The organism is Streptomyces sp. NBC_01445 (genome assembly GCF_035918235.1).
Taxonomy (GTDB): Bacteria; Actinomycetota; Actinomycetes; order Streptomycetales; family Streptomycetaceae; genus Streptomyces.
Map to the genome: position 1 here is coordinate 5,212,840 of NZ_CP109485.1, position 56,763 is coordinate 5,269,602.

The 56,763-nt window shown below is 71.5% G+C and carries 49 protein-coding genes and 1 pseudogene (2 of these 50 cut by a window edge); 32 read left to right on the forward strand and 18 right to left on the reverse strand.

What is annotated here, in order from left to right:
- The 3 genes from OG574_RS23785 to OG574_RS23795 form a co-directional block, all read left to right on the forward strand.
- Positions 1-850 carry the 3' portion of an MFS transporter gene (locus OG574_RS23785; RefSeq protein ID WP_326774858.1) on the forward strand. Its footprint begins 623 nt before the window's first position, so only the last 850 of its 1,473 coding nucleotides appear in the window; its start codon lies off the left edge, out of view; the stop codon is at positions 848-850.
- Positions 851-1,239: 389 nt separating this feature from the next.
- The gene (locus OG574_RS23790) at positions 1,240-2,076 is read left to right on the forward strand and encodes an MBL fold metallo-hydrolase (protein ID WP_326774859.1); all 837 of its coding nucleotides are present in this window, start codon (positions 1,240-1,242) and stop codon (positions 2,074-2,076) included.
- A 179-nt stretch (positions 2,077-2,255) separates the two neighbouring features.
- Complete coding sequence (locus tag OG574_RS23795; RefSeq protein ID WP_326774860.1) at positions 2,256-4,838, forward strand: polysaccharide lyase family 8 super-sandwich domain-containing protein; 2,583 nt, start codon at positions 2,256-2,258, stop codon at positions 4,836-4,838.
- Positions 4,839-4,910: 72 nt separating this feature from the next.
- Here the strand turns inward: OG574_RS23795 and OG574_RS23800 are convergent, their stop codons facing one another.
- The gene (locus OG574_RS23800; RefSeq protein WP_326774861.1) at positions 4,911-5,288 is read right to left on the reverse strand and encodes a nuclear transport factor 2 family protein; all 378 of its coding nucleotides are present in this window, start codon (positions 5,286-5,288) and stop codon (positions 4,911-4,913) included.
- Between the two features lie 203 nt (positions 5,289-5,491).
- On the opposite strand from OG574_RS23800, the gene OG574_RS23805 reads away from it, so the two are divergent.
- The 3 genes from OG574_RS23805 (at position 5,492) to OG574_RS23815 (ending at position 8,413) form a co-directional block, all read left to right on the forward strand.
- The gene (locus tag OG574_RS23805; protein ID WP_100596451.1) at positions 5,492-7,027 is read left to right on the forward strand and encodes an AMP-binding protein; all 1,536 of its coding nucleotides are present in this window, start codon (positions 5,492-5,494) and stop codon (positions 7,025-7,027) included.
- A 204-nt stretch (positions 7,028-7,231) separates the two neighbouring features.
- Positions 7,232-8,029 carry a DUF4389 domain-containing protein gene (locus OG574_RS23810; RefSeq protein ID WP_326774862.1) on the forward strand — a complete coding sequence of 266 codons (798 nt, stop codon included), beginning with the start codon at positions 7,232-7,234 and terminating at the stop codon, positions 8,027-8,029.
- An 87-nt stretch (positions 8,030-8,116) separates the two neighbouring features.
- Positions 8,117-8,413: a DUF6401 family natural product biosynthesis protein gene (locus OG574_RS23815; RefSeq protein WP_100596453.1), complete on the forward strand. Its 297-nt coding sequence runs from the start codon at positions 8,117-8,119 to the stop codon at positions 8,411-8,413.
- A gap of 6 nt (positions 8,414-8,419) precedes the next feature.
- Here the strand turns inward: OG574_RS23815 and OG574_RS23820 are convergent, their stop codons facing one another.
- Complete coding sequence (locus OG574_RS23820; RefSeq protein ID WP_100596454.1) at positions 8,420-9,202, reverse strand: mechanosensitive ion channel family protein; 783 nt, start codon at positions 9,200-9,202, stop codon at positions 8,420-8,422.
- 148 nt (positions 9,203-9,350) lie between these two features.
- Positions 9,351-9,995 carry an amidohydrolase family protein gene (locus tag OG574_RS23825; RefSeq protein WP_326774863.1) on the reverse strand — a complete coding sequence of 215 codons (645 nt, stop codon included), beginning with the start codon at positions 9,993-9,995 and terminating at the stop codon, positions 9,351-9,353.
- 63 nt (positions 9,996-10,058) lie between these two features.
- Between OG574_RS23825 and OG574_RS23830 the strand changes: the two genes are divergently transcribed.
- From OG574_RS23830 to OG574_RS23870, 9 genes are all read left to right on the forward strand, one after another.
- Positions 10,059-10,556 carry a hypothetical protein gene (locus tag OG574_RS23830; RefSeq protein WP_326774864.1) on the forward strand — a complete coding sequence of 166 codons (498 nt, stop codon included), beginning with the start codon at positions 10,059-10,061 and terminating at the stop codon, positions 10,554-10,556.
- Between the two features lie 135 nt (positions 10,557-10,691).
- Positions 10,692-11,540: a ParA family protein gene (locus OG574_RS23835; protein ID WP_326774865.1), complete on the forward strand. Its 849-nt coding sequence runs from the start codon at positions 10,692-10,694 to the stop codon at positions 11,538-11,540.
- Positions 11,540-12,358 (forward strand): ParB/RepB/Spo0J family partition protein, encoded by an 819-nt coding sequence (locus OG574_RS23840; protein WP_326774866.1) that lies wholly within the window; start codon positions 11,540-11,542, stop codon positions 12,356-12,358. The genes OG574_RS23835 and OG574_RS23840 overlap by 1 nt, the downstream gene beginning before the upstream one ends.
- A gap of 101 nt (positions 12,359-12,459) precedes the next feature.
- On the forward strand, positions 12,460-14,169 hold the full coding sequence (locus OG574_RS23845; protein WP_326774867.1) for an IclR family transcriptional regulator domain-containing protein: 1,710 nt from the start codon (positions 12,460-12,462) through the stop codon (positions 14,167-14,169).
- Positions 14,170-14,255: 86 nt separating this feature from the next.
- Complete coding sequence (locus OG574_RS23850) at positions 14,256-14,672, forward strand: hypothetical protein (protein ID WP_100596460.1); 417 nt, start codon at positions 14,256-14,258, stop codon at positions 14,670-14,672.
- 103 nt (positions 14,673-14,775) lie between these two features.
- Positions 14,776-15,693: a hypothetical protein gene (locus OG574_RS23855; RefSeq protein WP_326778597.1), complete on the forward strand. Its 918-nt coding sequence runs from the start codon at positions 14,776-14,778 to the stop codon at positions 15,691-15,693.
- Complete coding sequence (locus OG574_RS23860; RefSeq protein WP_100596462.1) at positions 15,690-16,190, forward strand: DUF7144 family membrane protein; 501 nt, start codon at positions 15,690-15,692, stop codon at positions 16,188-16,190. The genes OG574_RS23855 and OG574_RS23860 overlap by 4 nt, the downstream gene beginning before the upstream one ends.
- A gap of 107 nt (positions 16,191-16,297) precedes the next feature.
- The gene (locus OG574_RS23865) at positions 16,298-17,308 is read left to right on the forward strand and encodes an endonuclease/exonuclease/phosphatase family protein (RefSeq protein WP_326774868.1); all 1,011 of its coding nucleotides are present in this window, start codon (positions 16,298-16,300) and stop codon (positions 17,306-17,308) included.
- A 31-nt stretch (positions 17,309-17,339) separates the two neighbouring features.
- The gene (locus tag OG574_RS23870; protein WP_326774869.1) at positions 17,340-19,298 is read left to right on the forward strand and encodes an FUSC family protein; all 1,959 of its coding nucleotides are present in this window, start codon (positions 17,340-17,342) and stop codon (positions 19,296-19,298) included.
- 91 nt (positions 19,299-19,389) lie between these two features.
- Here OG574_RS23870 and snpA read toward each other — a convergent pair whose 3' ends face one another.
- Positions 19,390-20,055 (reverse strand): snapalysin, encoded by a 666-nt coding sequence (snpA, locus tag OG574_RS23875; RefSeq protein WP_326774870.1) that lies wholly within the window; start codon positions 20,053-20,055, stop codon positions 19,390-19,392.
- A 198-nt stretch (positions 20,056-20,253) separates the two neighbouring features.
- Here snpA and OG574_RS23880 point away from each other — a divergent pair, with 198 nt between their 5' ends.
- On the forward strand, positions 20,254-21,195 hold the full coding sequence (locus OG574_RS23880; RefSeq protein WP_326774871.1) for a LysR family transcriptional regulator: 942 nt from the start codon (positions 20,254-20,256) through the stop codon (positions 21,193-21,195).
- Between the two features lie 16 nt (positions 21,196-21,211).
- On the opposite strand, the gene OG574_RS23885 is transcribed toward OG574_RS23880, so the two are convergent.
- A complete protein-coding gene (locus tag OG574_RS23885; RefSeq protein WP_326774872.1) occupies positions 21,212-23,302 on the reverse strand; it encodes a PhoX family protein in 2,091 nt (696 codons plus the stop codon).
- Between the two features lie 227 nt (positions 23,303-23,529).
- On the opposite strand from OG574_RS23885, the gene OG574_RS23890 reads away from it, so the two are divergent.
- The 4 genes from OG574_RS23890 to OG574_RS23905 all read left to right on the forward strand — a co-directional run bounded on the left by OG574_RS23890 (position 23,530) and on the right by OG574_RS23905 (position 28,870).
- The gene (locus OG574_RS23890) at positions 23,530-25,314 is read left to right on the forward strand and encodes a VWA domain-containing protein (RefSeq protein WP_326774873.1); all 1,785 of its coding nucleotides are present in this window, start codon (positions 23,530-23,532) and stop codon (positions 25,312-25,314) included.
- A gap of 126 nt (positions 25,315-25,440) precedes the next feature.
- Positions 25,441-26,454, forward strand: coding sequence for an alcohol dehydrogenase AdhP (gene adhP, locus OG574_RS23895; protein ID WP_326774874.1), 1,014 nt, complete (start codon positions 25,441-25,443; stop codon positions 26,452-26,454).
- A 155-nt stretch (positions 26,455-26,609) separates the two neighbouring features.
- Positions 26,610-28,322 (forward strand): methionine--tRNA ligase, encoded by a 1,713-nt coding sequence (gene metG, locus OG574_RS23900; RefSeq protein WP_326774875.1) that lies wholly within the window; start codon positions 26,610-26,612, stop codon positions 28,320-28,322.
- 95 nt (positions 28,323-28,417) lie between these two features.
- Positions 28,418-28,870 carry a hypothetical protein gene (locus OG574_RS23905; protein WP_326774876.1) on the forward strand — a complete coding sequence of 151 codons (453 nt, stop codon included), beginning with the start codon at positions 28,418-28,420 and terminating at the stop codon, positions 28,868-28,870.
- 22 nt (positions 28,871-28,892) lie between these two features.
- On the opposite strand, the gene OG574_RS23910 is transcribed toward OG574_RS23905, so the two are convergent.
- Together OG574_RS23910 and aspS are read right to left on the reverse strand one after the other, a co-directional pair.
- Complete coding sequence (locus OG574_RS23910) at positions 28,893-29,804, reverse strand: intradiol ring-cleavage dioxygenase (protein WP_442816844.1); 912 nt, start codon at positions 29,802-29,804, stop codon at positions 28,893-28,895.
- A gap of 151 nt (positions 29,805-29,955) precedes the next feature.
- Positions 29,956-31,725 carry an aspartate--tRNA ligase gene (gene aspS, locus OG574_RS23915; RefSeq protein ID WP_100596470.1) on the reverse strand — a complete coding sequence of 590 codons (1,770 nt, stop codon included), beginning with the start codon at positions 31,723-31,725 and terminating at the stop codon, positions 29,956-29,958.
- 132 nt (positions 31,726-31,857) lie between these two features.
- Between aspS and OG574_RS23920 the strand changes: the two genes are divergently transcribed.
- The gene (locus OG574_RS23920; protein WP_326774878.1) at positions 31,858-34,059 is read left to right on the forward strand and encodes an ATP-binding SpoIIE family protein phosphatase; all 2,202 of its coding nucleotides are present in this window, start codon (positions 31,858-31,860) and stop codon (positions 34,057-34,059) included.
- On the opposite strand, the gene OG574_RS23925 is transcribed toward OG574_RS23920, so the two are convergent.
- The 3 genes from OG574_RS23925 to OG574_RS23935 all read right to left on the reverse strand — a co-directional run bounded on the left by OG574_RS23925 (position 33,990) and on the right by OG574_RS23935 (position 36,722).
- Positions 33,990-35,096 carry an AI-2E family transporter gene (locus OG574_RS23925; RefSeq protein WP_326774879.1) on the reverse strand — a complete coding sequence of 369 codons (1,107 nt, stop codon included), beginning with the start codon at positions 35,094-35,096 and terminating at the stop codon, positions 33,990-33,992. The genes OG574_RS23920 and OG574_RS23925 overlap by 70 nt on opposite strands.
- A 76-nt stretch (positions 35,097-35,172) precedes the next feature.
- The gene (locus OG574_RS23930) at positions 35,173-36,135 is read right to left on the reverse strand and encodes a pirin family protein (RefSeq protein WP_326774880.1); all 963 of its coding nucleotides are present in this window, start codon (positions 36,133-36,135) and stop codon (positions 35,173-35,175) included.
- 119 nt (positions 36,136-36,254) lie between these two features.
- A complete protein-coding gene (locus OG574_RS23935; protein WP_100596474.1) occupies positions 36,255-36,722 on the reverse strand; it encodes an SseB family protein in 468 nt (155 codons plus the stop codon).
- A 175-nt stretch (positions 36,723-36,897) separates the two neighbouring features.
- Here OG574_RS23935 and OG574_RS23940 point away from each other — a divergent pair, with 175 nt between their 5' ends.
- From OG574_RS23940 to OG574_RS23950, 3 genes and pseudogenes are all read left to right on the forward strand, one after another.
- A complete protein-coding gene (locus OG574_RS23940; RefSeq protein WP_326774881.1) occupies positions 36,898-38,724 on the forward strand; it encodes an acyl-CoA dehydrogenase in 1,827 nt (608 codons plus the stop codon).
- A gap of 115 nt (positions 38,725-38,839) precedes the next feature.
- A pseudogene (locus tag OG574_RS23945) lies at positions 38,840-39,007 on the forward strand (Uma2 family endonuclease); the annotation flags it as partial.
- Positions 39,008-39,110: 103 nt separating this feature from the next.
- On the forward strand, positions 39,111-40,406 hold the full coding sequence (locus OG574_RS23950) for a M18 family aminopeptidase (protein ID WP_326774882.1): 1,296 nt from the start codon (positions 39,111-39,113) through the stop codon (positions 40,404-40,406).
- A gap of 271 nt (positions 40,407-40,677) precedes the next feature.
- Here the strand turns inward: OG574_RS23950 and OG574_RS23955 are convergent, their stop codons facing one another.
- Both OG574_RS23955 and OG574_RS23960 read right to left on the reverse strand, forming a co-directional pair.
- Positions 40,678-42,483 carry a thioredoxin-like domain-containing protein gene (locus OG574_RS23955; protein WP_326774883.1) on the reverse strand — a complete coding sequence of 602 codons (1,806 nt, stop codon included), beginning with the start codon at positions 42,481-42,483 and terminating at the stop codon, positions 40,678-40,680.
- 15 nt (positions 42,484-42,498) lie between these two features.
- Entirely contained in the window at positions 42,499-42,900 is a 402-nt protein-coding gene (locus OG574_RS23960) for a cupin domain-containing protein (RefSeq protein ID WP_326774884.1), read from the reverse strand.
- A gap of 51 nt (positions 42,901-42,951) precedes the next feature.
- Here OG574_RS23960 and OG574_RS23965 point away from each other — a divergent pair, with 51 nt between their 5' ends.
- The 3 genes from OG574_RS23965 to OG574_RS23975 all read left to right on the forward strand — a co-directional run bounded on the left by OG574_RS23965 (position 42,952) and on the right by OG574_RS23975 (position 45,486).
- Entirely contained in the window at positions 42,952-43,986 is a 1,035-nt protein-coding gene (locus tag OG574_RS23965; RefSeq protein WP_326774885.1) for a GlxA family transcriptional regulator, read from the forward strand.
- 87 nt (positions 43,987-44,073) lie between these two features.
- Positions 44,074-44,949, forward strand: a complete 876-nt coding sequence (locus OG574_RS23970) for a YhjD/YihY/BrkB family envelope integrity protein (RefSeq protein ID WP_326774886.1) — start codon at positions 44,074-44,076, stop codon at positions 44,947-44,949.
- 42 nt (positions 44,950-44,991) lie between these two features.
- The gene (locus OG574_RS23975) at positions 44,992-45,486 is read left to right on the forward strand and encodes an LURP-one-related/scramblase family protein (RefSeq protein ID WP_326774887.1); all 495 of its coding nucleotides are present in this window, start codon (positions 44,992-44,994) and stop codon (positions 45,484-45,486) included.
- A 14-nt stretch (positions 45,487-45,500) separates the two neighbouring features.
- Here OG574_RS23975 and OG574_RS23980 read toward each other — a convergent pair whose 3' ends face one another.
- A complete protein-coding gene (locus OG574_RS23980; protein WP_100596483.1) occupies positions 45,501-46,298 on the reverse strand; it encodes a carbon-nitrogen family hydrolase in 798 nt (265 codons plus the stop codon).
- Between the two features lie 178 nt (positions 46,299-46,476).
- On the opposite strand from OG574_RS23980, the gene OG574_RS23985 reads away from it, so the two are divergent.
- Complete coding sequence (locus OG574_RS23985; RefSeq protein ID WP_326774888.1) at positions 46,477-47,301, forward strand: maleylpyruvate isomerase family mycothiol-dependent enzyme; 825 nt, start codon at positions 46,477-46,479, stop codon at positions 47,299-47,301.
- A 110-nt stretch (positions 47,302-47,411) separates the two neighbouring features.
- On the opposite strand, the gene OG574_RS23990 is transcribed toward OG574_RS23985, so the two are convergent.
- Positions 47,412-48,719, reverse strand: coding sequence for an MFS transporter (locus tag OG574_RS23990; RefSeq protein WP_326774889.1), 1,308 nt, complete (start codon positions 48,717-48,719; stop codon positions 47,412-47,414).
- Positions 48,716-49,384 carry a GntR family transcriptional regulator gene (locus OG574_RS23995; RefSeq protein WP_100596486.1) on the reverse strand — a complete coding sequence of 223 codons (669 nt, stop codon included), beginning with the start codon at positions 49,382-49,384 and terminating at the stop codon, positions 48,716-48,718. The genes OG574_RS23990 and OG574_RS23995 overlap by 4 nt, the downstream gene beginning before the upstream one ends.
- Before the next feature lie 197 nt (positions 49,385-49,581).
- Here OG574_RS23995 and OG574_RS24000 point away from each other — a divergent pair, with 197 nt between their 5' ends.
- Complete coding sequence (locus OG574_RS24000; protein ID WP_326774890.1) at positions 49,582-50,475, forward strand: D-alanyl-D-alanine carboxypeptidase family protein; 894 nt, start codon at positions 49,582-49,584, stop codon at positions 50,473-50,475.
- Between the two features lie 178 nt (positions 50,476-50,653).
- On the opposite strand, the gene OG574_RS24005 is transcribed toward OG574_RS24000, so the two are convergent.
- The 3 genes from OG574_RS24005 to pdhA are packed head-to-tail and all read right to left on the reverse strand — an operon-like array spanning position 50,654 to position 54,223.
- Positions 50,654-52,051, reverse strand: coding sequence for a dihydrolipoamide acetyltransferase family protein (locus tag OG574_RS24005; protein WP_326774891.1), 1,398 nt, complete (start codon positions 52,049-52,051; stop codon positions 50,654-50,656).
- Positions 52,052-52,061: 10 nt separating this feature from the next.
- Complete coding sequence (locus OG574_RS24010) at positions 52,062-53,042, reverse strand: alpha-ketoacid dehydrogenase subunit beta (protein ID WP_100596489.1); 981 nt, start codon at positions 53,040-53,042, stop codon at positions 52,062-52,064.
- Positions 53,043-53,044: 2 nt separating this feature from the next.
- Positions 53,045-54,223 carry a pyruvate dehydrogenase (acetyl-transferring) E1 component subunit alpha gene (pdhA, locus tag OG574_RS24015; RefSeq protein WP_100596490.1) on the reverse strand — a complete coding sequence of 393 codons (1,179 nt, stop codon included), beginning with the start codon at positions 54,221-54,223 and terminating at the stop codon, positions 53,045-53,047.
- Positions 54,224-54,612: 389 nt separating this feature from the next.
- Between pdhA and OG574_RS24020 the strand changes: the two genes are divergently transcribed.
- From OG574_RS24020 to OG574_RS24030, 3 genes are all read left to right on the forward strand, one after another.
- Positions 54,613-55,275, forward strand: coding sequence for a response regulator transcription factor (locus OG574_RS24020; RefSeq protein ID WP_326774892.1), 663 nt, complete (start codon positions 54,613-54,615; stop codon positions 55,273-55,275).
- Positions 55,276-55,351: 76 nt separating this feature from the next.
- Positions 55,352-55,804: a pyridoxamine 5'-phosphate oxidase family protein gene (locus tag OG574_RS24025; protein ID WP_326774893.1), complete on the forward strand. Its 453-nt coding sequence runs from the start codon at positions 55,352-55,354 to the stop codon at positions 55,802-55,804.
- A gap of 35 nt (positions 55,805-55,839) precedes the next feature.
- Positions 55,840-56,763, forward strand: the 5' portion of a protein-coding gene (locus OG574_RS24030) for a phosphotransferase (RefSeq protein ID WP_326774894.1). The gene runs 87 nt beyond the window's last position; only the first 924 of its 1,011 coding nucleotides appear in the window; its start codon is at positions 55,840-55,842; its stop codon lies off the right edge, out of view.

The window sequence follows — 56,763 nt, forward strand, 5'->3', positions numbered from 1 at the left end:
CGGCGCACTCGCGCTGCCCGTGATGCGGGAGTCCGCCGCCGCCAAGCGCATGGACATCCCCGGCGCGGTCCTCGCCACGCTCGGCCTGTTCGGTCTCGTCTTCGGCATCTCCAACGGCGGCGACAAGGGCTGGGTCCGTGCCGACTCACTCGGCTCCGTCGTCGGCGGCCTCGTCCTGCTCGGCGCGTTCCTCGTGGTCGAGCGGCGCCACCCCGAGCCGCTGATCCCGCTCGGCGTCCTGGGCCGCCCCACCATCAAGTGGTCCGGCCTGTTCGGTGTCGTCACGTTCGGCATGTGCGCCGGCACGACCGTGCTGCTCAGTCTCTACATGCAGGACGTCCTCGGCTTCACCCCGCTCCAGGCCGGTCTGAGCTACCTCGGTGAGGGCGCGGCCGCGATGCTCGGCGGCATGTACGTCTCGAAGCTGCTCGGCCGGTTCGGCGGCGAGCGGGTCCTCGCGGCCGGTCTGCTGATCCAGGGCGCCGGCACCGTCGCCATGTTCACCCTGCCGCAGAGCGGCAGCATCGCGCCGCTCATCATCACGTCCTCGGTCATGGGCCTCGGCCACGTCTTCAGCGTCGTCTCCTTCATCACCGTCATGACCACGGGCGTCAGCGAGGAGGACCAGGGCGTTGTCGGTGGCCTGTCGCAGCTCCCGCAGTACGTCGCCGCGATCGGCGTGGCCGGGCTCAGCGCGATTGCTGCTGCCCGCACGCATGCCCTCTCGGGCGGGGCCGGTTCCGATGCGGGCGCCACGCTCGGGGGGTTGCACGCCGGAATGGTCACCGCGGGTGTCATCGCCCTGGTGGGCGGGGGCCTCGCGGCGGCTGTGCTGCGCAGGCGCGCCTAGCCGTTCTGCGGGGGCGGGAATGTGGTCGCGGGGCGCGTGTGTGCCGTTTGCGCAGTTCCCCACGCCCCTTGTCCGGGGGTTCCCGTGCCTGATTCTCTGCGGGCGCGCTGCGGCTTCCCGCGCCCACGCGGCGGAGCCGCATATCGATACAGCCCCGCGCCCCTTGTCCCGGGGGTTCCCGTGCCTGGTTCCCTGCGGGCGCGCTGCGAATTCCCGCGCCCACGCGGCGGAGCCGCATATCGATACAGCCCCGCGCCCCTTGTCCCGGGGGTTCCCGTGCCTGGTTCCCTGCGGGCGCGCTGCGAATTCCCGCGCCCACGCGGCGGAGCCGCATATCGATACAGCCCCGCGTCCCTTTCAGGGGCGCCGTCTCACCTAGGAGACCTACCGTGAACGACCGGCGACTGCGGCGGCCTTCGGCCGTGTGTTCTCTGCAGGTGGGTGAGCTGAAGGTCAGTTACGTGCCTGATGGCGCCATGCTGTTCAAGCCGCCTGAGCCGCCTCGGGTGGGCGGCGGTGGCGCCTATCTCAATGACACCGCCCATCTCGTCGCCAACACCGGTGGGCTGCTTGTCCAGTTCGACGGGCGGGCGCTGCTCATCGACGCGGGGTTCGGTCCGCACTCCGTGCCGGAGGACCCCGAGCACCCTTACATCGGCGCGGTGCACGGCGGTTCGCTGCTCGACAATCTGGCGCGGCTCGGGGCGCGGCCCGACGAGATAGAGGTCGTGGCCTTCACCCATCTGCACCGGGACCACATCGGCTGGGCGTGCACGGATCCGCCGGTCTTCACCGCTGCCGCGTTCGCGGTGGCGAAGAGCGAGTGGGAGAACCGGCATCAGGTGGCGGGGCCGACCTCCGGGGCGCTGGCCACGCTGGAGCGGCGGCTGCGGCTTGTCGTCCCTGGTGAGGAGATCTTCCCGGGCGTGCGGGCGCTGGCGCTGCCCGGCCACACCGTGGGCCACACCGGCTTCGCCATCACCTCGCGGGGCCGCCGCCTGCTCGCGTTCGGGGACGCGCTGCACTCGCCGCTCCAGGTGCGCCACCCCGAGTGGTTCACGGTGTCGGAGGACGACCCGGCCCGGTCGGAGCGCCACCGGCGCCGGCTGATCAGCGAACTGCAGCAGCCGGGCACCCTCGGCTTCGGCATCCACTTCGCGGACGTCGTCTTCGGCCAGGTCGTCCCGGACGGGGCGGGGGCGGGCGCCGACTGGCTTCCCGTGTGACGCCACGCCCGGCCCCGCAGAGGACAGGACCCCTACAGGAGCAGGACCCGTACAGGACAGGACCCGTACAGGACGGGGCAGTACGCGCTTTCCCTCCGGGCCCGTGAACCTCTTGTCGCCCTCGGGCCCATCTGCTTGACTCCGCGCGCCAGCACGCCAACTCACCGGCGGAGGAAGCCATGGAGATCACCCGCAGACGCCTGCTGTCCGCCCTGTCAGCCGCCGGTCTTATGACGGTGGTCCCCACCGGTCGGGCGAGCGCCGCCGACGCGGCCGCGGACAGCGCGCGGCTCCTGGCCAACACCGTGGAGGTCTTCGCCGGGAGCGCCGAGTCCAACGCCCGGCCGGAGACGGCCGCGAAGCGCGCCGCGATCGACAAGGCCGCCCGCGCGAACCTGAAGTCGATGGACGCGGCGGGCCCCGGTGAACTCTTCGCCGGGCTCGTGCTCGGCACCGACGAGGGCAGACTCAACGCGGCGTACAAGCAGCTGTACGAGATCGCCCTCGCGACGCGCGCGCCGGGCGCGGCTCCCGACCTGTACGGCAACGCGACGGTGCAGCGCCGCGTCATCGACGGTCTCGCGTGGCTGCACGAGCGTTACTACGGCGACCAGTCCAAGGGCTACTACGGCAACTGGTTCTACTGGGAGATCGGCCTCTCCCAGTTCATCAGCAAGACCCTCTTACTCCTCGCCGACGAGGTGAAGGCCTACCGCCCGGACCTCCTGCGCACCTACGTCGCCTCCATGGACGCGTACCTGCGCAACGGCACCGACGGCGACGTGAACCTCGACTCGCGCTTCCACACGGGCGCCAACCTCGCCGACATCACCACGAACCGCCTCCTCCAGGGCGCCCTCCTCATCGCGGACGGCGGCGGCACACCCGACGGCGAGGCCCGTATCCGCAAGGCCCTCACCGACCAGCTCACGGTCTTCGCGACGATCGACCCGTACGCCCTCGACCACGGTGTCACGGACGGGTATTACGCCGACGGCTCGTTCATCCAGCACGCCTCCGTCGCCTACACCGGGTCGTACGGGAAGGGCCTGCTCACGCGGGTCGTGCAGACCCTCAAGATCCTCGACGGCACGGGCTTCGCGCACGGCGGGGAGCTGGTGCCGACCGTCGTGGGCTGGGTGCGCAACGGCTTCGCGCCGCTCATCTTCGAGGGCTGGATGATGGAGATCGTCAAGGGCCGGGCGGTGTCCCGGCCGGACACCGGCTACACCGACGTCGCGATCGTCGTCGAGGCGGTCGTGGATCTGGCGTCACTCGCCGAGGACACCGCAGGCGCCGACGCCACCGCGCTGAAGAGCTACGTCAAACACATCCGGGCCACCTCGCGCGCCGCCCTCGACCCGTCCTCGTTCGTCTCCCCGGTGAGCATCACGCGTTTCGCGGACATCACCGGCGACGCGTCCGTCCCGGCCGAGGACCTCAACCCGGCGTCGCGCACGGTCGCGTTCAACTCCATGGACCGGACCGTGCACCGCAGGCCGGGCTACGCCTTCGCCCTCGCGCGCAGCTCGTCCCGCATCAGCAAGTACGAGTACATGAGCGGCGAGAACCTCATGCCGTGGTTCCAGGGCGACGGGGCGTACTACCTGTACCTGTCCGGCCAGGACCAGACGCAGGCGTACGGCGTCGACTACTTCACGACGGTTTCGCCGTACGCCCTGTCCGGCGTCACCGCGCCGGTCGAGGAGCGCCGCACGGTCCCCGAGCTCTACGGGACGCCGTACTACGACAACCCGGGCCACCCGCTGAACTTCACGTCGTCGTCCGAGTCGCAGAACCGGTACGTCTACTTCCCGTGCGGCACCGGCCCGCACTCGGGCGGCGCGGTGCTCGGCGCGTACGGCGCGGCCGCCATGGTGCAGTCGGACGACGTCCCCTACCGGGACAAGCAGAAGGGCATCCTGCCCGACGACTTCGTGGTCTACCGCAACGCGACGTCCACGAAGTCGTGGTTCCTGTTCGACGACGAGATCGTGGTCCTCGCGGCCGGTGTCGGCGACGCGGCCGGGCGGGCCGTGACGACGACCGTCGACTCCCGCACGGCCGCCCCGGACGACCTGACCACGGTCACCGGAGCGCTGCGTGACGGCCGCCCGTGGTCAGGCCCGGGCACCGGCGACCTGCACTGGCTGCGCTACGCCAACACGACCCGCGGCACGTCGCTCGGCTATGTCTTCCTCGACACCCCGCGCGTGCGGGTCTCCCTCGACGAGGTCACCCGCAGCCGCCGCGTGATCCGCACCTCGAACCCGGACACGGCGGTGACCCGCGAGGTCCTCGGCGTGACGGTCGACCATGCGGCGGGGGCCGAACCCGCTTGCCTGGCCTACGCGTTGGTGCCCGACGCGGCGGCGGCCGCCCTGCGCTCGTACACCCGCCACGACGGGCCCCTGACCGTCCACGCGAACACACCGCGCCTCCAGGCCGTCACCCACGAGGGCCTCGCTCTGACCGCCGCCAACACCTTCACGCCCGGCCGGCACGAGACCGCGGGCCTGCGCGTCGAGGGCCCGGCGTCGGTGCTCGTCCGGCGCGGGCGGCGCCACGGCGACCCGACCGCCGTCGCGGTCGCGGACCCGACGACACAGCGCGACACCGTGAGCGTCCTGCTCCACGGACGCCCCCTGAGCAGGGTCACGGCGGACCCGCAGGTGCGGGTGACCCGCGTCCCCGGCGGCACCCGCCTGGACGTGGACACCCGCCACGCGTACGGGCGGAGCTTCACGGTGACGCTGCGCTAGGGGCTTTCGTGTGGATCAGGCCGGACCCCGCGAGCCCGGCATGATCCGAACGAGAGGCCCTGGAGGGAGTTGTCACGCTGCCGGAACCCGGTCCAGGAACCCCTGCACCGTACGGATCCGGCCGTCCTTGGCCAGCGAGATCACGTCGGACCCCGCGACGGGCGCGGAGCCGTCCGCGACGGACTCCAGCTCCCAGGTGAACCGGGCGATGTCGTGGTGCCCGTCGACCGTGCCGGTGTGCCGGAACGCGAACCCGGGGAACTGCTCGCGGGCCGCGGCGATCACGGCGGCGATGCCCTCGTGCCCCGCCACGTCGGCCAAGGGGTCGGTGTAGCTGCCGTCCTCGCTCCACGCGGCGGCGACGGCCTCGGCGCGGGCGTCGGCGCCCTCGGCGTTCCACGCCTCGAAGTAGCGGGCGACTGCGGCTTCGTGAACGGAGATGACGGACATACGAATCGGCCTCCAGCCAGGTCGGATGAGGGTCCGGAGCCCGGGAGGAGTGCGCCGCCCGGGTTCCGGATGCCTTCAGCCTGCCGGGCGGGCGGACCGGGGTCGATTACGCCGGAGGTAATGCCGGGAGCGGCCCGGTTCACCCATGCTGTGGTCGGACAGAACCAGATGTGTTGTTCATCGTCAGTGCTCGGGAGGCCAGGATGTTCGTCCCGTTCGGGGCCCTTGATTTTCTGGAACGTGCCGCCACCGTCTACGGAGACCGGATCGGTGTGGTCGACGAGCCGGTCCAGCCGGCCGAACCCTGGGAGGACCTCACCTACCGTCGGGTGGCCGAGCTGGCACGGGCCCAGGCCGCAGGGCTCGACGCGCTCGGGGTGCCGCTCGGCGCGCGCGTCGCGGTCGTGTCGCCGAACAGCGCGCGGCTGCTGACGTCGTTCTTCGGGGTGAGCGGCTACGGCCGCGTCCTCGTGCCGGTCAACTTCCGCCTCACCGCGGAGGAGGTGAGCTACGTGGTCTCGCACTCGGGCGCGGACGTCCTCCTCGTGGACCCCGAACTGACCGACCGCCTGGCCCAAGTCCCCGCCAAGCACCGCTTCACCATCGGAGCGGCCGCCGACTCCGAGCTCTACCGCTTCGACGCGGACCCCGGCGACTGGACGCCCGACGAGAACGCCACCGCCACGATCAACTACACGAGCGGCACGACCGCCCGGCCCAAGGGCGTCCAGATCACCCACCGCAACATCTGGGTCAACGCTGTCACCTTCGCCCTGCACGCGGGCGTCACCGACCGGGATGTCTATCTGCACACGCTGCCGATGTTCCACGCCAACGGCTGGGGCATGCCGTTCGCCATGTCCGCGCTCGGCGTGCGCCAGATCGCGCTGCGCAAGGTCGACGGCGCCGAGATCCTGCGCCGCGTCGCCGAGCACGGCGTGACCGTGATGTGCGCCGCGCCCGCCGTCGTCAACGCCGTTCTGGACGCCGCGCGCTCCTGGAAGGGCGCGATCCCGGGGCGCGACCGGGTCCGCATCATCGTCGCCGGGGCGCCGCCGCCCACGCGCACGGTGGCCCGCGTCGAGTCCGAACTCGGCTGGGAGTTCATCCAGATCTACGGCCTCACGGAGACGTCGCCGCTGCTCACGGTGAATCGCGGGCGCGCCGAGTGGGACGAGCTGGACGCCTCCGAGCGCGCCGAGAAGCTCGTACGGGCCGGGGCGCCCGCGCTCGGCGTGACGCTGCGCACCGACGAGGAGGGCGAGGTGCTCGCCCGCTCGAACGTGATCCTGGAGGGCTACTGGGAGCAGCCCGAGGAGAGCGCGAAGGCCCTCGCGGGCGGCTGGTTCCACACGGGCGACGGTGGTGCGGTCGGCGAGGACGGCTATCTGACGATCAGCGACCGCAAGAAGGACGTGATCATCACGGGCGGCGAGAACGTCTCGTCGATCGAGGTGGAGGACGCCCTCTTCAGCCACTCCGGCGTCGCGGAGGTCGCCGTCATCGGCGTCCCGCACGAGAAGTGGGGCGAGACGATCAAGGCCCTGGTCGTCCTGTCCCCCGACGCGACGGTCACAGAGGACGAACTGATCCGCCACTGCAAGGCTCGCCTGGCCGGCTTCAAGGCCCCCACATCGGTGGAGTTCCGCGAAGAACTGGCCCGCACGGCAACCGGCAAACTCCAGAAGTACAAGTTGCGGGCGCCGTATTGGGAGGGCCGGGACCGCGGGGTGAACTGAGCCGCCCGCCCGGGGCGCACTCGGCGGGCCGGGCGGTGCCGTGCCCAGCCCATCGTCAACGCCTGCCTTCCGCAACAGAGACGGCCCGGCGGTGGCTGGTGCGTGCGATCGCAAGGCGCCGGGAGGCGCGTGTCGGCCGCCGCCGTCCACCCGGGCGGACGACCCGGGGTGCCCGTACCCGTTCCCCTCGGCAGAGTTACCGGCATGGAACCCCACTACGGCACGGTCCCGCTGGTTCCGGGGGCCGAGGCCCTGCCCGAGTTGGACATCCCGCATCCGGGGCGGCAGAACCGGCTCTTCGTGCTGGTGCGGCTCCTGCTGCTCCTGCCGCATCTCGTCGTGCTCGCCCTGCTGTCGGTGGTGGCGTTCTTCGCGGTGGTCGCCGGCTGGTTCGCGGCGCTCCTCATCGGGCGGCTGCCCGATCCGGTCGAGCGGTATCTCGCGGGGTTCCTCGGCTACGACACCCGCGTGAACGCCTCCGCGATGCTCCTCACCGGCCGCTATCCGCCCTTCGAGTTCGGCGAGCCGATGGGCTACCCGGTGCGGGTGCGCGTACTCCGGTCCGTGCACCTCAACCGGCTGGCCGTGCTCCTCCGGCTGCTCCTGGTGATCCCCGCGGCGCTCGTCGGGGCGATCGCCACCGCAGGCTGGTGGGCCGTCTCCGTGCTGTCGTGGCTCGTCGTGCTGCTCCTCGGCCGGATGCCGCTGCCGCTGTTCGAGGCGACGGCCGCGGTCCTGCGCTACCGGATGCGGCTCAACGCGTACCTGCTGCTGCTGACCGCCGCCTACCCGAAGCGGCTCTTCGGCGACCAGTCGGCACCGGACGCCGTCGTCGGCACCATCGCGGGCCCGTCCGCGACGCGGCCCCTGTTCCTGGGGGCGGGAGCGAAGGTGCTGGTCGGGGCGTTCCTCGTGCTCGGTCTCGTCGGCGGCGCGGCCAACAGCGCCCGCTACGGCGCGGACGGCTCCGCCGCCGTACAGGCTTCGCTGCCCGGCTTCTGATCACCCCCGGGCGCGCCCGGGGCCTGTGACCAAGGGCATGCCAAAAGACCTGTTCCGGGGCGCTATGCCCCGTTTACGGTGGAGCGCATGTCTCCCCTGGCCCGCATCAGCACCTCGTACACCCCGCGCTTCGCCGAGTTCGCGTTCGAGCCCGGCTTCACGGCCGCCGTCGACCAGCATGTCGCGGAACTGCGGGACAAGCTGGAGGCGGGCGGGGGCGCGCTGCTGCCGCAGGCCCCCGACCGGGAGGTCCTCTCGGACTACGCGCTCGGCTTCCTCGACGCCCTCGCGGAGAACGGCTGGCGCGAGCCCGTGGGCCACGACTACGCGGTGTGCCGCCTCACCGCCATCAGCTGGCTGGTGAGACGGCACGATCTCGCGTAGGACCGATCACATGTCGTCGGTGCGCTCGCGCTCCTGGACGGGCTGGTTCGTCAGCGCGTCCGCACGGCCCGCCTGGTAGGCGGAGATGCCGCCGCGGGCCTTGGCCGTCTCCTGCTCGGCGGTGTTCAGCATGCGCTCCCAGCGCTGCCGCATCGGGCCGATGAGACCGCCGCCCACACCCACGACGATGATGCCGACGACGGCGGCGAGCGCCGCGATCAGGATCGGCTGGGTGATCGCCGTGGCGATGCCCGCCTGGCCGAGCGCCGCGATCACGCCGAGTGCGACGATGCACGCCCAGACGATCGTGCCGATCGTCTTCCCGTACGAGACCGACGACAGCGCGTTGGTGACGATGTCGCGCACGACGTTGGCGATGGCCATGGCGATGACGACCAGGACGATGGCGACGATGGCGCGCGGCAGCCAGGCCACGATGCCGTTGATCATGTTGCTGACGGGGTTCGGGCCGAAGACGCCCAAGGCGATCTGCAGGGTGATCAGCAGCAGGGCGTAGTACACGACCTTGACGACGATCGCCGTCATGTCGTACTTCGAGCCCTCGAGCATGCGGGCCGCGCCGGCGCGCTCGGCGAGTTTCTCCGAGCCGACCCGGCGCAGGACCCGGTCGAGCACCTTGGCGATCATCTTCGAGATGAACCAGCCGATGGCCAGAACGACCAGGAAGCCCACGAGCTTCGGCACGAACTGGGCGACTTTCGACCAGGCGTCGCTGAGGCCCGAGGTGAAGTCCACGGCGAGCGTGGGTCTGTCGGCGAGCTGGGGCATGAGTGGTCCTCCACTCGATGGGGCCCGTACGCGCTGCCGCGCCGGGCGGTCAGGCCCCCCACAGATTCGGTGATGTGCTCCTACGTGGATATCAGCGAGCGAATGGACGCGGCCCGTGGGCCGCGTCCATTCGTGTGACAGGTGAGGGTCAGGCCGCCAGGACGTCCGTGTCCTTGTAGGGGACGCCGTCCTTCGCCACGAGCAGGACGTTCTCGGGCTTCCCGAGGGACGCGATGTCGGTGAGCGGGTTGCCGCGCGCGATGACGAGGTCGGCGCGCTTGCCGGGCTCCAGCGTGCCGATCTCGTCGGCGAGGCCGAGCAGTTCCGCCGCCTCGGACGTCCCCGCCAGGATCGCGCCCATCGGGGTCATGCCGGACTCGACGAGATGGGCGAGCTCACGCAGGTTCGTGCCGTGCGCCGCGATGCCGCAGTCCGTGCCCATGGCGACGCGCACACCGCGCTCGATCGCGTGCGGGATGTGCCGGCGCGCGACGGTCTGCCAGTGCTTCTTCTTCGCGTACGCCCAGCTCGCGGCCTTCAGTGGGTCGGGGGCGAAGTTGTCCTTCACGGCCACGGGCACGCCGTGCAGGGGTCCGCGCTCGCCGGCGGGCAGCGCGTCCGCCGCCCGTGCCGTGGCGAGCGCCTGCTCGGGGAAGCGGGTGACGAAGACGCCGAGCAGCGGGTCGAGCGCGTCGGCGTCGGCGAGCGCGGCGGTCACGAGCTCACGGCTGCTGACGGCGCCGGTGCGCAGGGCGTGCACCGCACCACGCAATGTTTCGAACGATTGTTCCATGCAAGGCATGCGACGCTCCATGCGATGACACCTCCAACGTCTTGGCGTGGCCGGTTCCGATCGATGGGGCGATGCTATTCAGACGCCATTCGGACCGGGGACGCGGCCGTCGCGGCCGTCCTGTCCGAGGACCCGAAGGTCGTCACCGTCGAGCACACGGCGGGCGGCCGCGATCTGCTCGTCACCGTCATGACGCCCGACTTCAGCGCCCTGTCCGCGTACATCGTCGACCTGGCCCGTTCCCTGTCCGGCTCCCCCGTTTCCGTCACGTTCTTCGGGTCCGTACCGCCCGAGCATCTCGACGCCACCGCGCGGGAGTTGGCGAAGCTCCCGGAGATCCGGCTCTGCGTGGGGACCGCGGGGCCGCAGAACCTGATCGCCACGGTCTGGGTCGCGTCCCTGCTCGACGCGCAGCTCCTGGAGGTCAAACTCGCCGGAAAACTCCCCCACCTGCGCATCGCCGACCGGGCCGTCGCCCTCCGCGCCGTGAAGCTGATGGGGCGGCTCCTGGACGCCGAGGGGCGGGCCGTGGGGTATGCGCAGGTGGATGTCTGGGCGTAACCACCCGCCGTCCACGGCGTGTTCGCTCCCCGCGCCCCTGCCCGCACTGCCACAGTGACCAGGTACAGAATCACCCGTTTCGCGCGTTTCACCAGATTCGTTCGTTACGCCGGTCTCTCAGGGAGTGTGGTGAGCATGGCCCACGTGCACGTGATCCTCAATCAGAAGGGCGGCGTGGGTAAGTCCACGCTCGCCGTCAACCTCGCCGCCGTGACCGCGGACGTGCTCGGCGCGGGGACCGACGGCGGCCGGCCGCCCGTCGTCGCCGTCTCCATCGACCCGCAGGGCTCCGCCGTGTGGTGGTCGGAGCGCGTCGGCGGCGGCCTCCCCTTCGACTTCGTGCAGGCCCACGACGACCTGGCCGGGCTCGCCGCACTCTCCCGCATCCCCTCCGCCCAGCACGTGTTCGTCGACACCCCGGGCTGGCTCGACCTGGCCGAGTCCGCCGGCGAGGACCCGCTCGGCAAGGGCGCCGCCGCGGACGCGCTGCGCGCCGTCTTGTCCAACGCCCACGACGTGATCGTGCCGATCGAGCCCGAGCCGCTCGGCTTCCAGCCCACGCAGCGCACCATCGAGCGTGTCGTGAAGCCGCGCGGCCTGCCCTACCGCGTGGTCATCAACAACTGGGACCCGCGCGACGGCAAGGCCGACCTGGAGCAGACGCGCGCCTTCGTCGAGGCCCAGGACTGGCCGCTGGCCCGCACGGTCGTACGGCACTACAAGCTGCACACGCGTGCCTCCGCGGACGGCCTCGTCGTCACCCAGTACGGCGCGAACCGCGTCGCGCTCCAGGCCCGCGAGGACTTCTTCCGCCTCGCCCTGGAGGTGGGCCTCGCCGCGATCCCGGCCCCCGCCAAGCGCTCCGCGAGCAGCACCCGTACGAGTACGAAGAAGAGCGCGCAGCCCGCGGCGGCCAAGGGCACGAAGGCCAAGAGCGCCGGGAACACCAAGAACGACAAGAACGCCAAGAAGGTGAACGTCTGATGGGGCGCCGTACCGATCTGTCCTCCCTGCTGTCCCCCGGCGCCGCTGTCCCGGCCGCGGAGCCGTCACAGGGAGGCGCCGAGCCCGTTGCCCGCGACGCCGCGCACCCCGTCACCGTCGCGCTCGCCGACCTCGCCGAGAACCCCGACAACCCGCGCCACGAGCTGCGCGATCTGGACGGGCTCGCCGAGACGGTGCGCGAGCGCGGGGTGCTCCAGGCGCTCGGGGTGGTCCCCCGTGCCGTGTTCGTCGCGGCGCACCCGCACCACGAGGAGGCCGTGGGCCGGGCCCCGTACGTCGTCCTGCACGGCCACCGGCGGCTCGCCGCGGCCCGGATGGCGGGCCTGGACGAGGTGCCCGTGCTGGTGCGCGAGGACGCGTCCCGCACCGACGAGGACGCCCTGATCGAGAACGTCCAGCGCGACGACCTCACCGAGCTGGAGCAGGCCCAGGCCATCCAGGGCCTCATCAGGAGCTACGGCTACTCGCAGCGCCAGGTCGCCGCCCGCATCGGCAAGACGCAGGGCTTCGTCTCGCAGCGGCTGTCCCTGATGAAGCTGCGCGAGGACCTCCAGGAGGCGCTGGCCGACGGACGCGTCTCGGTCGAGGACGCCCGCCGCATCGCACGCCTCCCCCAGGAGGAGCAGGCGCTCCCCGGCGACACCGGCACGCCCCCGCCGTCCGTGCCGAAGGCCCGGCGTGATTACGGCGTAATCAAGATCGACAGCCGGGGCACCCCGGAAGAGGTCGTCGAGTCCCTGCGCCGCCATCTCGCCCCCGCGGCGCTCGACCGGATCCTGGAACTCCTCGCCCGCTGAGCGCACCCGCGACAGGCGCTCGCGCTCGGGCGGGGAGCCGGCCTGCGGGGGGATTCCTCTACCGTTGCCGGAGAATGCGTCACGGAGAGCAGTCATCGCACATGTCCACTGGACCGGTTCCCACCCTCGACCCCGGCGTCGCGGTGCCCGCGGAGGCCGTCACGCCGCTGATGCGCGGCATCGACGTGCTGCGGCGGCTCACCGACGCCGGCGGCACGCTGAGCCTCAGCGAGCTCGCGCGGGCGACCGGCCTCGCCCGGTCCACGGTCGACCGCATCTGCGCGACCCTCGCGCACATGGGGTGCCTGCGCCTCGACGGGCGTGACGCCACGCTGGCGCCGCCGCTGATGGCCGTGGGCAACGCCTGTCTGGGCGCTCTGCGGGTACCCGCGCTGCTCGGGCCGCGCGCCGAGCGGCTCGCGGACGAGCTGGACGAGTCGGTGTCCCTCGCGGTCCCGGACGGGGACGGGATCCGCTTCATCCACCAGGCGACGCGGCGTCGCGCCATGTCGCTGAGCTTCCGCATCGGCGACCTGCTGCCCGCTGAACGCACCGCGCCGGGACCGCTGTTCGCGGGCGCGTGGGACGAGGACATGTGGGCGCGGTGGCGGGCCCGGCGGGCCGCGGATCCCGAGGACCGCGGGTTCCCCGCGGTGCCGCCCCGCCAGGAGCCGGAGAAGGAGCGGTTCGAGGAGCGCGTGGCGCGCGCCGGGGCCGCCGGCTGGGCCCTCGACGACCAGCTCATCGAGCCCGGCCTCGTCGCGCTCGCCGTGCCCGTACGGGGTCCCGGGGACGACATCGCGTGCGTGGTCAGCGTCGTCAGCCACACCAGCCGCCACACCGCCGCGTCACTGCGCGAGGCGATGCTGGGGCGGCTGCGGGCCGCTGTCACGGAGATGGAGGAGGCCCTGCGCGAACCGGCGCCGGACGGCCCTGCGCCGGGCCCGGGACCGGACGCTCCCGCGCCGACGGGAGCGCAGGCGAAGGGACCGGACGCCGCCTGGGCCGCCGAGGCCAAGCAGGGGCTCGGGCGGGACTTCGTCGAGTCGCTGGCGCGCGGGCTCGCCGTGCTCACCGTCTTCGGGGCCGGGCGGGCCGAGCTGAACCTCACCGAGATCGCCGCGGCGACGGGCCTGGCGCGGGCCACCGCGCGCCGCGCCCTGATCACGCTGGAGTACCTCGGATACGTGGCCTCGCGCGGCCGAGGCTTCCGGCTCACGCCCCGCGTCCTCGCCCTCGGCTTCCCGCCCCTGTCCCACCTGACGCTGGCCGAGATCGCCACGCCCCACATGCGGGCGCTCTCCGTCGAGCTGCACGACTCGGTGTCCCTGACCGTGCTCGACGGCGACGACATCCGGTACACGGCGCGCGTCGCGACGAGCCGGGTGATGAGCGTGAACATCTCGGTCGGGACCCGCTTCCCCGCCTTCGCCACGTCCATGGGCCGGGTCCTGCTCGCGGGTCTGGCCCCGGACGCGCGGGCCGCGTTCCTCGCCCGCGCCGACCTGACTCCCCTCACCCCGCGCACCGTCACCGGCGCCGACCGGCTCGGCGCGCTCCTGGACGACGTACAGCGACAGGGGCACGCGCTCGTGGACGGGGAGCTGGAGGAAGGGCTGCGCTCCGTCGCCGTACCGGTGCGCGACCTCGCCGGGCAGGTCGTCGCCGCGGTGAACGTCGCCACGCACAGCAGCCGCCGCGACCTGGCCCGGGTCACGGACGAGGTCCTGCCCGCGCTGCTCGCCACGGCCTCGCACATCGAGGCCGATCTGCACGTCGCCGGGCGGTTCGCCCGTATCCCCGCGGCTTAGAGCGGCACGGAACCGTCCGCAATGTTGCGGATCGGAAGGCGACGGAGGTCAATGGAAGGCGGGGGGAAAGGCAGAAAGGAGCCGTCATGGCTCACGCGGCACCCGTCTCAGGAACCTCCGGCCTGCGCTCCATGGCGGCCGGCTCCAGGCTCCCGATGGCGCTCTCTCTCCTGCTCGGCATCGTCTACGGCTTCTGGGCCTCGGGCATCCGCCGCGACGCCGTCCCGAGCCTGAGCCCGAGCCCGATCACCACGGGCAACGTCCTGTTCGGCGTCCTCACGGGCGTCATCGTCGCCGTGGTCACCTTCGGGATCCACCGGGCCTCGTTCCGGCTGCCGCGCGAACTGCGCGCCGTCGCCTGGGCCGCGTGGGCCGGTATCGCGTTCGGCTATCTCTACAGCCTGACCGACGCCTCGGTCCTGCGGTCCACGATCATGGCCCTGACGGTCGCCGCCGGTGTGTTCGCGACCATGTTCTACCGCTACTACACCCACGAGAACTGACCGACCTGGAAACACCCGTTCGGTCGAGCCCTCCACCGCAGAAGCCGCCATCTGCCCCGCCCCGGTGGCGCCCCCTGCAGCCCGCCCGTTGCCTGGGAGGGTGATGCGAAGAGCCCTGTCCGTCGTCCTGCTGGTCCTGGCCTGCCTGCTCGTGCCGCTCGGCACGCTCTCCGTCTGGGCGAAGTACGAGGTCGGGGACAGTGACCGGTACGTCGCGACGATGGCTCCGCTCGCCTCGGAACCGGCCGTGCGGGGCGCGGTCGCCGACGCCGTCACGAACGCCATCGTGACGCAACTCGACGCGGGGCCGATCCAGTCCGCCGTGGACGCGTTCGTGCACGACGCCGTGGAGTCCTTCACCGGCACCGACGCCTTCCAGAAGGCGTGGAACACGGCGAACCGGGCCGCGCACGACGCCGTGCAGCAGGCCATCGACGACGGCACCGACGGCCCGGTCACCCTCGACCTCGCGCCCGTCACCGGCCAGGTCAAGCAGCAGCTCAGGGACGGCGGCGTGCCCTTCGCCGACCGCATCCCCGTCACGCACACCACCATCACCGTGATCAGCTCGCGCGACCTCGACCGGCTGCGCCAGTCGCTGCGCCTGCTCCAACGGGCGGGCCTGTGGCTCCCGTTCGCCGCGGTCGCCTTCGCCGCCGCGGGCCTCGCGCTCGCCCGGCGCCGGCGCCCCGCCCTGACCGCGACCGCGCTCGGTGTCGCAGTGGCCGCGGGAGCGCTCCTCGTCGCGCTCGCGACGAGCCGCTCCCTCACCCTCGACAACCTGCCCTCGGACGTGGACCGCTCCGCGGCGGGCGCGGCCTACGACGCCCTCGGCTCGTCGGTGCGCACCGCGTCCTGGTGGACCGCGGGCGCGGCCCTCGCGGTGGCCGTCTGCGCCTGGCTGCCGGAGCGCCTGCGCCGCAGGACACCGCCGCGCCCTCCGGCCCCTCCGGTTCCTCCCGAAATGCGGCCCGACGCTTCCGGGGTGAGCATTCCAGTGACACCGAGGAGGACTGAATGAGCGAGACCCCCACCACCCCGACACCGCCCCCCGGACCCGACGCCGGCCACGGCGTCTGGTCGGACAAGCACCGCTCCGCCGGGCCCGACCCCACCCGGGGCGACGGCGCGGGCAGCGGCTGGGCGTCAGGCGGCACGGTCTTCGCCGGCGTCCTGATGATGGTCGGCGGCATCCTGGGCATCCTGAACGGCATCGCGGGCATCGCCAAGGACGACGTGTACGCCCGCATCGGCACCTACACGTACGCCTTCAACCTCACCACGTGGGGCTGGATCCACCTGATCATCGGCGTCATCGTCGCGGTCACCGGCTTCGGCGTCCTCAAGGGCGCCGGCTGGGCGCGCGGCGTCGGCGTCGCCATCGCCGCGCTGTACATCATCGCGTACTTCATGTTCCTGCCCTACGAGCCCATCTGGTCGGTCATCGCGATCGCCATCGGCGTCTTCGTCATCTGGGCGCTGGTCAGCGACGGTTCGCACGACGCCGCCCGGGCCTGAAACCGGGCAACCGTTCCCCGCGCCTCCCCGTCTTTGAGGGAGGATTCCGGCATCCGGCGCCGGAGGGTGTCGGAGCGAGCGGAAGGCGGGCCCGGGCCTTGGAGCATGTGACGCAAGCGCCCGGCCCACCGCCGGTCCTCCCCTACGACGACCGGGACCGCAGGCCGGGCCGCACCCTGGCCGCCTGGACCGCGGGCCTGCTCCTCGCCGGCGTCAGCGCGGTCATGGGCTGCCGGATCGCGGACGTGGACGGGGTCACCCCCGTCCCGCAGCTCCTGGCGTTCCTGCCCTGGCTCCTCGCGCCGACGGGCGCCGCACTGCTGCTCACGGCGCTCGCGCGCTGGCGTATCGGCATGGTGTGGGGCGTCGCGGCGCTCGGCGCCCTCGCCTGGTACATCGAGCCGTACGGCAAGGACGTCGACGCGAGCGGGCCGCCGGTCGCCGATGTGCGGGTCCTCTCCTCGAACGTCCAGTTCGGGCGCGGCACCGAGTCGCTCGTGGGCGCGGTGCGCCGCGAGCGGCCCGCCCTGGTGTTCGTCGAGGAGTGCGATTACGGGTGCCAGGACACCCTGCGCCGTGAGCTGCCGCGCGCCGACTTCCCGTACCGGCAGGCCGTGGAGGCGGGAGGCTCGGAGGGGTCGGTCATTCTGAGCCGGTATCCGCTCAAGGCCGCCGCGGGCGTCCCGGGGACCATGGGCATGCCAGGCGCCGTCGCCGATGTGAAGGGCCACGACGTGCGGCTCCAGCTCGCGCACCCGATGCCGCCGTTGCCCCGGCAGGTCGACCTGTGGCGCTCCGAGCTGGGCGAGCTGCGCGACTTCGCCGCCGCGGGCCGCTCGCAGCCGACCATCCTGGCCGGGGACTTCAACGCCACGCAGGACCACGCCGCGTTCCGCCGCATCCTCGACGCGGGCCTGCACGACAGCGCCCGCCTCGCCGGGAAGTCCCGCGCCCCGAGCTGGCCCTCGCGCGTCCGCCCGCCGCTCGGCACCCAGATCGACCACGTCCTCGTGAGCGAGGACTTCTCCGCGCGCTCCGCCCGCTTCGTCGAGCTGGCCGACACCGACCACCGCGCCCTCCTGGTCGACCTGACGATGCACCGACCGGCAGCGTCCTGAGCGCCGGGCCCCGTAGCGTTCAATGGACGGCATGCGCCCAGAGTCCCCGGCCCGCCATCTCGCACCGCCCGACTGGCTGGTCAGGACCCTGCGTCCGCACCCCGCGCCGATCCCCTGGGCGGCCGTCGCGCGCGCCGGCCTCGCGCTGTCGCTGCCGCTCGCGATCGGGCTCGCCGCCGGGCAGCCCGCGTACGGGGCGCTCGCCTCGATGGGAGCCCTGTCCGGCGTCATCGGCGACACCGCCGACGCCTACCGGATGCGGATCCTCAACATCGCGGTGCCGCAGCTCTTCGGCGCGGTCGGCGTGACGGTCGGTGCACTCGTGTACGGGCACGGCTGGGTCGCCGTCGCCACCCTCACGGGCGTGGCGCTGGCCTCCGGGATGATCTCGACGATCGGCGCGGTCGCCTCGGTGTCCGGGCTGCTGCTCCTGCTCAACTGCGTGATCGGCGCCGGGCTGCCCCTGCCGGGCGAGTGGTGGCTCGCGCCGCTCCTGATGACGGGCGGCGGACTCCTCGTCCTCGCGTTCGCGCTGCTCGCCTGGCCGATGAGGTCCGGGGTGCCGGAACGCGCCGCCGTCGCCGCCACCTACCGCTCCGTCGCGAACCACCTGGCGTCGGCGGGCGACGCCGCCAACTACGTCGAGACCCGCTTCGCCGTCACGCAGTCCTTCAACCAGGCCTACGACCTCGTCCTCGCCCGGCGCGCCCTCTCCCACGGCCGCAACCCCGAACTGGTGCGTCTGATCGCCCTGTTGAACGCGCTCACCCCGATCGCCGAGTCCGCGCCCGCCGCACACCAGCAGGGGGTGCCGCTCCCCGCCGCCGTCCCCGACGCCGTACGACGCCTCGCCGACGCGGTCGACACCGGCAGCACCGACGCGGGGCCCCTCGACCTGCCCGCACCCGAAGGCCCCGCCGCCCGCGCCGTCGACCACGCCGTGCGGCACGCTGCCGACCTCGTCACCAGCAAGAACACGGACCCCCACCGCGCCTTCGACACCGACCGCCTCGGCCGGCCCGCCGTCCTGCGCGTGCGCGCCTTCCGCGCCGCGCGCAACGTCGTGCTGTCCGGCACCTCCTGGCGCTACGGGCTGCGCCTGGCCCTGTGCATCGGCCTCGCCCAGATCCTCGTCTCGACGGTGCCGGTGCCCCGCTCCTACTGGGTGGCGCTGACCATCACGTTCGTCCTCAAGCCCGACTTCGGCTCGGTGTTCTCGCGGGCCGTCCAGCGCGCGCTCGGCACGGCGGTCGGGCTCGTACTCGCCACGGTGGTCCTCGCCGAGGTGCCCCGCGGGTGGTGGGACGTGCCCGTGCTGATGGTCCTCGCCGCGCTCATCCCGGCGCTCACCCCGCGCGGCTACGGCTATCAGACCGCCGCCATCACACCGGCCATCCTGCTGCTGTCCGACACCCTCAACCACCAGGGCATCGGGCTCGTCCTGCCGCGGCTCCTGGACAGCCTCATGGGCTGCGCGATCGCGCTGGTCGCCGGATATCTGCTGTGGCCCGAGAGCTGGCACACCCGCATCGGCGACCGGCTCGCCGACGCCGTCGCGGACACCGCGACGTACGTGGAACGCGCGTTCGGGGCGTCCGCGGACCCGGACGTCCCGGCCGCCCGCGCGCGGATGCGCCGCCAGCTCTTCCGCGACCTGTCCGTCATCCGCTCCGAGTTCCAGCGCGCCCTGACCGAACCGCCGCCCATCGGCCGCCGCGCCGCCGCCTGGTGGCCGCTCGTCGTCGCCGTGGAACGCATCGTGGACGCGACGACCGCGGCGCGGGTCCGGGTCAGGCAGGGGGCGCCGGCGCCGGGGCCCGCCGAGGTGGCGCAGGCCGCGGGGCAACTGCGGGAGCTGGCACAGGGGCTGCGCGCTTCCGACGTCCTGAAGGGGGTGCGCGCCGACTTCAGCGAGGCGGACCGCGACGGGGTGCTGGAACCCGTACGCCAGGAGGTCGCCGCCGCCCGCTCCATCGCCTCACCGCACTGAGAACGGCAGGACGCGGATGCGGGCCGCCCCGGGGAGGGGACGGCCCGCATCGGTGTGGGGGGTGAGCTCCGGTTCGTTCAGCCGGTGACGGTCAGCCGGTCTTGGCGGACTGCTTCAGCGACTTCATGGCCTTGGCGAAGCCGTTGGCCCACAGCTGGTCGACCCGGGCCCTCTCGTTCGCGTCCGGGTTCGGGTTCGTGCAGGACGTGCCCGGGCCGCCGCCCGACATCAGCTCGCTGCACGGCCCCTCGTAGTGGTCGGGGAGCCCGAGGACGTGACCGGTCTCGTGCGCGGTGACACGGGTGGAGTCGTACTCCTGGTTCTGCGCGTAGTCCAGGAAGACGTAGCCGCTGCCGTGCCCGTCCGTCGACGCGTACGAGCCGCGCGGGTCGTTGCCCTCGCGGTAGGAGAAGTCGCCGCCGCCCGAGGACGCCTGGAGCTTCACGTTCGACACGGAGGAGTTCCATATCGACGTGCTGTTGGCTATCTGCTGCGCGAAGGACGGGGCGCCCGACGCGTCGTACGTGACGGTGACCGACGCGGCACCCGGGTGCGCGGCGCGCTTTTCCGCGACCGACTTCAGGACGGCCTGGAAGAACGCCTTGTTGGCGGCGGCCTCCTCGGCCGAACCCGCGTAGTGGGTGTAGCCGGCGCCGACCGGGGCCGGGGCGGCGGACGCGGGGGCCGCGGTGGCGAGCGCGCCGGCCGCAAGGGCCATGCCGGCCGCGACCGAGGCGTAGCGCAGGGAGAGCTTCATGTGGGGGGCTCCTCCTCGTTCCGTGAGTGGGGGGTTACGTGAACGGTTCGGTACGAGGGAGAGTGTGGAGGCGCCCGGGACCCCTGGGGATGATGGCAATTGGCGATAGGACGGGGCTATCACCCGCCCAACTCGCCCGTTTCGGTTCGCATTTGGACGTCTGGTGCGACGTCTGTGACCGCCTTACGCTCGATGTTCATGGAGCTCGAGGTGAGGCACCTGCGCGCGCTGTGCGCCATCGACGACACCGGGAGCCTGCACAAGGCGGCCCGTCTGCTCGGCATGACCCAGCCGTCGCTGTCCACCCAGCTCAGACGCATCGAGGACACGCTCGGCGGCGCGCTCTTCGCCCGGGAGCGCACCGGGTGTCGCGCAACCCCCCTGGGCCACGTCGTCCTGAACCGCGCCCGCCCCCTCGTCGACGGCATGCGCGCTCTCGTCACGGAGACCAGAGCGGCCGGCGCGCTCGCCGCCGGCGGCCCCCATCTGCGAATCGGCTCCACGGCGAGCCGGGCCATACCGGGCTGGCTGCGGCGGCTGCGGCAGCGCGAGCACCCGTCCGGCGGCGAGCCCGCGCTCCGTATGGACGTCTCGGCGACCACCCTGCTCCGGCTCGTCAGTGACGGCCGGCTCGACGTGGCGTTCGTGCACGAGGTCGAGGGCAGCCCGCTGCGCGTCCCGCCGGGTCTGCGCTGCCGCGTGCTCGTCGAACGCGAGCCGCAGTACGTGTCCCTGTCCGCCGACCACCCGGCCGCGCGCCGCCCCGTCGTGCGCCTCGCCGACCTCGCGAACGACCGGTGGATGGTCGACCCCACCGTGGACGGCGAATGGCACGGTCTCCTGCGGGTGCTTCGTGCCGCCGGGCTCAACCCCCCGATCCTGCACGGCGACTACCTCACGGCGGCGTCCCTGGTCGCCACGGGCGAGGTCGTCACCCTGTGCCAGCCGACCTCACGGGCCCGCACCGACATGGCCATAAGACCCCTCGACGGCGACCCGATCGGCGTGCGCCTCGTCCTTGCCGCCCGCACGGAGGCCGAACTCGACGCGGTCTACGGGGACTTGGAGGACGCCTACTGGGAAGCGGCCCGGCAGGCACCCGCGTATCGCGAGCGCCTGCCGGACGCGGCAACGGCCTGAGGCTGCCCCTGGCGGATCAGACGCCGATGTCGCAGCCGTCCTCGCGCCACACGGAGACCACCGACGGGCGGACGATCTTCCCCGGCCCGTCGGGCCACGCGCTCGCCGGCTTCTCGACGGACGCGCCGTCGACCTCGCCCGGGTGCTGCACCGAGACGAGGACCCGGCGGTCCTGGACCAGCGGACCGCAGGTCTCGGCGCCGTTCGGCATCGTCAGGAACTGCTTGAGCTCACCGCGCCGCTCGCCGCGCGTCGCGACACCGAACAGGCCGTCGTGCGTGCCGAGCGCGTTGCCGTCCGTGGAGATCCACAGGTTGCCGTGCGGGTCGAACGCCACGTTGTCCGGGCAGGAGATCGGGCTGACCCGGTCCTTCGGGAAGCCGGCGAAGTACGTCGCCGGGTCGTTCGGGTCGCCCGCGACGAGGAAGAGCGACCAGCCGAAGGTGGTGGCCTCGGCGCGGCCCCGGTGCTCGGTCAGCTCCAGGATCTGCCCGTGCTTGTTGAGATTGCGCGGGTTCGCCTCGTCGGCGGGCGCCTTGCCGGCCTTGCCGCGGTCCGAGTTGTTCGTCAGCGCGACGTAGACCTTGCCGGAGTGCGGCGACGGCTCGATGTCCTCGGGGCGGTCCATCTTCGTGGCGCCGACCTTGTCACCGGCGAACCGCGTGAAGAGGTAGACCTCCTCCGCCGTCATGCCGTCGACGTGCGAGACCGCGCCGTGCGGGCCCGCCGTGGCGAGCGGCAGCCACTCGCCGCCGCCGTCGAACTCGCCGTCCGCGGGCAGCTTGCCCGTGCCGTCGAACTCGGCGGCCGGGGAGTCGCCGGTCAGCCGGGCGACGTAGAGGGTGCCCTCGTCGAGGAGCGTCAGGTTGTGCTCGTGCGCGGCGCGCGAGCGGCCCTTGGCGACGCGCTTGCTGCTCACGAACTTGTAGAAGTAGTCGAACTTCTCGTCGTCGCCCATGTAGACGACCGGGCGGCCGTCGTCGGTCAGGCGCGGCTGCGCGGCCTCGTGCTTGAAGCGGCCGAGCGCGGTGCGCTTGCGGGGGGTCGACTCCGGGTCGTACGGGTCGAGTTCGACGACCCAGCCGAAGCGGTTCGCCTCGTTCGGCTCCTTGGCCAGGTCGAAGCGGTCGTCGAACCGCTCCCACTTGCGCTCGGAGGCCTCGCCGGTCACGCCGTAGCGCTTGAGGCGGGCGGCCGTGGCCGGGTCCGTCACCTTCGCGGCATTCGCGAAGTACTGGTTGAAGTTCTCCTCGCCGTGCAGCGTCGTGCCCCACGGGGTGGTGCCGCCCGAGCAGTTGTTGAGCGTGCCGAGGACGGTACGGCCGCGGGGGTCCGCCTTCGTCCGCACGAGCGCGCTGCCCGCGACCGGGCCCGAGAGGCGGAACTCGCTGGTGGCGGTGAGGCGACGGTTGAGCTGGTGGCGCGTGACGGCAGACAGCCTGCCGCTGCGCCGGGACTCCTCCACGACGACGACGGACAGGCCGTGCGCCGCCCAGGCGGTCTCCACCTGCTCGCGCGTCGGGTTCTCGGGGTCGTATCCCTTGAACATCAGGATCTCGTCCGTGTACTCGTGGTTCGCGACCAGGACCTGACGTCCGTGCTCACCGCGCAGGGGGAGGAGACTCAGAAAGTCATTGTTGTAACCGAACTGTCCTGCCTGGGCCTTTGCGGACTGCTTGTCCGGGTCGAAGGCGGGCGCTCCGCGCAGGATGGGCTGACCCCAGCTGATGACGACGTTCTGAGCGTGGCCCTCGGGGACGGTCACGCGGTCCGCCGTGTTCGGCGCGACGGGCGTGAACCGCAGTCCACGCGCCCCCTTCTCGCCCTTGTGCGCTACGCCTGTTGCCGCCCCCGACGGCGTGGCGGCGGCGGCCTGCGGGGCGCCCGATCCCACGACCGTGCCGGCCGTCGCGGCGGCCACGGTCACGACCGCGGCCGTGCGCAACATCGAACGGCGGCTCAGCGCACCGGCGATGACGTCACCGACGTACTCGTTGGAACTGGTGTTGGGCACCTCCTGAAAACAGGCGTCCCCACAACGGAACCGGCAGGTCAGCGCGGCACGGCCCCCGTTGTGCGAGCCGAGAAGCGGCAGCGTTTTACGCACTCTTTTCCTCCCCTTTACGGTCACTCGGGCGTGACGCTAAGGGCGCGGCCGAGCGAGGAGGGGGACGGCGGGTGAACGAGGGGTGAACCTGTGCCGGGCGTGCGGCAGTTGGACGCCCTTCGCCCGGGTGGGCGACCCTGCCCAAGATCACGGAGCGTGGCGGCTAACCTTACGTGTCCGCCCTGGCCAGGGGTTACGGAAACCAACTCATGCGAAGGGTTGCGCACATGGGCATTCGGAATCTCCTGCGGAACGCGTTCGGAAGGCCGCGGAAGTCCTCGCGGGGTGACGAGGCGGCGACCGCCGCACCCGAGGCGACGGTCCCGGCACCGGCCGGCGAGACCGCGCCGCCCGCCGAGGCAAAGGCGAAGGTGCCCGCACAGTCGACCGAGCCGACGCCCGCGCCCTCGACGCGCGAGGCGGACGACCTGGTGGCCGCGGCCTTCGACAACGTAAAGGTCCCGAAGCCGTCTTCGCCGGTGGACGAGGCGGCGACTTCGGCTGCCGCCGAGCCGGTCACTGAGGCGGAAGCGGAGGCTGTCGCCGAGACGGCTCCGGAGGGTGTCGCGGAGGCGGAAGCGGAACCGGCCGCGGAGCGCGCGGAGCCGGCGGCGGAGGCTGCCGCTGAGCCCGTCGCCGACGAAGGGGTGAAGGCTGAGGCGGACGCGGTCCCCGCGGCCGCCGCCGAGGCAGAGGTGAAGGCTGAGGCGAACGCGGCCCCCGCGGCCGCCGCGGAGACCAAGCCGGAAGCCGAGGCCGAGCCGGAGGCTGTCGCCGAGCCCGTCGCCGAGCCGGAGCCGGAGCCCGAGGCCGTCGTCGAGCCGGAGCCCGAGGCCGTCGTCGAGACCGAAGCGGAACCGGCCGCCGAGAGCGCGGAGCCCGTGGTCGCGGCGGAGGCCGAGGCTGTCTCGGAGCCCGTCACAGAGGCAGAGACGAAGGCTGTCTCGGAGCCGGCCGCCGAGCCGAAGGCCGAGGCGGAGGCCGAGGCGGAGGCCAAGGCGGAGGCGGAGGCCGAGGCGGAGGCCAAGGCGGCCCCCGAGGCCGCCGCCGAGACCAAGCCGGTAGCCGAGGCAGAGCCGGAGACCGTCGCCGAGATCGAGGCGGACGCGGAGGCTGTCGCAGAGCCGGCCGCCGAGCCGAAGGCCGAGGCCGACGCGGCCCCCGAGGCCGACGTCGAGACCGAGCCCCAGGCCGACACCGAGCCGGCGACCGTCGCCGAGCCCGTCACCGAGACGGAGCCGCAGGCCGAGGCCGTCGTCGAGCCGGTCGCCGCAGCCGCGCCGGAGCCCGTCGCCGACCCCGAGCCGGAGGCTGTCGTCGAGACCGAGCCGGAGGCCCCCGCCCTCCCCCTCGCCCGGGTCAAGTCGCGGGCCCCCGGGCTCGCCGCTGCCTACAAGGCCGCCGGGAGTGCGCTCAAGAAGCAGGACCTCGCGGGGGTCCGGGCCACCGTCTATCTCGTGCTCGACCGGTCCGGGTCGATGCGGCCGTACTACAAGGACGGCTCCGCGCAGGCGCTCGGTGAACAGGTGCTCGCGCTGGCCGCGCACACCGACCCCGAGGCGACCGTGCACGTCGTCTTCTTCTCCACCGACATCGACGGCACCGGCGAGCTCACCCTCGACGGGCACGAGGGCCGCGTGGACGAGCTGCACGCGTCGCTCGGCCACATGGGCCGCACCAGTTACCACCGCGCGATCGAAGAGGTCGTGGCGCACCACGAGAAGTCGCAGTCGCAGACGCCCGCCCTGGTCGTCTTCCAGACGGACGGCGCCCCGGACGCGAAGGGCCCGGCCAACCAGGCCCTCGCGGACGCGGCCCGGCACCCGCTGTTCTTCTCGTTCGTCGCGTTCGGCGAGCACGACGCCAAGGGCTTCGACTACCTGCGCAAGCTGAAGGCCCCCAACGCCGCGTTCTTCCACGCGGGCCCCACCCCCCGCGAGCTCACGGACGCCGAGCTGTACGAGGGGCTGCTCGCGGACCTGCCGCAGTGGCTGGAGTCGCAGCAGGCCTGACCCGCACCACACCGCGCCCCCTGAACCGCCCCGGCGGGACAGGGGGCGCGGCCGTTCCCACGCGCCGTCCGCCCAGAATCGGGAGAAGCTGGATGAATTCCGGCACCTAGGGAAGGACCGCGCACCATGAAGGCCGCCGTAGTCACCGACTTCACCCGGCCCCTGGAGATCCAGCACCGCGTGATTCCGCGGCCGGCGGCGCACCAGGTCCTCGTCCGTATGGAGGCGAGCGGGCTGTGCCACACGGACATCCACGCCGCCGCCGGTGACTGGCCGGTCAAGCCGAACCCGCCGTTCGTCCCGGGCCACGAGGGCATCGGGATCGTGGAGGACCTGGGCGAGCGGGTCGGCCACATCAACGTCGGCGACCGGGTCGCCATCGCCTGGCTGGGCGAGGCGTGCGGCCACTGCGACCACTGCGTGTCCGGCTGGGAGACGCTCTGCCTGAAGCAGCGCAACACCGGCTACTCGGTCGACGGCTCCTTCTCGGAGTACGCGGTCGCGCACGGCGACTACGTCGTGAAGGTCCCCGACGGCCTCGACCCCCTGGACGCCGCCCCGCTGACCTGTGCGGGAGTGACGACGTACAAGGCCGTGAAGGTGCCGGGCGCGGGCCCCGGCAAGCGCGTGCTGATCTCCGGGATCGGCGGCCTCGGCCACCTCGCGCTCCAGTACGCGCGGATCGCGGGCGCGGAGACCGTCGCCGTGGACGTCACCGACGACAAGCTGCGCCTCGCGCACGAGCTGGGCGCCGACCATGTCATCGACGCCCGCGGCCAGGACGTCGCCGAGGCGGTGCGCAGGCTGGGCGGCGCCGACGTCGCGATCGGGCTCGCCGTCTCGAACGCGTCGCTCCGGGCGGCGTACGGCTCGCTGCGCAGGCACGGCACGCTCGTCCTGGTCGCGCTGCCGGCCGGCGGCAAGCTGGAGCTGCCCGTCTTCGAGCACGTGCTCGACGGCAAGAGCGTGATCGGTTCGATCGTCGGCACCCGGCAGGACCTCGCCGAGGTCTTCCAGCTGCACCGCCTCGGCCGTACCCGTGTCATCCGCGAGCAGCGCAGGCTCAAGGAGGTCAACGAGGCGATCGAGGACATCCTGGCGGGCCGGGTCGCGGCCCGGCTGGTCTTCGACTTCCGCTAGACACCGCACACGCGCCGCGCCCGCACACGCGCCGCACCCCCAGGGCCGTCCACCCCGTAAATAGCGGGAGGGGCGGCCCCGCCGTGTCGGCTACGATTCTTTGATTCGACTGACGTACACCGTCACCGCACGCAGCGACTTGGGAGCAGCCCCCGATGGCTCGACACCTCATCACCAGCGCCCTTCCGTACATCAACGGAATCAAGCACCTGGGCAACATGGTGGGGTCCATGCTCCCGGCGGACGTGTACTCCCGGTACCTCCGCCAGCGCGGCCACGACGTCCTGTACATCTGCGCCACCGACGAGCACGGCACGCCCGCCGAGCTGGCCGCGAAGGAGCAGGGCCTGCCGGTCGCCGAGTTCTGCGGACAGGCGCACGACGCGCAGAAGGCCGTGTACGACGGCTTCGGCCTGGCCTTCGACCACTTCGGCCGCAGCTCGTCGGCGCAGAACGCGGAGCTCACGCAGCACTTCGCGCGCAAGCTGGACGAGAACGGGTTCATCGAGGAGCGCGCGATCCGCCAGGTGTACTCGCCTGCCGACGGCCGCTTCCTGCCGGACCGCTACGTCGAGGGCACCTGCCCGCACTGCGGCTACGACAAGGCGCGCGGCGACCAGTGCGAGAACTGCACGCGCGTCCTCGACCCGACGGACCTGATCAACCCGCGCTCGGCGATCTCCGGCTCCACGGACCTGGAGGTCCGCGAGACGAAGCACCTCTTCCTGCTCCAGTCGAAGCTGCAGGTCGAGGTCGAGGAGTGGATCGCGCGGACCGCGGGCGAGTGGCCGCAGCTGGCCTCCTCCATCGCCCGCAAGTGGCTGACCGAGGGCCTGCACGACCGCGCGATCACCCGTGACCTGGACTGGGGCGTCCCCGTCCCGGCCGACACGTGGCCGGAGCTGGCCGCCGAGGGCAAGGTCTTCTACGTCTGGTTCGACGCCCCGATCGAGTACATCGGCTCGACGAAGGAGTGGTCCGACCAGAACCCGGCGGACCGCGACTGGAAGTCGTGGTGGTACGAGGCCGACGACGTCCGGTACACGCAGTTCATGGCCAAGGACAACGTCCCGTTCCACAGCGTCATGTTCCCGGCCACGGAGATGGGCGTACGCGAGCCGTGGAAGAAGGTCGACTACCTCAAGTCCTTCAACTGGCTGACGTACTACGGCGGCAAGTTCTCCACGTCGCAGAAGCGCGGCATCTTCACGGACGCCGCCCTGGAGATCCTGCCGGCCGACTACTGGCGCTACTTCCTCATCGCCAACGCGCCGGAGTCCGACGACTCCTCCTTCACGTGGGAGCACTTCGCGGCCACGGTGAACAAGGACCTCGCCGACACCCTCGGCAACTTCGTGAACCGCGTCCTGTCCTTCTCCCGCAAGCGCTTCGGTGACGACGTGCCCGCGGGCAAGGAGGCCGGCGAGGCGGAGGCGAAGCTCGGCACGGAGATCGCCGCGCTGCTCGCCGAGTACGAGGCCCAGATGGAGGCTCTCCAGTTCCGCAAGGCCGCGTCCGCGCTGCGCGCCCTGTGGTCCGCGGGCAACTCCTACCTGGAGGAGAAGGCCCCCTGGCTGGAGATCAAGACCGACCCGGAGGCCGCGGCCCTCACGCTGCGTACGGCGATGAACCTCATCCACCTGTACGCGGTCGTGTCCGAGCCCTTCATCCCGGCCTCGTCGAAGGCGATGCGCGGCGCGTTCGCGCTGGCCGACGACACGGCCACGTGGGTCACCGCCGAGCAGGCCGCGGCCCTGGACACCGTCCCCGCGGGCACGGCCTTCACGGTCCCGCCGGTGCTCTTCGCGAAGATCACCGAGGAGGACCTGGAGTCCTACCGCGAGCGGTTCGGCGGCGCTCCGGAGTAAGACATTCCGCGGGAAAGGGGTGCGAGGGCCGGTCCTCGCACCCCTTTCCCGTACCCCGTTACTGGCATGTTCACGACCGCGATTAGGGTTTCGCCATGCCAGTTCCCGCAACCATCCCGATCGCCCACGAGCCGGACCACCGCACCGCCACCATCGGCCGGTACTCGGACGGCCAGTTCCTGGCCACGGTCACCTACGCCTTCCCCGAGGGCTACCGGCCCGACGACGGCTGGGAGGAGCACAAGCGGCTCTACGCGGTGCTCCACACGTTCGACGCCTCGGGCCGGTACCGCGACTCGGAGATCTGGTGCGCGGGAACCTGGGCCGAGGGGGCCGAACTCGCCCAGGCCCACGCCCACTTGGACAAACTCCTGGCAGCCCTGCCCGGCCGCACCTACGCCGACATCGCCGTCCGCCCCTTCCGGCTCGCGGTCGACCGCGTGCTGTTCGGCCTGATCGCCGAGGACGACGACGAGGGCGGCTGGGCCGAGCTCTACCCGGACCGCCTCGGCTTCGGCGAACCGTGGGACGGCCGGTACGACACCTGAGCGCAGCCCGCGGCGACGCCCGTCAGGAAGCCGTCGACGCGGAAGCGCCCGGCTGCGTGTCCGCGCTGTCGTGCGTCTCGTCGGGTGCCACGGCCATCGTGATCGACCCGATGACGCCCTTCGCGATGCGCCCCTTGCCGTACGTCAGCTTCAGCAGGCCGCCCGTCGTCCCGCTCTGGTCGTAGATCGTGTCCTCGGTCAGCGTCGTGCGCTCGGTCGTGCTCGTCGAGTACGGCGCGACCTTCCCGGAGGCGATGACCGCGGCCTCCTCGAAGAAGAACTGGCCGGTGTGGCAGGTGTGGCCACCCTCGTAGCCGGCGTCGGTCCACTTGCCGTCCACATGGACCTTGGTGTGGATGTGCACGGCACGGCCCCGGTACCAGCCGGGGAAGATCGTCCTGAACTCGACCCTGCCGTGCTTGTCCGTCTTCCAGGTGCCCCGCAGATAACGCTCGTCGTCGGTGGGCTCCTCGTGCCCGCCGCCACCGCCTCCCCCGGGCGGGGCGCCCGTCGGGGTGCCGGACGGCTGGTCGGTCGGGGCTCCGCTCGGAGCGCCGCTCGGGGGCGTGCCGCCACCGCCACCGCCACCGGTGGAGAGGGACTCGTACCCGGAGTAGATCCCGAGCGCGTCGCAGTGCCAGATGTCGACCGCCGCGTTCCGCACGGGCTTGCAGGTCTCGGCGTCGATCACCTTGAGGCGGAGGACCATCGGGATGCCCTCCTTGTCCTCCGTGATGTCGCGGCGGAGCTTGTCCGCGTCGATGTAGTACGGGCCCTCGGTGGTCTCCGAGGTGAGCCGGTAGCAGGACTCCGCCTCGGACTTCCTGTCGGCGGTGTCCGTCTCCCCGGCGAACGCGTTGGCGGCGATGGAGCCCCCGACGCCGACGGCCGCCACGGCGGCTCCGCCCGCGAGGATGACCTTCCTGCGGGTCATGTCACGTTTGTGCGCTGGTCCCTGAGTCTCTGTCATGGGAAGCGAAGCTAGGACCGCCACCTGTCAGGGACATGGGGACGGGCTGTGAGTCCGCACAGCGAAGGGGCCGGAACCGATCAACGGTTCCGGCCCCTTCGGAGACTGGCGGGCGTTACTTCTTCTCGGCCACCGGCTTGCGGAGCTGGATGTTCAGCTCACGCAGGCGCGTCTCGTCGAGCTCCGTGGGCGCGCCCATCATCAGGTCCTGCGCGTTGCCGTTGAGCGGGAACGCGATGGTCTCGCGGATGTTGGGCTCGTCGGCGAGGAGCATGACGATGCGGTCGACGCCGGGGGCGATCCCGCCGTGCGGCGGGGCGCCGAAGCGGAACGCGCGGAGCATGCCCGCGAACTGCTCCTCGACGGTGTCACGGTCGTAGCCCGCGATCTCGAAGGCCTTGAGCATGATCTCGGGCTCGTGGTTGCGGATCGCGCCGGAGGACAGCTCCACGCCGTTGCAGACGATGTCGTACTGCCAGCCCAGGATGTCCAGCGGGTCCTTGGTCTCCAGGGCCTCGAGACCGCCCTGCGGCATGGAGAACGGGTTGTGCGAGAAGTCGATCTTCCCGGTGTCCTCGTCCTTCTCGTACATCGGGAAGTCGACGATCCAGCAGAAGCGGAAGACGCCCTCCTCGAAGTGCCCGGCGCGCTTGGCGGCCTCGACACGGACGGCGCCCATGATCTTGGAGACCTCGTCGAACTCGCCCGCGCCGAAGAAGACGGCGTGGCCGGCCTTCAGGCCGAGGCGCTCGGTGAGGACCTTGACGTTCTCGTCCGTGAGGAACTTCGCGATCGGGCCCGTGAGGGACCCGTCCTCGGCGACACGGACCCAGGCGAGGCCCTTCGCGCCCTGCTCGACCGCGTAGTCACCGAGGCCGTCGAAGAACTTGCGGGACTGCGACGCGGTGTCCGGGACGGGCAGCGCGCGCACGTGCTTCCCGGCGAACGCCTTGAACTCGGAGCCCTCGAACACGTCTGAGATGTCGACCAGTTCGAGCTGGGCGCGCAGGTCCGGCTTGTCCGAGCCGTACTTGAGCATCGACTCGCGGAACGGGATCCGCGGGAACGGGGACGTGACGTGGCGGCCGCCGCCGAACTCCTCGAAGAGCTCGGTCATGAGCTTCTCGATCGGCTGGAAGACGTCCTCCTGCTCGACGAAGGACATCTCCACGTCGAGCTGGTAGAACTCGCCCGGCGAACGGTCCGCGCGCGCGTCCTCGTCGCGGAAGCAGGGCGCGATCTGGAAGTAGCGGTCGAAGCCCGAGATCATCAGCAGCTGCTTGAACTGCTGCGGGGCCTGCGGCAGCGCGTAGAACTTGCCCGGGTTCAGGCGCGAGGGGACGACGAAGTCGCGGGCGCCCTCCGGGGAGGTGGCGCTGAGGATCGGCGTCGCCATCTCGTTGAAGCCGAGGGCCACCATCTTGGAGCGGATGGAGGCGATGACGGACGAGCGCAGCATGATGTTGCGGTGCATGCGCTCGCGGCGCAGGTCGAGGAAGCGGTACTCCAGGCGCCGCTCCTCGTTCACCCCGTCGTCCGCGTTGATCGTGAACGGGATCTGCTGGGCCGCGCCGAGCACCTCGACCTCGGTGGCCTCGATCTCGATCTCGCCCGTGGGCAGCTCGGAGTTGACGTTGTCGGCGCCGCGCGAGACGACCTTGCCGTCGACGCGGACGACCGTCTCCTTGGTCAGCTTGTCGAGGACCTCGGCGGCGGCGGTGCCGGGGCGGGCGACGAGCTGCGTGATCCCGTAGTGGTCGCGCAGATCGATGAAGAGGATGCCGCCCAGGTCGCGCCGATTGTGCAGCCAGCCGCTCAGCCGGACGTCGGATCCGACGTCAGAGGCGCGGAGCTCGCCGCAGGTGTGGGACCTGTACCGATGCATCGTCGTTCATCCAGTCTTTGCGATTGGGGATTGGCCGGGCATGCCCGAAGCCCCAGGGTACCGGCCGCCCCATGATCGCTCTGCGAATAGCCTCGGTGGCCGTCCACGATCACCTCTTCTTAGAGTGGGGCCATGCGCACTGGTGACCCCCTGCCGCCCGTGGGGGACGTTCTCGCCGCCCTCGACACCGGTGTGTGGCGGTGGGACAACCGGGCCGGGCTGGTCACCTTCGACGCGGAGGCGGCCCGGCTGCTCGGCCTGCCCGAATGCCCGGTGACGCTGACGGAGGCCACCGTGCGGTCCCGCTTCCACCCCGTCGACTGGAACGAGATCGACGGCGTCGTCCAGCTCGCCGTCGCCGAGGGCACCCTCGCCGAGGCCCGGCTGAGGATCATGGACGATCAGGGCGTGGTCATCAGGACCGTACGCAGCCGTTCCAAGCCGATCGTGCACGGCGACTCGCAGGCGTTCGAGCTGATCGGCACGCTCCAGGAGGTCAGCGAGCCCACGCCCGGGTCCGCCGCGCTCACCCCCGTGACCGGCGACTGGCGGCGCTCCCGTGAGGCGTTCCTGCTGGACGCCGGGCGGGCGCTCGCCGAGGCGGGATCCACCGAGGAGGTCCTGCGGGTCGCGGCCGGGCTCTCCATGCCGGGGTTCTCGCCGGACGGCCTCGCCGTCTTCGGCGTCGGCGGCGACCGGCTCACGGTCATCGGGCACCACGGGCACGAGCCGGGCGAGGAGGGGCCCTTCACGGACATGCCCCTGGACACCGACTATCCGGCCGCCGAGGTGGTGCGCACCGGCCGCGCCGTCTATCTGTCGTCGCCCGAGCAGTACCGCCTGCGCTACCAGGCCGCCTGGCCGCTGGCCCAGCGCTTCCACCGGCAGTCCTGGGCGTTCCTGCCACTCATCGTCGCCGGCCGCACCATCGGCACCTGGATGGCGGCGTTCACCTACCCGGTGTCCTTCACACCCGACGAGCGCTCCGTCCTGACGACGGTGGCGCGGATGCTGGCACAGGCCCTGTCGCGCGCCGGGATCACCGAGTCGGAGCGGGAGCTGACGGACGGGCTCCAGCGCTCGATGCTGCCGACGCTCGGCCCCGACATCCCGGGGATGAGCGTCGCCGCCCGCTATGTCCCGACCGGCGGCGGCCTCCAGGTCGGCGGCGACTGGTACGACATGATCCCGCTGCCGACCGGGCGCATCGCGCTCGTCATCGGCGATGTGCAGGGGCACGACGTGCGGGCCGCGGGCCTGATGGGACAGCTGCGGATCGCGCTGCGGGCGTACGCGTCCGAGGGGCACGGCCCGGACGCCGTCCTCTCCCGCGCCTCGCGCTTCCTGTACGGGGTCACCGACTCCATCACGTACGGCTCCACGGGCGGCCCCGGCAAGGGCGTCGAGAAGGGCTCGGAGGCGGGCGACCCGCGCTTCGCGACCTGTCTGTACGTGGAGGCCGACCCGAAGACGGGAACCCTGGAGATCGCCCGCGCGGGCCATCCCGACCCCGCGATACGCATGACCGACGGGACGGTCCTGGTGCGGCCCACCGCGGGCGGGCTGCCCCTCGGCGTCGACCCCGACGCCGACTACCCCACGACCCGGCTCACCCTCGAACCCGGCGACACGCTGCTGATCTGCACCGACGGCCTCATCGAAACGGGCGGCCACGACCTCGACACCGGCTGGGCGCGCATCCGCGGCATCCTCGAGGAGCACGGGGAGCAGCCCATCGACCCCGACCGCCTGGAGGACCTCGCCGACGCGCTCGTGCGGGCCGTGCACGGCCCCTCCTCGCACTACACGACGGGCCCGCTCGCCGACCGGCGCGAGGACGACATAGCCGTGCTGCTCCTCGCCAGGACGGACCTGCCCGAGGCGCCCATGCCCGCGCGCCGCACCGCGATGACCGTCGCCCAGGCCGAGCCGGAGCGGGTCGCCGCCGCCCGCCAGCACCTGCGCGAGCTGCTGCACGACTGGAGCGACGAGGACCAGGTCGACTCGGCGGTCCTGATGATCTCGGAGATGCTCACCAACGTCCTCGTCCACACGGACGGCGACGCGCTGCTGGTCGCCGAGGTCACCGGCGGGCCCGCGCGGCGGCTGCGCGCCGAGGTCGCCGACGCCAGCGACGACCTGCCGCACAAGCGCCGCCCCGGCGAGCTCGCCTCGTCCGGGCGCGGCCTCGTCCTGATGGAGCTGCTCGCCCACCGCTGGGGCGTGGACCCGAGGGGCGAGGGCAAGAGCATCTGGTTCGAGCTCTACGAGCCCTCGGCCGACGTTTCACGTGAACCCCCCGACGGCGCCGACGGCCCCTCGCCTGCGGAGTAGCGCGTGCGCAGCTCCCCGACCACCCCGAAGGCGGCCGCCGTCACGGGCACCGCGAGCAGCATGCCGAGGATGCCCGCGACGGAGGCGCCGGCCGTGATCGCCAGCATCACCATCGCGGGATGCATCTGCACGGTGCGGGACTGGATCATCGGCTGCAGGATGTGGCCCTCCAGCTGCTGCACGGCCAGGATGACGCCGAGCACCCACAGGGCAGTCACCCAGCCCCGGTCGGCGAGCGCCACGAGGACGGCGACGGCGCCGGAGATCGCCGCCCCGAGGTAGGGGATGTACGCGCCGACGAAGACCAGGGAGCCGAGCCCGACCGCGCCGGGCACCTTCAGGACGAGCAGGCCGACGGTGATGCAGATCGAGTCGATGAGCGCGATCAGCGTGGTCCCGCGCATGAAGCCCTCGACAGCCTGGAAGGCGCGCCGCCCCATCGCCTCCAGGGTTTCCCCGGCGCGGCCGGGCGCGATGCTGTGCGCGAGGCCCGCGGCCCGGTCGGAGTCCTTGAGGAAGAAGAACGTGAGCAGCAGGGCGAGGACGCTGGTCGCGAGGAGCGAGCCGAGCACGGAGAGGCCGGCCAGCACCCCGCTCGCGGCGCTGGCGCCCCACTTGGACACCAGGTCCTTGAGGCTGCCGGCGGCGGATCCGAGGTCGTCGGCCGCGGTGATCCCGAAGTGGTCCTTGATCCAGTCGCCGGCTGCCCGCACCGAGTCGACGATCTGGTCGCCGGTGTCGATGAGGGTCTTGACGACGATGTAGCCGGCGCCGCCGACGACGGCGATGAGGGCGACACAGGTGAGGATGGCGGCGAGCGCCCGGCTGACCCTCCTGCGGATCAGCCAGCCGTGCACCGGCCCGAGCAGGGCCGTGCCGAGCAGGGCGAGCAGCAGGGGTGTGACGGCCGTCTTGAAGACGATGCACAGCCAGATACCGACGGCCGCGACCCCGGTGACGAGCAGGGCGACCACGCACCAGGCGGCGGTGCGGCGGGCTGGTTCGGGAAGAAGCGGCTTACCTGTACCTGTGTGCACCCCCACAGGGCATCACGCGCGCGTGGCCCCGACCTTCCGGGCGGGGCCACGCGAGTGACGGACAATCAGATACCGCTTACGTGTGCGGGATCCGCTCTCCCGGGATGACCCCGAGCCGGCCCGCCTGGAAGTCCTCGAACGCCTGCTGGAGTTCGTCGCGGGTGTTCATGACGAACGGACCGTAGTGCGCCATCGGCTCCCGGATCGGGCGGCCGCCCAGGAGGACGACCTCGAGGTCCGGGGTGTTGGAGTCCTGCGTCTCGTCCGCGCGGACGGTCAGCGAGGAACCCGCGCCGAAGACGGCGGTCTGGCCCATGTGGACCGGCCTGCGGTCGGTGCCGACGGTGCCGCGGCCGGCGAGGACGTACGCGAGGCCGTTGAACTCCTCGCGCCACGGCAGCGTCAGCTCGGCGCCGGGGCGGACGGTCGCGTGGACCATCGTGATCGGCGTGTGCGTGACGCCGGGGCCGTCGTGGCCGTCGAGCTCACCCGCGATGACGCGCAGCAGGGCGCCGCCGTCGGCGGTGGTGAGGAGCTTGACCTGGCCACCGCGGATGTCCTGGTAGCGGGGGTCCTTCATCTTGTCGGCGGCCGGGAGGTTCACCCACAGCTGGAGGCCGTGGAAGAGCCCGCCGGACATGACGAGCGCCTCCGGCGGCGCCTCGATGTGCAGGAGGCCCGAGCCGGCCGTCATCCACTGGGTGTCGCCGTTGGTGATGGTGCCGCCACCACCGTTGGAGTCCTGGTGAACGAAGGTGCCGTCGATGATGTAGGTGACGGTCTCGAAGCCGCGGTGCGGGTGCCAGGGCGTGCCCTTGGGCTCTCCGGGCGCGTACTCCACCTCACCCATCTGGTCCATCATGATGAACGGGTCGAGGTACTTGTAGTTGATCCCGGCGAACGCTCGGCGCACCGGGAACCCCTCGCCCTCGAATCCGCTGGGCGCGGTCGTCACGGCCAGCACGGGGCGGGCCACGGCGTCGGCGGACGCGGCCACACGGGGCAGGGTCAGCGGGTTTTCGACGGTCACTGCAGGCATGTCGGGACCTCCTTGTGCTCCGAGTTTAGTTGAACGTAGAACTTTCTGCCACCTGGAACACGGAACGCCCGGAGGGAATTCCCTCCGGGCGTCCTGGGTGCCTGCCTGCGTGGCGACGTCTAGCCGTACATCCGGCGCATCGCGAAGTCGACCATCTGCTCGACCGCCTTGGCGTCGAAGACCATCCGGTGTTCGCCCTCCATGTCGAGGACGAAGCCGTACCCGGTCGGGAGCAGGTCGATCACCTCGGCGCCGGTGATCACGAAGTACTTGGACTCCTTGCCCGCGTACCTGCGCAGCTCCTTGAGGGAGGTGAACATCGGGATGACCGGCTGCTGGGTGTTGTGCAGCGCGAGGAAGCCGGGGTTGTCGCCGCGCGGGCAGTACACCTTCGACGTCGCGAAGATCTGCTGGAAGTCCTCGGCCGACATCGAGCCCGTGGTGAAGGCGCGGACCGCGTCAGCCAGCGACGGAGGCGACGGCTCCGGATACAGCGGCGGCGCCTGCTGGCCGTACCCGCCCTGCATGCCCTGCTGCGGCGGCGCGTACTGCTGCCCGGGTCCCGCGGTCTGGTCGTAGCCGTACATGGGGGCCAGACTACCGAGGCGGGGCCGGAGCGCGGGCGCCGTTAGACCCTGCTCACATTGGCGGATCAGGGGTTGCGTCTTATTACCGACGGGTAGCATTATCGTAGGCGCTTGCTACTTGCGAGTAGTGCGTGTTTACGAAGATCCCGCTCACCAGCCAAACGGAGCCGTCGCCATGGGGCACTACAAGTCGAATCTCCGCGACATCGAGTTCAACCTCTTCGAGGTACTCGGGCGCGACAAGCTGTACGGCAGCGGCCCGTTCGCGGAGATGGACGTCGACACCGCCAAGAGCATCCTCGACGAGGTCTCCCGCCTCGCCGAGAACGAGCTGGCCGAGTCCTTCACGGACGCCGACCGCAACCCGCCGGTCTTCGACCCGGAGACCAACACCGCTCCGGTACCGGCGAGCTTCAAGAAGTCGTACCAGGCCTTCATGGACTCCGAGTACTGGCGCCTCGGCCTGCCCGAGGAGATCGGCGGCACGACCTCGCCGCGCTCCCTGATCTGGGCCTACGCGGAGCTGCTGCTCGGCTCCAACCCCGCGATCTGGATGTACTGCTCCGGCCCGGCGTTCGCCGGCATCCTCTTCGAGGAGGGCAACGAGGCGCAGAAGAAGGTCGCCGAGATCGCCGTCGAGAAGCAGTGGGGCTCGACGATGGTCCTGACCGAGCCGGACGCCGGTTCGGACGTGGGCGCCGGCCGCACCAAGGCCGTCCAGCAGGAGGACGGCTCCTGGCACATCGAGGGCGTGAAGCGCTTCATCACGTCCGGTGAGCACGACATGTCGGAGAACATCCTCCACTACGTGCTCGCGCGCCCCGAGGGCCACGGCCCCGGCACCAAGGGCCTCTCCCTCTTCCTGGTCCCGAAGTTCCACTTCGACTGGGAGACCGGCGAGCTGGGCGAGCGCAACGGCGTCTACGCGACGAACGTCGAGCACAAGATGGGCCTCAAGGCGTCCAACACGTGCGAGATGACGTTCGGCGACCAGCACCCCGCCAAGGGCTGGCTCATCGGCGACAAGCACGACGGCATCCGCCAGATGTTCCGCATCATCGAGTTCGCCCGCATGATGGTCGGCACGAAGGCGATCTCCACGCTGTCGACGGGCTACCTGAACGCGCTCGAGTACGCCAAGGAGCGCGTCCAGGGCCCCGACCTGGCCCAGTTCATGGACAAGACGGCCCCCAAGGTCACCATCACGCACCACCCGGACGTGCGCCGCTCGCTCATGACGCAGAAGGCGTACGCGGAGGGCATGCGCGCGCTCGTGCTGCACACCGCCGCCGTCCAGGACGACATCGCGGTCAAGGAGGCCGCGGGCGAGGACGCGTCGCAGCTCCACGCCCTCAACGACCTCCTCCTGCCGATCGTGAAGGGCTACGGCTCGGAGAAGGCCTACGAGCAGCTGGCGCAGTCGCTCCAGACGTTCGGCGGCTCGGGTTACCTCCAGGAGTACCCGATCGAGCAGTACATCCGCGACGCCAAGATCGACACCCTCTACGAGGGCACCACCGCGATCCAGGGCCAGGACTTCTTCTTCCGGAAGATCGTCCGCAACCAGGGCGCCGCGCTCAACGGCCTCGCCGAGGAGATCAAGAAGTTCCTCGCGGTCGGCACGGGCGGCGAGGCGCTCGCCCCGGCCCGCGAGGCGCTCGCCAAGGCGGCCGTCGAGCTGGAGGCCATCGTCGGCGTCATGCTGACCGACCTCGCGGCCACCGAGCAGGACACCAAGAACATCTACAAGGTGGGCCTCAACACCACCCGCCTGCTGCTCGCCTCCGGCGACGTGGTCGTCGGCTTCCTGCTGCTGCGCGGCGCGGCCGTCGCCGCCGAGAAGCTGGAGACCGCCTCCGCCAAGGACGTGGCCTTCTACCAGGGCAAGATCGCCGCCGCGAAGTTCTTCGCCGCGAACGTCCTGCCGGGCGTCGGCCTTGAGCGCCGCCTCTCCGAGAAGGTCGACCTCGACCTGATGGAGCTGGACGAGGCCGCGTTCTAGCCTCCGGCCCGCCAGTAGTCACCGGCGCCGCCACCCGGACACTTTCGGGTGGCGGCGCTGTCGTATCAGCTGGGTACGCCGAGTGGACGGCCGAAATCCCACCTCGGGAGGAACCATGACCGCCGAGGCACTGCCTGAGGCTTCGCAGCCGCGGCGCGACGATTCCAAATGGCCGGTCCCGCCACCGGACGGCTACACCGTGGACGATTTCTTCACGCTTGACGACCTCCCGCCGCACACAGAGCTGATCGACGGGAGCCCGGCTTTCGTCAGTCCGCAGCGCGGGCGTGAACGCCCGGGGCTCCTCGCAAGAATCCGCTGAACTCCCCCACCGCACCCGGGCGGACCCCCCGCGCGCCGGGACGGGGGCTCGTTAGGCTGGCCGCATGAGCAACCCCTCCCGCTTCGACCGCGGTCACACCGACGACCTCATGTCCTTCCTCGCGGCCAGCCCCTCGCCGTACCACGCCGTCGCGAACGCCGCCGCGCGCCTGGAGAAGGCCGGATTCCGCCAGGTCGCCGAGACCGACGCGTGGGACGGGACGACGGGCGGCAAGTACGTGACGCGCGGCGGCGCGATCGTGGCCTGGTACGTGCCCGAGGGCGCCGCGCCGCACACGCCCTTCCGCATCGTCGGCGCGCACACCGACTCGCCGAACCTGCGCGTCAAGCCGCTGCCCGACATGGGCTCGCAGGGCTGGCGGCAGGTCGCCGTCGAGATCTACGGCGGACCGCTCCTCAACTCCTGGCTCGACCGGGACCTCGGACTCGCGGGCCGGCTCACTCTGCGGGACAGCTCGACGCGGCTCGTGAACATCGACCGCGCGCTGCTGCGCGTGCCGCAGCTCGCCATCCACATGGACCGCTCCGTCCACACCGACGGCCTCAAGCTCGACAAGCAGAAGCACATGCAGCCCATCTGGGGCCTCGGCAACGACGTCCACGAGGGCGACCTGATCCGGTTCCTGGAGGAGGAGTACGGGCTCGCCGAGGGCGACGTCACCGGCTGGGACCTGATGACGCACCCCATCGAGGCGCCCTCCTACCTCGGCCGCGACAAGGAGCTGGTCGCCGGACCCCGCATGGACAACCTCCTGTCCGTGCACGCCGGAACGGCCGCCCTCGCCGCCGCGTCGGCCTCGGACGACCTCCCCTACATCCCGGTCCTCGCCGCGTTCGACCACGAGGAGAACGGGTCGCAGTCCGACACCGGCGCCGACGGCCCGCTGCTCGGCGGCGTCCTGGAGCGTTCGGTGTTCGCGCGCGGAGGATCGTACGAGGACAAGGCCCGCGCCTTCGCCGGGACGGTGTGCCTGTCGTCCGACACCGGCCACGCCGTGCACCCCAACTACGCCGAGCGCCACGACCCCACCCACCACCCGCGCGCCGGCGGCGGCCCCATCCTCAAGGTCAACGTCAACAACCGCTACGCCACCGACGGTTCGGGCCGCGCCGTGTTCGCCGCCGCGTGCGAGAAGGCCGGCGTGCCCTTCCAGTCGTTCGTCTCCAACAACGCCATGCCGTGCGGCACCACGATCGGCCCGATCACGGCGGCCCGGCACGGCATCAAGACCGTCGACATCGGCGTGGCCATCCTCTCCATGCACAGCGTCCGCGAACTGTGCGCCGCCGACGACCCGTTCCTCCTCGCCAACGCGCTCGTCGCGTTCCTGGAGGGCTGACCTCCCCAACAGCGCGGTGCCACGGCGCCCGCAGACCCCCCGGCGGCAGACTCGACCTTTGCCGTGCGGGGGGGGCCAAGGGAGGACACCGGGCGTGGAGTTCAGGATTCCCGGCACCGTCGCGGTCGCGACGGAGACCGGTGAACTGCCGCTGGGCCCCGCAAACGCTCCGGCCTCCTCGCGATGCTGCTGCTGCGACCCGACAGTGTCGTCCGCGTCGAACAGCTGATCGGCCCCCCGTAGGCCCAGGTCAGCCCCGGACAGTCCCGGATCAGCCCCGGTCGTCCATGCCCGCGAGCACCAGCGGCAGCCGGTCCGCGCCACCCTCGGTGAGCCGGACCGGCACGCCCCAGTCCTGCTGGTGGACGTGGCAGGCCGGGTACTCGTTGGCCGGGTCGTCGTCGCACGAGGCGGCCATCGCCGACACATGCAGGACGCCCTCCGCGACCTCCGGGTTCAGGACCAGCTCGCGCGCCAGGTCCGTGTCCGCCCCGTCCCCCGCGACCAGCAGCTCGGGCGGGGTGGAGGAGACCAGGAGCCGGGTCGATGGCCCGTACCGCGTGTCGAGCTTCTGACCCGCAGGCGCCTGGAAGATCACGTCCAGCTGGAGCTTCCCCGCCGCGACTTCGGTCGCGGCGCGCTGCGTCCGGTGCGCGACCGACTCGACCCGCACGGCCTCCTCGGGAAGCCGCAGCCGCGTCAGCCGGTGCCGCGCCGACTCGACGACGACGATGTCCGGGGAGTCCCCACCCACGAGCACCGCGTCGCTGGGCTCCCGCAGATCCGTCGCCAGCGTGGTGACCTCACCGCTCGCCGGGTCGTAGCGGCGCAGGGCGTGGTTGTACGTGTCCGAGACGGCGACCGAACCGTCCGGCAGGGCGGTCACGCCCAACGGGTGCTGGAACAGCGCCTGTTCGGCGGCGCCGTCCCGGTGCCCGAAGTCGAAGAGACCCGTACCGACCGCCGTGTGCACCGTGCCGTCCAGGTCGACGTACCGCAGCGCGGACGTCTCCGAGTCGGCCACCCACAGCCGCTCCTCGGTCGCCGCGAGCCCGGACGGCTGCGCGAACCACGCCTCTGCCCCCGGCCCGTCGACGAGCCCCTCATTGGTCGTACCCGCCGCCACGGCGACACTCTTCGTCTCCGGGTCGTACGTCCACAGCTGGTGCACACCCGCCATGGCGATCCACACCTTGCCGCCGAAGACGGCGACGTCCCACGGCGAGGAGAGCGACACCTCCAGGGCGGGGCCGCTGGTCGGCGCGCCCTGCCACCACTGCCGGCCCGTGCCCGCGAGCGTCGTGACGTCCCCGCTCGCGAGGTCCACGGCCTTCAGCGAGTGGTGCACCGTGTCGGCCACGACGACGGTCGCGTCGTCGAGCAGCGCGAGGCCCTGCGGCTCGTTGAACTCGCCGGGCGAGCCGATCCGCCGTACGACGCTCTCGCCGTCCGCGGCCAGCTCGACGAGCTGGTGCCGGGTCGTGTCGGAGACCAGGAAGTTCCCGGACGGCAGCACGAGCACCTTGCCGGGGAACCGCAGATCCGTCGCGACCGGCTCGGGCGCGACGTACGGACCGTCGCCGCGGCGCAGCGTCCCCTTCGCGCCGTGTTCCGCCTCCAGCTGCTCGACCAGCTTCTCGATGGCGTGGGCGTGCCCCTCACCGGCGTGCTGCGCGACGACGTACCCCTCGGGGTCGATCACCGCGAGCGTGGGCCAGGCCCGCACGGCGTACTGCTTCCAGGTCGCCAGCTCGGGGTCGTCGAGGACGGGGTGCTCGACGTTGTACCGCTCGACGGCGTCGACCACGGCGGAGTGCTCGGCCTCGTGCACGAACTTCGGGGAGTGCACCCCGACGATCACGACGGTGTCCCGGTGCTTCTCCTCGAGCTCACGCAGCTCGTCGAGGACGTGCAGGCAGTTCACGCAACAAAATGTCCAGAAATCCAGAATGACGATGCGTCCCCGCAAATCGGCCAGGGTGTATTGCTTACCGCCCGTATTGAGCCAGCCGCCCTTGCCGATGAGCTCGGGGGCACGGACACGGGCGCGACGGGGTGCGGGGTCGACATCGTTCATGGGTCAAGGGTGCCACTAAGCGAGCGCATGCCCCGTAGTGGCATCCACATGATCGGGGACGTCGTCGTGGTGGTCCCCGACCGTGGGGGTGCCGGTGGGCTCCAGGAGAAGGATCGACGCACCCTTCGGGGAGCGCGGCTTGTGCCACGTCCCGCGCGGAACCGTGAAGACCGAGCCGCGGGGCAGGACGACGTCGCGCTCGCCCTCCGGCTCACGCAGGGCGATGATCAGCTCGCCGTCCACGACCAGGAAGAACTCGTCCGTGTCGTCGTGCACGTGCCAGACATGGTCCCCCTCGACCTTCGCGACGCGGACGTCGTAGTCATTGACGCGCGTGACGATGCGGGGGCTCCACAGGACGTCGAAGGAGGCCAGGGCCTCGTCGAGGGCGATCGGCGTGTTCTCGCGAGTGGTCATACGCCGATCCTGCGCCCGGCGCCGATCCGCGGCGAGTGCTAGAAATCGCATATGGCGAAAGAATCCTCGCAGCGCCCCTCATCGCAGGACGCGCCGCAACGCCCTCCACAGCGCCCGCCGCACCGAGTCGTGGTGATCGTCGACGAGAACTCCAACCCCTTCGAGCTGTCCTGCGCCATCGAGGTCTTCGGCCTGCGCCGGCCCGAACTCGGCCGTGAGCTGTACGACTTCCGGCTCTGCTCGCCCCGGACGCGGACCGTGATGCGGGACGGGTTCTTCACGCTGACCGACGTGGCCGGTCTGGACGCGGCCGAGTCCGCGGACACGCTGATCGTGCCCAACCGGCCCGACACCGACGTGCCGCGGCGGCCCGCCGTCCTCGACGCCGTGCGCCGGGCGCACGCGCGGGGCGCACGGCTCATCGGGTTCTGCTCCGGCGCGTTCACCCTCGCCGAGGCCGGGCTCCTCGACGGGCGGCGGGCCGCCTGCCACTGGATGTGGGCGGACTCCTTCCGCGCCCGCTTCCCCGCGGTGCGCCTCGAACCCGACGTACTGTTCGTCGACGACGGCGACATCCTCACCGCGTCCGGCAGCGCGTCCGCGCTCGACCTGGGGCTGCACGTCGTACGGCGTGACCACGGCGCCGAGATCGCCAACGCGGTGTCGCGGCGGCTCGTGTTCGCCGCCCACCGGGACGGCGGCCAGCGGCAGTTCGTGGAACGGCCCGTGCCCGCGGTACCGGACGAGTCTCTCGCGCCGCTGCTCGCCTGGGCACAGGAGCGCATCGGTGAACCGCTGAGCGTGGCGGACCTCGCCGCACACGCCGCCGTCAGCCCCGCCACCCTGCACCGCCGCTTCCGCGCCGAACTCGGCACCACCCCACTGGCCTGGCTCACCGGCGAACGGGTCGCCCTCGCCTGCCGCCTCATCGAACGCGGCGAGGAACGCCTCGACGTGGTCGCCGCCCGCAGCGGCCTGGGCACCGCCGCAAACCTACGCGCCCGCCTCCGCCGGGAAACGGGCCTGAGCCCGTCGGCGTACCGGAGGCGGTTCGGCCGGGGGCCTGCGGAAGTGATGTCGCCGTAGATGGGGGGCGCGTCGCGGTAGTCGCCGCACGCCCCCACGGCGCGTCTGCGGGCGGACCGGCGCGCGCGTGGCCGACGCTTGGCAGCTATGAGGGACGACAGCGCGCGCGGCGGTCTCACCGGGACTCTGGCCAAGGTCGCGCGGTGGGGCGCCGCGCGAGCCGGTGAGCTGCGGGAGCGGCTGCCGTTCATCACACGCCTGACCCGGCAGATGGTGGACGTGAGTCTCCTCGACTCCTCGACGCGACTGGCCGCGCAGGCCTTCCTGACGGCGATCCCCGTGCTCTTCGTCATCGCCGCGTTCGCCCCGACCGGTGTGCGCGACCGCCTCATCGAGTCGGCCACGTACGCGCTCGGCCTGTCCGGCCCCGCCCTCGACCAGGTCCGGCAGGTGTTCGGGACGCCCGACGACACCGCACGCGACACCTCGGGGGCCGTCGGCATCCTCGTCACGCTGCTCTCGGCAACCTCGTGCAGCCGCGCCCTGCAACGCGTGTGCGAACGCTCCTGGCACGTTCGGCCCGCCGGCCTGCGCCTCATCGCGTGGCGGTGGCTGGTGTGGCTGCTGGTGTGGCTGTCCGCGCTGATGGTCCAGGGGCTGCTGAGCGAAGGGTTCGGGCTGGGCCCGTGGCTCGGCCTGCCGCTGTCGTTCGCGTCGAGCACCCTGCTGTGGTGGTGGACGCAGCACATGCTGCTCGGCAGCCGCGTGCCGTGGCTGCCACTGCTGCCCGGCGCCGTCCTGACCGGCACGGGCGTGGTCGTGCTCGCCTGGGCGTCACGCTTCTACATGCCGCTCACCCTGAACCGCTCAGTGTCCGAGTTCGGCCCCCTCGGCCTCGTGTTCACGCTCCTCTCGTGGCTCATCGCACTGTTCACGGTCGTGTGCGTGGGGATCGCCACGGGGTACGTCCTCGCCCATGAACCGCCCCTCGCCCGCCGCCTCGGAACGCCGCCGCCCGGGTGAGAGGGGAGAGTCCTCTCGCGCGCGCTGGGCACCCTTCGACGTATGAGATACGAAGTTCGAGAGCGGCTCTTCGCGGTGGGCGAGGACTACTGGATCGAGGACGAGCAGGGCCACAAGGCCTTCCTCGTCGACGGCAAGGCGATGCGTCTGCGGGACACCTTCGAGCTGAAGGGGCCCGACGGGCGGGTGCTCATCGACATCCACGAGAAGATGTTCGCCCTGCGCGACACGATGGTCATCGAGCGCGGCGACGAGGCCCTCGCCAAGATCAAGCGCAAGCGCCTGTCACTGCTACGGAACCACTACCGGGTCGAACTGATCGACGGCACCGAACTCGACGTCAGCGGAAAGATCCTCGACCGCGAGTTCGTCGTCGAGTACGACGGCGAGATGCTCGCCCACATCTCCCGCCGCTGGCTACGGGTCCGCGACACGTACGGCGTCGACGTCATCCGCGAGGACGCGGACCCGGCGCTGATCATCGCCGTCGCGGTGTGCGTGATCCACCTGGCGGAGAAGGAGCGGGGGGAGGACTGACGGCTGACGCTCCCTCACCGTCGAGGCGGCTCCAGCCCCAGCCTCCGGTCCTTGAGCGCCGGGAACCGCTCGCGGGTCCCCGCGACGGCCGCCCCGTCGAACTCGACCGTGAGCACCTCCTCGCCGGCGCCCGCCTCCCCGATGATCTGGCCCCAGGGGTCCACGACGACGCTGTGCCCGGCCTGCGGCACCCCCGCGTGCGTACCGGCGGTGCCGCAGGCCAGGACGTACGCCTGGTTCTCGACGGCGCGCGCCTGGGCGAGCAGCGTCCAGTGCGCGCGGCGCCGCTCGGGCCAGCCGGCGGAGACGAGGAGCGTTTCTGCGCCCCGGTCGACGAGGCCCCGGTACAGCTCGGGGAAGCGCAGGTCGTAGCAAGTGGTGACGCCGAGGACGGTCTCCGGCAGGCGTACGGTGACGAGTTCTTCGCCCGCGCCCATCAGCACGGCCTCGCCCTTGTCGAAGCCGAAACGGTGGATCTTGCGGTAGGCGGCGGCGAGTTCACCGTCCGGGGAGAAGACGAGCGCGGTGTTGTAGAGCGGCCCGTCGGGGTCACGCTCGGGGATCGTGCCCGCGTGCAGCCAGACGCCGGCGTCGCTCGCGGCCTTCGCCATCGCCTCGTACGTCGGGCCTTCCAGGGGCTCCGCCTCGGTCGCGAAGGCCTCGTAGGCGAAGGCGCCGGTGGTCCACAGCTCGGGGAGGACGACGAGGTCGGCGGACCCGGCTTGATCCCGCACCATCGAAGCGGCGCGCAGCCGACGGGAATTGGGCGATTCGTCATCATCTACACGGATCTGGATGAGCGAGGCGCGCACACTACCACCGTCCTGGCATTCGAGCCGTCTACACGGGCCTACGATCGTCACACGAAAGCACTGCCGGGGTGCCTGCCAGCAGCGTACTGTGCATTTCCGGGGGTTCCCCCCGGACCCCCGCAGACGCGTTCCAAGACACCCATTGCCCGCGCCACAACCGCCCGAGGGGTCCCGTTCCGTGAGTCTCCACCCCAGTCTTCAGTCCTACGCCGATGCCTGGACGCATTCCATCGAAGCGATATCCGAGCTGGTGACGCCCCTGGTGGAGGGCGAATGGAGCCGGGCCACGCCATGCCCCGGCTGGTCGGTGCGGGACATCGTGTCCCACGTCATCGGCCTCGACTGCGAGATGCTCGGTGACCCGCGGCCCATCCACACGCTGCCGCGCGACCTGTACCACGTGCAGAACGAGCACCAGCGGTACATGGAGATGCAGGTCGACGTACGGCGCCACCACACGGCGCCCGAGATGACGTCCGAGCTGGAGTACACGATCATCCGGCGCTCCCGGCAGCTGCGCAACGAGTCGCGCGAGCCGGGCGCGCTGGTGCGCGGGCCGCTCGGCACGGAAGAGACCCTCGAATTCGCCATGCGCAAGCGGGCGTTCGACGTGTGGGTGCACGAGCAGGACCTGCGCGTGGCCCTCGGCCGGCCGGGCAACCTCGACTCGCCGGGCGCGTACGTCACGCGCGACATGCTGCTCGCCGTTCTGCCGAAGGTCGTCGCGAAGGACGCGTCGGCGCCCGCGAACTCGGCCGTGGTCTTCGATGTGCACGGGCCGGTCGAGTTCCTGCGCACGGTGCGTGTCGACGCGGAGGGGCGCGGCACGATCGACGGCGCCCCGTCGCTGGGCCCGGCCGCGACGCTCTCCCTCGACTGGGAGACCTTCGTCAAGCTGGCGTGCGGCCGTGTGACGCCCGACGCGGTGTCCGACCGGGTCAAGACGGAGGGCGACCTGGACCTCGCCCAGGCGATCCTGAACTCGCTGTCCACGACGCCGTAGCCCTTACGGGGGCCAGGGCGGCGGAGCGGACGGGCAAGGCCCCGGTGCCGGAAACGGCAACCGGGGCCCGTCGCTCACGCGGGGAGGCCGTAGGTGAGTAGGTCCTACTCCTACGCCGGTACGTGCACCGTCTCCACCCGGCTGGCCACAAGCCGCTCCCGCTCGCGCCGGTCCGCGCGTCGGCGCAGTCGCAGGATCTGGCTCACCCCGAGCGCCTCGAGCACGAACACCGCAGAGAACGCGATCCGGTAGTTGTCGCCGGTCGCGTCCAGCAGGACCCCGATCGCGAACAGCGTCGTCATCGACGCGACGAACCCGCCCATGTTGACGATCCCGGACGCGGTCCCCTGCCGCTCCGGCGGGTTCGCCGGGCGCGCGAAGTCGAACCCGATCATGGACGCGGGCCCGCACGCCCCGAGCACGACGCACAGCATGACGAGCAGCCACATCGGCGCGTGGTCCCCCGGGTAGGCGATCGTCACGGCCCACATCACCGCCGTACCGGCGACCGTGCCGAGCGCGAGCGGCAGCCGGGCCATGTGGTGCCGGGCCACGATCTGCCCGTAGACGAGCCCGATCAGCATGTTGGACAGCACGACGAGGGTGAGCAGTTCACCGGCGGTCCCGCGCGAGAGGCCCTGCGCCTCCACCAGGAACGGCAGGCCCCACAGCAGCAGGAACACCATCGCCGGGAACTGCGTCGTGAAGTGCACCCACAGACCGAGCCGCGTCCCCGGCTCGCGCCAGGACGCGAGGATCTGTCCGCGCACGAAGGCCCCGCCGGTGTGCCGCACGGGCTCCGGTTCGAAGCCTTCCGGGTGGTCCTTGAGGAAGAGCAGCATCAGGACGAGCACGACGACACCGGCGAGCGCGCTGCCGGCGAACGCGGCCTCCCAGCCGACGCCGTGCAGCAGCCGGGCGATCACGAGCGTCGACACGAGGTTGCCGGCCATGCCGACGAGGCCCGCGAGCTGCGCGACCAGCGGCCCGCGCCGGGCGGGGAACCAGCGCGTGCCGAGCCGCAGCACGCTGATGAACGTCATCGCGTCGCCGCAGCCGAGCAGCGCGCGCGACACGAGGGCCGTCCCGTACGAGGGCGAGAACGCGAAGCCCAGCTGGCCGATGGTGAAGAGGACGACGCCGATCGTCAGGACCCGCTTGGTGCCGAGCCGGTCGACCATCAGGCCGACGGGTATCTGCATGCCCGCGTACACGAGCAGCTGGAGGATCGAGAACGTGGACAGCGCCGAGGCGTTGATGTGGAAGCGTTCGACGGCGTCGAGGCCCGCGACGCCGAGCGAGGTGCGGAAGATGACGGCGACGAAGTAGACGGCGACGCCGATGGACCAGACACCCATGGCCCTGCGGCCGCCGGGCGGATCCCCGGGCAGTGACGCGGCGCCGGCGGAGCTGCTCATCGGACCTCGCCCCGCGCCAGGTTCGAGAACCAGCCGACGTGGCGGCGGACGACGGTGACGGCGGCCTCGGCGTCGCCCGCGCGCAGCGCGTCGAGGATTTCCTCGTGCTCGGTGAGTGTCTTGGCGATCCGGTCCGGGTGCGAGTGCATCACGGCGACGCCCATTCTCAGCTGGCGGTCGCGCAGCTGGTCGTAGAGGCGGGAGAGAATCGCGTTCCCTCCGCTGCGGACGATCTCGGCGTGGAAGCAGCGGTCGGTGCCGGCCGCGTCGGTGAACTCGCCCGCCGCGGCCTGGGTCTGCTGGAGCGAGAGCAGTTCCTCCAGGCGGGCGATCAGGCTCGCGGGGGCGGGGACGACCTTGCGCACGGAGTGCTCCTCGACGAGGAGGCGGGTCTCGACGACGTCCGCGATCTCCTGTGCGGAGACGGCGAGGACCAGGGCGCCCTTCTTCGGGTACAGCTTGATCAGCCCCTCGACCTCCAGCTTGAGCAGCGCCTCGCGCACCGGGGTGCGGGAGACCCCGACGGCCTCGGCGAGCTCGCCCTCGGTGAGCAACGTCCCGCCCTCGTAGCGGCGTTCGAGGACGCTGCGCTTGACGTGGTCGTAGACGCGGTCGGCAGCGGGCGGTCGCTTGACGGCGGTGGGGGACGGGGGGGCGGGAGGCATGCGCACATCATAGATACAACACGTACGCATCGTCGGCGGCCGTCCAGGATGCGGACGCGGCACCCCCGAACGACTGGGGCCGCCTCCTCGCCATAAATACTCCGCAATCCGGCACATCCATTCGCCGCACTCATGAGTCTCTTCAGAGAGCGGCACCCTCATATGGCCGCATTCCAGGGGCATTTGGAGCGTTCAACTTGAAAACCCGCATTAAGGGCATTCGCCGCGTAACCGCCGCTGCCACCGTGACCGCCGGTGCGGTCCTGGCCAGCGGGGTCTTCGCCACCTCCGCGCAGGCGGCCACACTGCCCACCCCCACGATCGTCGCCAAGGGCGGCTACGTGATGAACAACGGGACCGGTACGAGCCTGTTCACCAAGGCCGCCGACACCCGCCGTTCCACCGGCTCCACCACCAAGATCATGACCGCGAAGGTCGTCCTGGCGCAGTCGAACCTGAACCTGGACTCCAAGGTCACGATCCAGAAGGCGTACAGCGACTACATCGTCGCGAAGAACGCGTCGTCGGCCCGCCTGATCGTCGGCGACAAGGTCACCGTCCGCCAGCTCCTGTACGGGCTCATGCTCCCGTCCGGCTGCGACGCCGCGTACGCGCTGGCCGACAAGTTCGGCTCCGGCAGCACGCGCGCCGCCCGCGTGAAGTCCTTCATCGGCAAGATGAACAAGGCCGCCACGGACATGGGCCTGAAGAACACGCACTTCGACTCGTTCGACGGCATCGGCAGCGGGTCGAACTACTCGACGCCGCGCGACCTGACGAAGATCGCCTCGTCCGCGATGAAGAACTCCACGTTCCGCTCGGTCGTGAAGACGACGTCGACGAAGCAGAAGGTCACCACGAAGAGCGGCGGCTACCGCTACATGTCGTGGTCCAACACGAACAACCTGCTCGGCAGCTACTCCGGCACCATCGGCGTGAAGACCGGCTCGGGCCCCGAGGCCAAGTACTGCCTGGTCTTCGCCGCCACCCGCAACGGCAAGACGGTCATCGGCACCGTCCTCGCCTCCTCCTCCGTCACGAACCGCACGGCGGACGCGAAGAAGCTCATGGACTACGGGTTCAAGAAGTAACCCTCGAAAACTGAAGAGACGAAGGGCCTGCCGCATGCCGCGGCGGGCCCTTCGTCGCGTCGGCCTCCGTCGCGGAGCGCGCCCCCGCCGACGACATGATCGAGGTCTCCGTGTATTTCCATCGCGGCCTGAGTCCACACGGGGCCGTACCCCTCAGGGACGGCCCCGTGTTGTTCGCTCAGGCCCAGGTGATCAGCCGCTTGGGCTGCTCCAGAATCGCCGCCACGTCCGCAAGCACCTTCGAGCCGAGCTCGCCGTCGACCAGGCGGTGGTCGAAGGACAGGGCCAGGGTGGTGACCTGGCGGGGCTTCACCTTGCCCTTGTGGACCCACGGCTGGAGCTTGATCGCGCCCACGGCGAGAATCGCCGGCTCGCCCGGGTTCAGGATCGGGGTGCCCGTGTCGACGCCGAAGACGCCGACGTTCGTGATCGTCACCGTGCCGCCCTGCATGGCGCCCGGCGACGTCTTGCCCTCGCGGGCCGTCGACACCAACTCGCCCAGCGCCGTCGCCAGTTCGGGCAGGGTCTTGGCGTGCGCGTCCTTGATGTTCGGCACGATCAGACCGCGCGGTGTGGCGGCGGCGATGCCCAGATTCACGTAGTGCTTGCGCACGATCTCCTGGGCGGCCTCGTCCCAGGACGCGCTGATCTCGGGGTTCCGCTTGATCGCGACGAGCAGCGCCTTGGCGATGAGCAGCAGCGGATTGACCCGCAGCCCCTGCATCTCCTTGTCGGCCTTCAGCTCCTCGACGAGCTTCATCGTCCGCGTCACGTCGACCGTCACGAACTCCGTGACGTGCGGCGCGGTGAACGCGGAGCCGACCATCGCCGCCGCGGTCGCCTTGCGTACGCCCTTGACGGGGATACGGGTCTCGCGGACGCCGTCCTGGACGACGGCCGGCGCGGCGACGACCGGCTCCTGCGGCGGTGCCAGTACCTGCGCCTGCGTCGCGACCGGCTCGGGAGCCGGGGCGACGGCCGCGTGCACGTCCTCGCGGGTGATGACGCCGTCAGGACCGGAGGGCGTGAGTGAGGCGAGGTCGACGCCGAGATCCTTGGCCAGCTTGCGCACGGGGGGCTTGGCGAGCGGGCGCCCGTTCCCCTTCGCGGGAGCCTGCGGCTCGGGCGCCGGCGCCGTGACCGCCGCGGGGGCAGCCACCACGTCGCTCTTGCGAGGCCGGCGCTTCGTCGACGCCTCGGACACGCCGTACCCCACAAGCACCGGCTGCCGCCCCTTCGGCTCAGCCTCGGGCTCGGGCTCGGGCGCCGTGGGCTCCGGCACCGAAACGGGAGCGGCGGCCGCAGAGCCGGATCCGCCCGCGACGTCCACCGCGATGATCACCTGCCCCACATCCACCGTCGTCCCCTCGGGGAAGCGCAGCTCGCGCACCACCCCGTTGAACGGGATGGGCAGCTCGACGGCCGCCTTCGCCGTCTCCACCTCGCACACGACCTGCCCGTCGGTGACCGCGTCACCCGGCTGGACGTACCACTTGAGGATCTCGGCCTCGGTGAGTCCCTCGCCCACGTCGGGCATCTTGAACTCGGCCAGCGCAGCGTCTGTCATCGTCGTCACGGCCCTCTCCTCAGTACGCAAGCGAGCGGTCGACGGCATCGAGCACCCGGTCGAGGCCCGGCAGGTACTCATCCTCGAGGCGCGCCGGCGGGTACGGCACGTGATAGCCGCCGACCCGCAGCACGGGCGCCTCCAGATGGTAGAAGCAGCGCTCGGTGATCCGGGCGGCGATCTCCGCGCCCGTCCCGAGGAAGACCGGGGCCTCGTGCACCACGACGAGCCGGCGGGTCTTCTCGACGGACTTCTGCACCGCGTCGAAGTCGATCGGCGACATGGAACGCAGGTCGAGGACCTCCAGGGACTTGCCCTCCTCCTGGGCGGCCGCGGCCACCTCCAGGCAGACCTTCACCATCGGCCCGTACGCGACGAGCGTCAGATCCGTGCCCTCGCGCAGCGTGCGCGCGCCGTGCAGCGGTCCGGGGATCGCCTCGGTGTCGACCTCGCCCTTGTCCCAGTAGCGCCGCTTCGGCTCGAAGAAGATCACCGGGTCGTCGCTCTGGATGGCCTGCTGCATCATCCAGTACGCGTCCGACGAGTTCGACGGGGAGACCACCTTCAGGCCCGCCACGTGCGCGAACAGCGCCTCCGGCGACTCCGAGTGGTGCTCGACCGCGCCGATGCCGCCCCCGTAGGGGATCCGCACGACGACCGGCAGCTTGATCTTGCCGAGCGCGCGGGCGTGCATCTTCGCGAGCTGCGTGACGATCTGGTCGTACGCGGGGAAGACGAAACCGTCGAACTGGATCTCGACGACCGGCCGGTACCCGCGCAGCGCGAGGCCGATGGCCGTGCCGACGATGCCGGACTCGGCGAGCGGGGTGTCGATGACCCGGTCCTCGCCGAAGTCCTTCTGCAGCCCGTCCGTGACGCGGAAGACGCCGCCGAGCTTGCCGACGTCCTCGCCCATGATCAGGACCTTGGGGTCGGTTTCGAGCGCCAGGCGCAGCGACTCGTTGATCGCTTTCGCGAGCGGAAGCTTCTGTACCGCCATGATCAGTTGCCTCCCTCGGCATCGGAGAACGACGCCTGGTAGGCGGCGAACTGGGCACGCTCCTCGTCGACGAGCGAGTGCCCGTCCGCGTACGCGTTCTCGAAGATGGCCATCCGGTCCGGGTCCGGCATGGCCCGCACCACCTCGCGTACTCGAAGACCCAACGCTTCGCTCTCGGCCTCGAGTTCCGCGAAAAATCCCTCGTCCGTGTCAGTTTCGGACTCGAGATAGGTGCGCAGGCGCAGGATCGGGTCCTTCGCCTCCCACGCCTCACGCTCCTCGTCGGCCCGGTACTTCGACGGGTCGTCGGAGGTGGTGTGCGCGCCCATGCGGTACGTGAACGCCTCGACCAGCGTCGGCCCCTCGCCCCGGCGCGCCCGCTCGAGGGCCCACTTGGTGACGGCCAGGCAGGCGAGCACGTCGTTGCCGTCGACGCGGACGCCGGGGAAGCCGTAGCCCTGCGCACGCTGGTAGAGCGGCACGCGGGTCTGCTTCTCGGTCGGCTCCGAGATCGCCCACTGGTTGTTCTGGCAGAAGAACACGACGGGCGCGTTGTAGACCGCGGAGAACGTGAACGACTCGGCGACGTCTCCCTGGCTGGAGGCGCCGTCACCGAAGTACGCGATCACGGCGCTGTCCGCCCCGTCCTTGGCGATGCCCATGGCGTAGCCGGTGGCGTGCAGCGTCTGCGAGCCGATGACGATCGTGTACAGGTGGAAGTTGTTGCTGTTCGGGTCCCAGCCGCCGTTGTTCACGCCGCGGAACATGCCGAGCAGGTTCGTCGGGTCGACGCCCCTGCACCAGGCGACGCCGTGCTCGCGGTAGGTGGGGAAGACATAGTCGTCGTCGCGCGTGGCGCGGCCCGAGCCGATCTGCGCGGCCTCCTGGCCGAGCAGCGAGGCCCACAGGCCCAGCTCGCCCTGGCGCTGCAGCGACGTCGCCTCCGCGTCGAAGCGGCGGGTGAGGACCATGTCCCGGTACAGGCCGCGCAGCTCGTCGGCCGTGATGTCCTCGACGAACGCGGCGTACTCGGCGTGCGCGGGGTCCTCCACGCGCCGGCCCTCGGGGCTCAGCAGCTGGACGAGGTCGGGCGCTCCCACTCCCGGGGACTTCTTCGCAGACTTTTTCGCAGCGGTGCGCTTGCGCGGCGTACGCGCGGCGGCAGTGCTGTCCACGGTCACGTGTGCTCCTCCGTCGGTCCGGCCCCCGGGTTCGCCGGGAAGCCTGGGGGTCCCCCCGGCCCTTCGATAAGGGCCTCGGGGAGGCTCGCCTGGTCCGTCCCGCGCACGGGGTGGGTGCGACTCGGCCGGGTACAGGCGTGACAGGTGCCCCGGCGAGCGCCCTGCACGATGCACGTTACCCAGTGCCCCACATATCTGCGAAACCCCATCTGACCTGCGATTTTGCTTGGATATCCAAGTAAATCGAGCAACTGCGGAACACATGCTGGTCAGACGCGGTGAAAGCACCATTCGGAGCACCGGTCACAAGCCTGGCAGGCAGCCGGAACACCGGCACGTTATCCCGGTCACCTCGGGCACGGGAAGAGCCAGTATGTGAGACTGGCCGCGTGCCCGAAGACGGAAAAATTCGTGTATTTCTACTCGATGACCATGAAGTCGTACGCCGCGGAGTGCACGAGATGCTCTCCGTGGAAGGGGACATCGAAGTCGTCGGCGAGGCGGGTACCGCCGCCGACGCCGTCGTCCGCATTCCCGCCACGCGCCCCGATGTCGCGGTCCTGGACGTGCGGCTCCCGGACGGCAGCGGCGTCGAGGTGTGCCGCGAGATCCGCTCCCAGGACGACTCGATCAAGTGCCTGATGCTGACCTCGTTCGCCGACGACGAGGCACTCTTCGACGCGATCATGGCGGGCGCCTCCGGCTACGTACTGAAGGCCATCAGGGGCAACGAGCTCCTGAACGCGGTCCGTGACGTCGCCGCCGGGAAGTCCCTGCTCGACCCCGTCGCCACCGCCCGCGTCCTCGAAAGGCTCCGCGGCGGCGGCCGCGGCAAGGAGGACGACCGGCTCGCGAGCCTGACCGAGCAGGAGCGCAGGATCCTCGACCTGATCGGCGAGGGCCTGACCAACCGCGTCATCGGGGAACGCCTGCATCTCGCCGAGAAAACGATCAAGAATTACGTGTCCAGCCTCCTGTCGAAACTGGGCATGGCACGCCGCTCGCAGGCCGCCGCATATGTCGCGCGGCTGCAGGCCGAGAAGCGCCACTGAATTCGGGACTTACGTCCCATTCGCAGAGGGCCGGGGCCTCTTTTACGGCACGCTTCCGGCGGCGCACCGTGGAAACATGCCCTCCGAATTCCGGGAAGACCGCGCCCAGGAACAGCGCGCCATCGAGCTGATCGGCAGCGTGGACCACGGCCGGGTGGCGACCAGCATGCGCGCGCTCCCCTTCCTCGCCTCGGCCCGCCACATCGTGGCGGACGGCCGGGTCGTCCTGCGTATGCACAAGGGCTACGGCTACCACCGGGCCTGCGCCGGCAGCGTCGTCGCATACGGCGCCGACAACCTGAACAACGGCGACCCCGCCGACGGCCAGTGGTCGGTCCAGTTCGTCGGCACCTGCGTGGCCGTCGAACCGACCCCCGGCGAACTCGGCCTCTTCGGCCCCGCGCCCCGCTTCGCCGACGGGGAGCCGTTCGCCCCCGTCCATCTGCGGATCGAGCCCCAGTTCGTCACCGTGCACGAACTGACGGGCGGCGCCCGTCATTCGAAGCGGGCCTTTCGCCACGTTCTGTAGCCACCGGCTACCCAGGGTGCCCTAACATCTGGCGCGTGCCGCGCTCATCTGCTCACTCCGCCCCACCGCTCCGCGCCCTGCTGCGGCAGTACGACGCCGGCTCGCCGCTGGCCTGCGAACCCGTCGACCAGGGCCTGCTCAACCGCGGCTACCGGCTCGCCACCACGCGCGGCCGCTACTTCCTCAAGCACCACTTCGACCCCGAGACCGCCGACCCGGCCGCCATCGCCCGCCAGCACCGCGCCACCGAACGCCTGGCCGCACTCGGCGTCCCCGTCGCCCCGCCCCTGCCCGCCGCCGACGGCCGCACCGTCACCGTCATCGGCGGCGCCAGCTACGCCCTGCACCCCTGGGTCGAGGGCCGCCACCGCAGCGGCGCCCAGCTCACGGCGGCCCAGTGCCGCACGCTCGGGGCGCTCCTGGGACTCGTACACGCCTGTCTGGAGAAGGTCATGGGGGCCGCGCCCGCGCGTGGGCGGGCCAGTGCCGATCCCGCGGACACCCTCGCGCTCATCGACACCCTGCTGGAGCGGGTGCGCCGCCGTCGCCCGCACGACGCGTTCGACGAGCTGGCGCGGCACCGGCTCGTGGAGCGCCGCGCACTCCTGGAGTCCTGCGCGGGGCGGCGGCCTCCGCAGGCCTCGGCGACCGGCTGGGTGCACGGGGACTTCCACCCGTTCAACCTGCTCTACCAAGGCGGCGTACCGGCCGCGATCGTCGACTGGGACCGGCTCGGGGTGCAGCCGCGCGCCGAAGAGGCCGTACGCGCCGCAGTGATCTTCTTCGTGCGTCCCGCCGGCACCCTCGACCTGCCGAAGGTACGGGCCTACGCGCGCGCGTACCGCCGCGCCTCGGGCGCCGGCGCGGACGAACTCGCGGCCGCCGTCCACCGTGTGTGGTGGGAGCGGCTCAACGACTTCTGGATACTGCGCTGGCGCTACGAACGCGGCGACACCCGC

Excerpts from the sequence above, each read along its gene's own strand:
- OG574_RS23795 (WP_326774860.1), top strand. The coding sequence starts at position 2,256 with ATGGAGATCACCCGCAGACGCCTGCTGTCCGCCCTGTCAGCCGCCGGT.
- OG574_RS23800 (WP_326774861.1), bottom strand. The coding sequence starts at position 5,288 with ATGTCCGTCATCTCCGTTCACGAAGCCGCAGTCGCCCGCTACTTCGAG.
- OG574_RS23805 (WP_100596451.1), top strand. The coding sequence starts at position 5,492 with ATGTTCGTCCCGTTCGGGGCCCTTGATTTTCTGGAACGTGCCGCCACC.
- OG574_RS23810 (WP_326774862.1), top strand. The coding sequence starts at position 7,232 with ATGGAACCCCACTACGGCACGGTCCCGCTGGTTCCGGGGGCCGAGGCC.
- OG574_RS23815 (WP_100596453.1), top strand. The coding sequence starts at position 8,117 with ATGTCTCCCCTGGCCCGCATCAGCACCTCGTACACCCCGCGCTTCGCC.
- OG574_RS23820 (WP_100596454.1), bottom strand. The coding sequence starts at position 9,202 with ATGCCCCAGCTCGCCGACAGACCCACGCTCGCCGTGGACTTCACCTCG.
- OG574_RS23825 (WP_326774863.1), bottom strand. The coding sequence starts at position 9,995 with ATGGAACAATCGTTCGAAACATTGCGTGGTGCGGTGCACGCCCTGCGC.
- OG574_RS23830 (WP_326774864.1), top strand. The coding sequence starts at position 10,059 with ATGGGGCGATGCTATTCAGACGCCATTCGGACCGGGGACGCGGCCGTC.
- OG574_RS23835 (WP_326774865.1), top strand. The coding sequence starts at position 10,692 with ATGGCCCACGTGCACGTGATCCTCAATCAGAAGGGCGGCGTGGGTAAG.
- OG574_RS23840 (WP_326774866.1), top strand. The coding sequence starts at position 11,540 with ATGGGGCGCCGTACCGATCTGTCCTCCCTGCTGTCCCCCGGCGCCGCT.
- OG574_RS23845 (WP_326774867.1), top strand. The coding sequence starts at position 12,460 with ATGTCCACTGGACCGGTTCCCACCCTCGACCCCGGCGTCGCGGTGCCC.
- OG574_RS23850 (WP_100596460.1), top strand. The coding sequence starts at position 14,256 with ATGGCTCACGCGGCACCCGTCTCAGGAACCTCCGGCCTGCGCTCCATG.
- OG574_RS23855 (WP_326778597.1), top strand. The coding sequence starts at position 14,776 with ATGCGAAGAGCCCTGTCCGTCGTCCTGCTGGTCCTGGCCTGCCTGCTC.
- OG574_RS23860 (WP_100596462.1), top strand. The coding sequence starts at position 15,690 with ATGAGCGAGACCCCCACCACCCCGACACCGCCCCCCGGACCCGACGCC.
- OG574_RS23870 (WP_326774869.1), top strand. The coding sequence starts at position 17,340 with ATGCGCCCAGAGTCCCCGGCCCGCCATCTCGCACCGCCCGACTGGCTG.
- snpA (WP_326774870.1), bottom strand. The coding sequence starts at position 20,055 with ATGAAGCTCTCCCTGCGCTACGCCTCGGTCGCGGCCGGCATGGCCCTT.
- OG574_RS23880 (WP_326774871.1), top strand. The coding sequence starts at position 20,254 with ATGGAGCTCGAGGTGAGGCACCTGCGCGCGCTGTGCGCCATCGACGAC.
- OG574_RS23890 (WP_326774873.1), top strand. The coding sequence starts at position 23,530 with ATGGGCATTCGGAATCTCCTGCGGAACGCGTTCGGAAGGCCGCGGAAG.
- adhP (WP_326774874.1), top strand. The coding sequence starts at position 25,441 with ATGAAGGCCGCCGTAGTCACCGACTTCACCCGGCCCCTGGAGATCCAG.
- metG (WP_326774875.1), top strand. The coding sequence starts at position 26,610 with ATGGCTCGACACCTCATCACCAGCGCCCTTCCGTACATCAACGGAATC.
- OG574_RS23905 (WP_326774876.1), top strand. The coding sequence starts at position 28,418 with ATGCCAGTTCCCGCAACCATCCCGATCGCCCACGAGCCGGACCACCGC.
- OG574_RS23910 (WP_442816844.1), bottom strand. The coding sequence starts at position 29,804 with ATGACCCGCAGGAAGGTCATCCTCGCGGGCGGAGCCGCCGTGGCGGCC.
- aspS (WP_100596470.1), bottom strand. The coding sequence starts at position 31,725 with ATGCATCGGTACAGGTCCCACACCTGCGGCGAGCTCCGCGCCTCTGAC.
- OG574_RS23920 (WP_326774878.1), top strand. The coding sequence starts at position 31,858 with ATGCGCACTGGTGACCCCCTGCCGCCCGTGGGGGACGTTCTCGCCGCC.
- OG574_RS23930 (WP_326774880.1), bottom strand. The coding sequence starts at position 36,135 with ATGCCTGCAGTGACCGTCGAAAACCCGCTGACCCTGCCCCGTGTGGCC.
- OG574_RS23935 (WP_100596474.1), bottom strand. The coding sequence starts at position 36,722 with ATGTACGGCTACGACCAGACCGCGGGACCCGGGCAGCAGTACGCGCCG.
- OG574_RS23940 (WP_326774881.1), top strand. The coding sequence starts at position 36,898 with ATGGGGCACTACAAGTCGAATCTCCGCGACATCGAGTTCAACCTCTTC.
- OG574_RS23950 (WP_326774882.1), top strand. The coding sequence starts at position 39,111 with ATGAGCAACCCCTCCCGCTTCGACCGCGGTCACACCGACGACCTCATG.
- OG574_RS23955 (WP_326774883.1), bottom strand. The coding sequence starts at position 42,483 with ATGAACGATGTCGACCCCGCACCCCGTCGCGCCCGTGTCCGTGCCCCC.
- OG574_RS23960 (WP_326774884.1), bottom strand. The coding sequence starts at position 42,900 with ATGACCACTCGCGAGAACACGCCGATCGCCCTCGACGAGGCCCTGGCC.
- OG574_RS23965 (WP_326774885.1), top strand. The coding sequence starts at position 42,952 with ATGGCGAAAGAATCCTCGCAGCGCCCCTCATCGCAGGACGCGCCGCAA.
- OG574_RS23970 (WP_326774886.1), top strand. The coding sequence starts at position 44,074 with ATGAGGGACGACAGCGCGCGCGGCGGTCTCACCGGGACTCTGGCCAAG.
- OG574_RS23975 (WP_326774887.1), top strand. The coding sequence starts at position 44,992 with ATGAGATACGAAGTTCGAGAGCGGCTCTTCGCGGTGGGCGAGGACTAC.
- OG574_RS23990 (WP_326774889.1), bottom strand. The coding sequence starts at position 48,719 with ATGAGCAGCTCCGCCGGCGCCGCGTCACTGCCCGGGGATCCGCCCGGC.
- OG574_RS23995 (WP_100596486.1), bottom strand. The coding sequence starts at position 49,384 with ATGCCTCCCGCCCCCCCGTCCCCCACCGCCGTCAAGCGACCGCCCGCT.
- OG574_RS24010 (WP_100596489.1), bottom strand. The coding sequence starts at position 53,042 with ATGGCGGTACAGAAGCTTCCGCTCGCGAAAGCGATCAACGAGTCGCTG.
- OG574_RS24025 (WP_326774893.1), top strand. The coding sequence starts at position 55,352 with ATGCCCTCCGAATTCCGGGAAGACCGCGCCCAGGAACAGCGCGCCATC.